This is a genomic window from Streptomyces sp. NPDC001530 (genome assembly GCF_042894545.1).
Classification (GTDB): Bacteria; Actinomycetota; Actinomycetes; order Streptomycetales; family Streptomycetaceae; genus Streptomyces.
Genome location: NZ_JBIAVS010000020.1, coordinates 1 through 55,399 on the forward strand (window position 1 = coordinate 1; position 55,399 = coordinate 55,399).

Here is a 55,399-nt window from a genome sequence, read left to right on the forward strand (position 1 = left end):
GCGACTCCGAAGGGCCAAAGTCCTTCATCTTCCACGCAGCACCGCAACAAGGTGCTCTACCTACATCGAACTCCTCCTTGCGTTCGGGACACACCTACCGACGAAATGCGGTCCGTGAGGTGACGGAATGCGCGCCTCGGGGCAGGGGGCAGGGCGGCTGCTGGGATCTCGCGGGCCAGCGCTTTAACACAAGCTGCGCCACCGCGCATGACATGCGCACTACGCCATTCGGCCCCATCCTGGTAAGCGGCACCATCGGCTACACAGGCCGACCATCCCCCGGGAGGTCCTGTGATCATGCTCGCTCTGCTCGTGCCCGCCCTGATGATGGCGTTCCTCTTTGCTATGGACGCTCTCGAGGAGCGCCTCTTCCCCCGCCTGCCAGCGGCAGATGACGTGAGACCTCCAGCCGACGACATACAAACGCGCTCCCCTGACAGCGCCACGGCGACGTTGGGGATCAGTCAGGCAGCCAGCCCCCCGTCGAGAACGCGCGCGCCCCTGGACCGACGACGTCACCGGGAATCTCCGCATCCCAACGTGGGACCTCCACACGGCGCGAGCTGTGTCTCAGCAGGCCAGCGGGTTCCGTCGGGTCCTGTCACCCGATCCGGTCACTCATTGGGTCGGTTCCTGCAGGGGCGGAAGCCCGAGAGCCGCTCTGATCTTCGCTGCGGCCCGGATCGCCAACTGCTGGTGGACGTACAGGCCGGCCTGCGCGCTGACAAGGATTGGAGCCCCGACCCTGCCGAACTTCTCGGCGGGTGTGTCGGGTGAGCACCCGTCTCGCCTCGAGGGGCGGGTGGCCCGGGTAGTGCCTGGGTGGCGGGTACTGCGCGCCATGATCACATCCCACGCGGGGGCACGGCGCGGGCCGGGTTCGGGTTGTGCGGCAGACGCTCCCTGGGGAACGCATGCTTCAGGTGAGGCCGAGGCTGCTGAGCGCGGTCAGTTCAGGGCAGGTGTCGGCGCACGGACGCCCAGCTTGCGAGTTGATCTTTGATCGGTCCGGACGGAAGGCTGGGCATCAGCCGATCGATGTGAGCGGTGAGGTTCTTGTGACGGCGCAGGTCGCCGATCTGCTCGATCGGAAGGTCTCGCCAGCCTGCCGCGACCGACTCCGCCCGGCGCGGCTCAAGCGAGAGCGCGGCGAGGGTGTCGTTGGCCAGAGCTTCGGGGTTCCAGTCCGGGTCAACGTCGGTGCCGAGGTGTTCGATGACCCAGGTCCGAAGTGCGAATTCCTGCCTGCGCATACGGGCTTGCTCCCACAAACCGTCGCCGTGAAACCGCCCGTTCGCCGCCAGGGACAGCTTGGCCCAGCGGAGACGGACATCGCGCGACTGGACAGACCGATAGACGTGGGACTGCGCCACCGTGCGGATCCGCTCCAGCTCCTGCCCGCACTGAAGCCCGACCATGTGGGTCTCAAGGCTCTCGATGCTCCAGGAACTGAGGTTGAGATTCGGCTCATCCACGTGGTGCCTCCGCTCAACGTCCGCGTGCTGCAGCCAGGAAGATCCGATGTCGCTCGAGGTCGACGCCGAGGATCGTGACCATCAACGCCTGCCCTTCCACGGCAGGCGTCTCAGGGAGTTCTTCTGGTCGGATGAGTCCTTCGACGCAGTCGGCGACTCGGACGAAGGCGCCGATCGGCGCGACCTTGGTGACCTGGCCGCTGACGGTCTGGCCGATCATGTCGGCGAATGGAGGCAGCAGATCTGCGTGACGTTCTGATAGCCGGGGTTACCAATATCGGCATCGACAGGCTGCCGGTGTAGCCGTAGGAGGCGGCGTTGAGGGCCTTCTCCTTGTGTGTGACGGACTCCGGCGGGCGGATCCCGCTGGTGTAGCCGCCTTTTCGGCAGATCGTTGACTTCAGGTTCGCCTGGGTGACCGCGGGCGAGATCGCGCCCGGCGTGCACGTCGGGTCCTCGAACGGTTCGCCCTGCTCGGTCGACCGGTCGTGGCAGCTGCCCGCGGCCGGCTGCTGCTGCACCGTGCACTTCTCCTGCGGACCGGCCCCTACCGCGATCGACCGCCCGGACGCCCCGTCCGCCGCGCCGGTCCCCGATGCTCCCGCCGCCGGGCTCCCACTTGGCGAGGCAACCGAGCCGCCGAGCGACGTGGACGAGCACCCCGCCAACAGCAGGCAGACGAGGACCGCGGACGAGGTGGCACGGCGGGCGGAAGGCATGACGACCCCTCACGGGCAGGCAATGGCTGAGCAGATGCTGCCCCACCGTGGTGGCGCCCTACTACGCGGGGACCGGCAGCTCCCGCTCGCTCATCTCGACGTCGATGTCGTCTCGCTTGATCCCGGCCAGTTCCGCCTCGATCACGTAGGCGTCGTCGGTCTCTCGCATGTCGGCCGCGGGAGACCAGGCCAGTGCGGCGGGAGCGGCGGCGGTGCCTTCCAGCAGCCGGTCCATGCGCTCGAACAGTTCGTCGAACTCGGCTGCGACGGGTTCGCCCCATCCGAAGCCGCGGAGCGACCTTCCCAGCAGGGTGCCTGGCCGGTGTCGTACAGGCAGCTACATCGCGATTCACCTCCGCGAGGGTGGACCATTCGGGTCACTTCCCGTGGCGCGCTTCCCCTCCGGACCGGGCGACTCAACCGTGGATGATCGCCCGTTCACACCCCCCTCGTCGCCGGCAACGCCCAGGCGCCACACGAATGCCGGCTCGCTGCGCGCCAGGACTCGCTGCAGTCGCTCCCGCAATTCCATGTACCGCACACCTGGTCGCTGTGCCACGTCAGAACCAACGAAATGCGTCAGACGCGCGTTGTGCGCCGGGCAGGTGACATCGCGAACCCCACAGAAGGTCAGGCTCCCGGGCCGCCGGACTCGGGCATGGACCGAGCTCGTTTTCGGGAAGGGGCTCAGGGCAGGCGACGTGCGGCTCCGGAACTCTCATCGGACACTGGAGTCAGAGCGGTGGCTGTCGGCGTACGAGACCAGGGCGCGATGGCGGTGAATCACGGCACGACACACTCCTCCGGTGCGACGGACGTCGTCTTCACGCGTTCCGTGTTCGGCGCGCCGTGCTGGGTGAGTCTGACCAGCCGCGACCTCGACGCCACGCAGGACTTCTACGGGGCCGTACTGGGCTGGCAGTGGCGCAAGGCCAGGCTGGGCGACCGTTTCCGGACCGCGCTGGCGGACGGGGTACCCGTCGCGGGGATCGCGGGGGTGGCGGCTGTATGGCAAATGGTCGTTGCCTGGACGCCGTACTTTGCCGTGACGAACGCGGACGAGGCGGCGGCGCGCGTCCGGGAGCGCGGCGGGACCGTGGCGGTGGGGCCGATCTCCTTCCCTCCGGGAAGGGCGGCGCTGCTCGCGGACCGTGATGGGGCCCCCTTCGGAATATGGCAGGGGAAACTCGTCACCGAGTGGGAGGCGTGGCGGCAGGCGGCGTCGACGTTCATCACCCTTCACACCCGTGACGCCTTCGACGCGGCCATCTTCTACGGCGAGGTCCTGGACTGGGCCTCGGGCCTCCCCGGCTGCTGCGAGGTCGAGTACACGGAAGGCAGGGTGCTGCTGCGTAGCCGGGGCGACATCGTGGCCCGCATCCAGTCGGGCTCGGTGGATATGCCACCCGACCCTTCGGTCCGGCCGCACTGGCAGGTCCACTTCGCCGTGGACGATGTGGGACCGTGCGTCCGGGCAGCTAAGAAGCATGGCGGCAGCGTCCTGGAGGAGGGCGAGCACGAGGCCGTGCTGCTCGACCCCGACAGCGCCCAGTTCAGGGTGACCTCGCGTCGGCTGCGCTGACGTCACCCTCGGTGCCCGGACGGCGTAGGTGAAAGCGCCAGACAGCAGAAGCGACGGGAAGCTGAAGGTGGCCGTGGCCGACGCTGAGTTGCTCGGCCCAGGAAGCCCCGCACATCGTGGAGAGGCAAGAGATGACGACTGCCAAGGACATCATGACCCCCGGCGCCCAGTGGATTCCCCGGACCGAGACGCTGGACCGCGCAGCGCAGATGATGCGGGACCACGAGGTCGGTGCGCTGCCAGTCAGCGACCCCAGCAACGACGACCGGATGTCCGGCATCATCACGGACCGTGACATCGTGGTGAAGTGCATCGCCGCGGGCCACGATCCCGCGCGGGTGACGTGCGGTGACCTGTGTGAGGGCACGCCCCGCTGGATCGATGCGGACTCCGACGTCTCCGATGTCCTGCGCGAGATGGAGAATCACCGGATCAAGCGCCTCCCGGTGATCGAGAACAAGCGCATGATCGGCATGATCAGTGAGGTGGACATGGCCCGTCATCTCACCGACGACCAGCTCGCGGAGTTCGTCCATCGGGTATACGCAGGCTGATCTCCTACGGCCGAACGGATCAACGACAGGTCGCGACGACGGCAGTTGTCGGTGCCCACGGCCCGATGGGTGTGGCTGCGCTCCCTCGACGAAGACCATGCAGCCCGCGAGTGAGCAGTCGCCGCTTCACCGCAGTCCCACACCGTGCAGAGGACATCCGAAGGGCATGGGCGGCGGGTTCTCCCAGTCTTCGGCGTTCTGCCGGTACAGCTCCTCCCACCCGCGTTCGTCGTACTCCGCGACATGCACTGGTTCCTCGGCAGCCATGCCTTTGGGGTCTGTCGTGATGTACGGGAAACGGTGGCGTGCTGCGGCAACCCGCGGATCTGTCACCCCGACGAGGAAGGCGATCGAAGGGTTGAGCCACAGCCGCACCCGAGAGTCCACCTGGCCGTCCAGGGCGACGTACCGGTTCGCTGCCAGCCAGGCAACCTTCGCGCGCAGCGCGGACTCCGGGATCTGCTGCAGCTCTGCTTCCTTGACGTAGTGCAGGGTCACGGGCGCATCCCGTGTCAACTTGCACACCAGGGACAGCACCACGGTGAGCACGTCATCGTCGCGCGCACCGTCACGGCGACGCTCGTGGCGATACTAGAAATCCGCAGCCATCAGGCCAGGGCCGTGACAGACGACATTGCCGCACGTGCAGTTCTTCACGCCCCTGCAACGGCGGGACCACGGCAAGGGTCACCAGCAGTGCGGCCGGTGAACCCGGCGCGGATTTGTCTGGTGTGCCGGGTGCATCGATCCGTGCAATTGCTGCGTGGCTGTGTCACTTCATCGATTCTCATCGACGTTGATCACTCTGACGCGCGACAGATGACTCCCGAACTCGCGTCGAAACGACACCCGCGAAGTCGCCGCGACGGCCCAGGCCGTCAACAGCATGCTCTGAGGCGTTCCCATCGTGGGGCAGACGGGCTGTGTGGTGGGCGGTGGCGTTTCCTCCCGGGGGCAGGACTCGTTGCCGTGGTCATGGAACCGGAGGAGAACGCAGTCCCGGCCGCGCTGCTCGGTGCCTACTGGCTCATGGACGATTCTCCGTCGCGGTGCCGCCCGGGGTGTCCGTGGTGCCGGGCCCGGCCCGAACGGTTCGCTACGGGCCGGCCAGTCGGCCGGGTTGTAGCCGCCCGGACGGTGATGGTCGCGGTGTCGGCGCTGGTGGTGCTGGCTGCGCTGGGAGCCACGCTTTCGGCAGCAAGCTGAGGCGGCATCCCGCGGTTCCTCCCGCCTCCCGCGCGTGCGGGAGGAACCTCTTGTCCCGGGCCGGCAGCTGGGCCGCACGACGACCAGCGGGTCAGGCCGCCTGGGTGAGTTCGGCGCGGCCAAACAGCAGGGCGTAGCCGGAGGGGAGTTGGGCGAGGATGCGGGAGAGGAGTTCCTCGCCGGCGAGCTGGGCCACGATGCGAAAGACGGTGCCGGTGTCCCAACGGGTGGTGGCCCGGCCGGCGCCGGTGCGGGATGCCAGGTCCTCGACGAAGCCCCAGCCGGTGAGGGGCTTGGTGGCGGGGATCTGGGAGGTGAAGGTGACGGCGGCCTCGTACGGCAGCCGGGCGGCGAGCTCCACCCGCTCCTCGCCGGTGACCTGGCGCCCGAAGGCAGCCAGCACGTCACGCACGGCCTGCTCGGCCTGCGCGCGGGTGGCATAGGCGCCTTCGTAGCGCACCTGTTCGAGCATCTGCTCGAACGTCATGCCCACGGTGGACCGGCACGGCGCCTGCTGGTGATTCATCGCTGACGCGGTTGCCATTCTCGTGTGAGGCGGTCGCGGCACCGGTGGCGGGAGCGTTGCGCCGGCCACCGGTGCCGCCCGGGGTCAGGAAATAGAGGTGTGGCTGCGTGTAGGTCAGACGGGCTGGGGGTGGCCGAACAGCAGGTCGTAGCCCGCCGGGAGCTGGAGCAGGATGCGGCCGGTGAGCTCCTCGCCCGCCGCGTCCGCGGCCACGCTGAGCACGGCGCTCACGTCCCAGGCGGCGGTCTGTTCGGTGGCTCCCTCGATCCATGCCGCGGCGGCCCGCACGAACCGCTCGGGGGACAGCGGCTCGCGCGCCTGAAGCGGATTGAGCAGGACGAGTGCCAGATCCTCCGGCAGCCGGGCGGCCAGGTCCGCCCGTACCTCGCCCACCAGGTGCGCGCCCAGCAGCGCCAGCACCGTGCGGGCCGCCCGCTCGGCTTCCTCGGTGCTCTCGTACGCGCCGCGTTCCTTGACCTGGTGAAGGAACGCCTCCCATCGCATCACCATCGCTGCTCCCGTGCCTGTGTGCGGCGGCGAGCGGAGGACGGGGCAGGTCGCGGGGGCGGGACCGTCCCCCGTCCTCCAGTGCGGCCGGGCGGGGACTCAGCCGCTGATCTCCTTGTGCGCGGACCCGCCACCGATGGCGATCTTGCGGGGCTTGGCGCGCTCGGCGATCGGGATCCGCAGGGTCAGCACCCCCGCGTCGTAGTCCGCCTTGATGTGCTCGGCATCCAGGGTGTCGGCCAGCATCACCTGGCGGGAGAAGACACCCAGGGGCCGCTCGGACAGTTCCATCTGCACGTCGTCCGCCTTGGTGACGGGCCGCCGCTCGGCCTTGACGGTCAGCATGTTCCGTTCGACGTCGATGTCGATCGCGTCCGTGGCCACGCCGGGCAGGTCGAGGGCGATCACGTATTCCTCGCCCTCACGGTAGGCGTCCATCGGCATCGGCGACGGCCGCGACCACGTCCCGGTCGTGCCGAAGAGCTGCTGGGTGAGCCGGTCAAGCTCACGGAAAGGGTCGGTACGCATCAACATCGTCAAACACCTCCAGCGTTCAGGTCAGGCACTGCCAATGCGTTCACCTGCCATCGTTGTAACATGTCATCCAAGCGATGACAAGTTGACAGTCAACGAGATGACGACATTACTTGTGGAGGCCCGATGACCAGGGACGATCAGCCCGCCCCCCGCGCCCGCGGTCTCACGCCGACGTCCTTCCTCGCCGCCGCGGCGGCGCTGAACACGATCCACGAGGCCCTGCACACCGCCCAGACCATGCCGGACGGCGCCCTCCCCGGGCCGGACCAGAACAGCTCCGAGCAGGCACTCGCCGCGCTGCTGCTCCTGCGCGAAGCGCGCGAGCAACTCGCTGAGTGGGAGCCGGGCCTGATCGAAGCCGCGCGGGAGGCGGGCGCCAGCTGGGCCGACCTCGCCCACCCCCTCGGCGTCTCCAGCCGCCAGGCCGCCGAACGCCGCTACCTGCGCGTCCGCCCCGGCCATGCGGGGTCCACGGGTGAGCAGCGGGTACAGGCCACCCGCGACCGCCGCGCCGCCGACCGCACCGTCACCGCCTGGGCCCGCGCCAACGCCGCCACCCTGCGCCAGCTCGCCGGCCAGATCACTGCACTCCCCGACCTGCCCGCCGCCGCCCGCACCCCCCTCGCCGAACTCACCGCCGCCCTCGCCGACAACGACCCGGCCGCCCTCGTCACCCCCCTAACGGACACGCACCCGTACCTGGCATCCGGCCACCCCGACCTCGCCGAACGCGTCGACGACCTCACCCGCCACACCGACCAACTCCGCCGACACAGCGGAAACCAGCGCCGAAACCGAGCCTGACCCCCGGCTCTGACCAGCACGGAATACGCACAGCGAAAGCGCCGCACGGGTTCTGACGGACCCCGGCGCGTCCTCACGAGCCGTTCGCGATGGGGCGAACCCCGCAGGCCGCCCTCGCCGGGTTCCGATCATCCCGATCGCTCCTTCTCAGGCACCCTTACCCTCAGGCACAGGACAGTCGGGCCCGGCCCCACCCGCAGGATCCAGCCCCGGGCCGCGACAAGCTCATACCGAGGGCCGGCTGGAGCCGCATCGCCGACAAACGCTGGGTCGCGCCTGCGAGCGGCTCGGTCAACCGTCCACTATTCATGGGGAGTTGGCAGCACAAGAGCAGGTAAGCCCCGCGCATGCGACAACAGCCGGGCCAGCACTGTCGGCTCCCACCACGCTGATCCACGTGCGGGCTGGTTCGAATACGGCGTCACGATGGGCGCTGATCACTCAACACCGCAGGCGGAAGCAGCCCCGGGAATCGTTGGTCCAACCCGGCTAACGCAGGTCGCTGCGGGCGTCGGCGACCTGGGCATACACCGGCAGGACCGCGTCGGCGCCGGTGAGCGAGAGGATCTGCCGCACGAACGGCGGCGGCCCGGCCAGGACCAGGGTTTCCCCGCCGTCGGCCGCCCGCCTGCTCAACCGCAGCAGCTCGTTGAGTCCTGCCGAGTCGAGGAAGTCGACACCGGACATCTCCAGCACCAGCCGCTGACCGGGCGGATCGCGCAACTGCTGAGCTGCGGCACGGAACCCCGGCCCGGTGAGGTAATCCATCGGCCCCTTCTGCGCGGGAGGTCTGTGGAAGATCTCCTTGAGGATCGAGCTCGCAGGCTTCGCCGGTCGCCGCATCGGTGGCGAGCAGATGGGCCATGCGCGGGGCGACCTCAACGACGCGGATCACCCAGCCTTTGCCCTCCAGGCCGGCAGCGACGACGCCGGTAATCTCGGTCATGCCCTCAGAAGCGTCGGTGGCCAGGTCCAGGTCCTGGCTGGTCCGGCTGACCAGCTCGTGGCCCCGGACCGCGTAGCCGCCGTGAGCACCAGCCGGTAGGCATGGCCGCTGTCCAGGGCATCGCTCAGCAGGCGCCGGTGCAGTTCCAGGAGTCTCATGCCGCGGCGGCGGCCACCAGCCGGGACAGCGCTGCGCCCAGCACGTGCGCACCGGCTTGCCCACGGCGATCCGCAGCCGCGGCCAGTGCCTCACGAGCAGCTCTGCATTGAGGTAACCGGTGAGGTCCTCGCGCAGCCCGTTCGTGAGCACGATGCGGTAGAGGCCCAGCAGCAGCTTCTCGTCGCTCACGTCGAAACGCCTCAGTCCCGACCGCGCCAGATGCAGAGGCAGCTCCACGGTCCCGCTCGCGGGTCCGGAAAGTTCCTCGAGATGTGCGGGCAGACGCTCGGCCACATGGGCCCAGCGGGAAGCGGCGGCATGATGCACGGTCACGGCTTCAGCCCGCCAAGGTCCCGATCAGGACGATGGCCCAGCCGTACCAGCGCGCCGTCATGATGGCTGATGCCGTGCGATACGGCTCAGGTGGCCTGGGGCCAGGCACGCAGCAGGGCAGCGATCCTGGCGGCGGTGCAGGAGGGATCACGCAGCATGTCGCGGAGGGCGACGGCGTCCTCGCGCGTGGGTTTGACTGGGATCCCGGAGGCCTCCAGGTACATCACGCCGGTTGCGGCGGCCACGGCCATGTTGGAGCGCTCGAGCCAGCGGCAGCGTCCGAGGATGTGCACCAGCGCGGCAGCGCGGGCGTAGGGGCCGGCGTAGACGGGAGTGTCCAGCAGTTCGGCCCGGTGGCAGGCGACTGCGGCCACCGGCACGCCGTAGTCGTCGGGGGCGGGATCTGCCGCGCCCGCGATCTCCGCGACCTGCAGGATCCAGGGGACGTCGATGTACAGGTCCATTACGCGGCGTGTGCCCCCGAGGAGGGACGGTCGGCGTCTTCGGCCTCGTCGAAGACCGCCTGGTGTTCGTCGAGGAAGCGCCTCGCCGCGTCCAGGCCTTGCTGCCGCAACCCACCGACGTCTTCTCGCACGAGAGCGGCGATGTAGTCGCCGACGCTCATGCCGCGGTCCTTGGCCCGGGCCGTGGCAAGTTCCGCGATCTCGTCGTCGACCCGCCAGCCCTTCTGCGTCTTCGCCATCTTCTGATGGTAACAGCTGGTACCAAGGGGTGGAATGTCCTTCTCCCGGACGTGCCGACGGGCGTAGCTGCCGGACGGAACCATGAGGCGCCCGGCGGCCACCAAGGCCCTCGGACACGTCGGCATCAGCGCCGAGATCTCACCCGCGTACATCCGACTCGCCACCTGGCGCAGCCAGACCCTCCCGGACACCGTCCGCCGCCGCGCCGCCCGTCGCTGAGGCGGCACCAATCCTCCCGAGACAGCACAGCTAGAGGCTCAGGCCCGGGTATATAGGTTGTTTTCAGTTGCCTCGAAGCTGAAGCGTGATGCTCGTCACACAATTGGTGGCCGGTTGCGCCTGTCTGGGTTCGTCTGGGCAGTCGAGCCGCACTGGTGAGCGGCGTGAGTGGACCGTCCGGTGCGGGCCTTGCTGGGCAACTGTGAAGCCCCGTACGGCACCTTGAGAGTAGTCGAACGACTTCACTCCGTGAGAATTCTGGTTCGTCCGATGCACGATCGCGCCCTGTGGCACGCCATCGGAAGCAGAGGGAGCGTTCGGGCGTCCCTCCGGGTCCGGGGGAGGGGGCCCGTCCATTCAGTGGAGGGATGAAGGCCTGTGTCATTTCGGCTATTTGGGGATGTGGTCCTCGTGGTGCTGGCTGTGCGGGTGTTGTGCCGGGACCCTGTGGCGCTGCTGCGCCGCGCGGCGGCGGCCGGGGTGCGGGTGGGTGTCAGCGAGCTGCGCCGCGGCGACCACGAGGACGGGCAGGCGTGACACGGGACTTCACGGAGCATCCGGCGAGTGCCGCGCCGATGACACTGCCGTTGGACTTCGAAGCATTCCACCGGATGCACCGCACGGCGTACGTGCGCTGGGGGAAGACGTACCTGAACAACCTGGCCGATGCCGAGGAAGCAGTCGATTGCGCCTTCGAGCAGTTACTTATGGCCTGGCCGCAGGTTCTGGCGAGGGAGAGCCCGGCGGCCTACGCCTGGCAGGTGATGAAGCACCGCACGATCGATGCCGGCCGGGCCCGCGGCCGCCGTGAGGCACTGGTCGACACGGCACCTTCGGGACCGCCGCCCTGCGCGAGGCGGTCGACCCCATTGGTCAACTGGAGGAGAACATCACCCTCTTCCAGGCGATCGAGGCCCTGCCCGAGCGGCAGCGGGACGTCACCGTGCTGCTCCACGTCCATGCGCACCCGTCCGCGAGACCGCCGACCATCTCGGCATCACGCCGGCGGCAGTGCACTCCACTGCCCGCTACGCAAGGCGCCGCCTGCAGGAAATCCTGGGGCTGGCCAAGGAGGGACACGCCGATGACATTGCACATTGACCAGCTGCTGGCCAAGGCCCGGCTGGTCAACGAGCCCTACGCCCAGGAGGACATCGACGCCGCGGCCGACCGCGTCGCCGCGCGAGTCGCCGCCTGCCGTGCCGATCCCGCCAGGGAAGCCGGTCCCGCTCCCTGCGGGCCACCACAGCCTGCGGCACACGTCGGCACTGAAGTGGCGGCGCAGGATCTGCACACGCTGTGCGAGACGGCCGTCATGAGCACCGGGCCCTGGCCAGCCTGCGGCACTTCGTGGCCCGCTCGCTGCCCGAACCATCAGGGGCACGAGTACTGGGGTGCATCCTCCAGCTCGCCGAACGGGAAGACTCCGCACGGTTTTGGTGGCAGTACGCCGCCGGAGCCGGAGACAGCCCCGCCATCTACTGCCTCTACCTCCACCACATGGCCCACGGCGAGCAGGGAGAAGCCGAGTGGTGGCACACCCAGGCAGAAGCGTCCTCCGCCCACGACGAAGAACCCGCCGGGCAGCAGGAATTGGTCACGACGCTTCGCGTCCTGCGAAGCCTGAAAACCGCCGACGACACCTCAGACCTGGTCACCAGGACGGCACTGGTCAGCGCCGTCCTCGACTACGTCCCCGCAGCCGTGGCCTACGTCGACGACGACCTGGACCTGCCCCTGCCCGACCCCGACTTCACCGAGCGCATCACATCGCTGACCACGACACCCGCCCCCGCCCCCCGCACACACGGTCGACGGACCTTCGACCCACGGCCGGAACGCCAAGTCCACTGGCGCGCCTCGTCATCCCCCGCGCCACCCCGCCCCGCCTGATCACCGGTAACGAGCCCGCCCGCATGGAAGTGGAACGACAGCGGAGCAGCGTTCGGCTCCACACAGCGCACCGGGGACTTCACCGCAGCCCGCCGCCGGGAACAGGCCTGGCAGGCGTTTTGGCAGCACTGTGAAGACTGCGCCGACTGCGACCCCTCCGGCACCCCCTGCCGGACCTACGGAACCCTGTGGTAGCCAGTGCCGCCCTGGCCTGTCCTACGAGCCGGGCCTGTGGGCCGACCCGTAGCCCGTCGATGACCCGGATGCTTGGGACAGCGACGTCAACGACGACCCGGTCGAGGCTTTAGGAGAAGGCGTTCCGCGACGGGCACATCACCCGCGCGCAGTTCCAGCAGCGCCGCCGCTCCCGGGACGAGGCCAGTACGGCCTCCGAATCAGCGCCCTCTCGTAAGATCTCGCCGCCCGTGTCATCAGCAGACGTCTATGACCTGCTGTTTTCCGCGTGTCTCTCCGGGTCACGAAGGCTTCCGTCTCACGGCGGTGGCATTTCCTATGGGTGTGGCTCCTTTGGAGGGATGGCCCCACCAGCACAGGCCGACGCGTCCGTCCTCAGGGGTAGTGCGGAACTCAGGTCGATCAGACGCAGATCCAGCAGTACAGCCGTTCCCGGCGCCGCTCTGCCCCGCGAGCGAGTTCCGCCAACTCGCGCAGCAGGCCGCCGATCGCGTCGGTATCGCCAGACCCCCGCTCTTCGACCCAATGCCGCGCCGCCGCAGTCAATTCGGCGGCCTCCACCCTCGCCAGGACGCCTTGAAGCTCATCGCTGAGGGTGAGCACCAGACGCTCGCCTCCGTCGCGCTCGGCGACGACGTGGGAGGTCCGGGGCCGTGCCAGGAACTCGTCGAAGTCGACCCCAGTCAGGATCCCCTCGATCGCTCCGAGATCGGTCGTCGAGTCGAACCCCTTGGTGGCCACGACGTGGAACCCCGTGTCGGCCAGCCGAAGCCGCGGCCTGAGGAACTCGCGAAGGCCGTCGCGCCCGTAACGCCGCACGATCTCTGGGAGGGGCATTGGCAGTTGCGCCCCCGCACCATCCGGCCCGCCGGGCACGTCGATGGTCGTGGCGGCCGACTCGTCGGATGCCGCGGAGAAGTAGTCATACATCACACCCACAGGCGTGATCATGCCAGGGAGTGATGCGGCGCCCCAGCCTGGTAGCCGCCAAGACTGGCTCCGAAGCAGGGTCCCGTCCCTCCAAAGGAGCCGCACCCATTTCCTATTGCTGCCCCGACAGCACAGTTGCTGCGGTCACTCGGCCAGCCAGAGACAGAAGGGGTGCCCTGCTGGGTCGATGTAGACGCGCACGTCTTCCTGAGGCTGGTGATCGGCGGGGGTTGCTCCCAGCGCAGCAGCCTTCGCTCCAGCGCTCTCAAGGTCGTCGACGCGGATTTCGAGGTGCATCATCATCTGCTGGTCGGCAGGCCCAGCAGGCCAGCGTGGCTGGACGTAGTTCTCCTCACGCTGGACCGCGAGCCCCACTCCGCCGTCGGCCGCTTTCAACAGGACCCAGTCCGGCTCCTCGGCCTTGATCTCCCAGTCGAGAAGTTGCTGGTAGAAGCGTGCGAGAACGCCTGGGTCTGGTGCGCTGATGTTGACGGTCGTGAGTGTCAGTCCGCGAGCTTCAGCCATGCCGTTTCGTGCCCTCCGGGTGCTGGACTGTGGCCTCCTTCGGCCGCGACTGAGCCATCGTGTCAGGAACCTGTTGGCGGGAGCCGTGCGTCCCCGGATTTCAGCGCAGCTTCCGACTCAGTGACCACGCGTCTGCCAAAGGTGGTCAGTTGCATGGCTGGCCGCGCCGGCGTCCCACTCCTGCACCACCGCTTCACGTCGTGTCGTCGCCGGTTGGGGGCAGGTGAGCGGCGGTAGTGGTCCAGGGCTGCAGCGTGCTCGTGGTACGGCATGCGTGGGATCCGGGAGGCCAGGTACCACATCGTGCGCTCGGCGGCGAGTTCCCTGGGGATATCCAAACCGAGCGATGCGGCAAGGGGGTGTCGTCCGACATTGACCAGGGCCCGCACGGCAGCCGCCCATTCATCGGTGGCGCTCACGGCGCAGGGGTACCACAGGGGAACGAGGGCGGCGAGGACAACTGCGGTAGTCGCTGCGGCTGGCGTGCCGGTGGCAGTGGACATGAGGGTCCCGGCCGCGGCGAGCAGTACGGCGAGGTGGCCGTAGAGCAGGCAGACGAAGAAGTCGACGCTGGTCCGTGCGGTGTCGACCTGGCGACGCGCCTGTTCTGGGGCGGTGGCGGTCAATGCGTTCCACAGGAGCTGTGAATCCAGCTGATATCGGTCGTAGGCGTAGACCTCAAATCGGCGGATTGCATTGCCGAGTCGGGTCGGGGCGAGGTGGCCGTCGCCGACGGGGTAGCGGGCGAGGCGTTCTTGCAGGAGGGCCCGGCGCGTGACGGTGCTGCGCTGATCAAGGTTCCGGTAGCGGGCCAGATGAGGGCTGTGGCGCAGGAGCGTGAGGTCTGCTCTGTCGATGGCGGATAGGCTGGCACCTGCGGCACGGCGTTCGAGGCGCATGAGCAGAAGCCGGTCGGTCAGGCAACGCCTGATGGTCTGATGGCGGCGGCAGCCGTATTCGTACGCGAGCGACGGCCACAGCAAGTATCCCTCCAGGATGCGGTAGAGAGGGTTCTGCAAGGCGTTGAGCACGAGACCCAGCATCAGCGAGGCGGTGAGAAAGGCCAGCGCGCCGCGTCGTTCGGCCAGGCCTGCGGCGTGTTCGAACGGCGGGACCTTGCGAAGGCCGGGCAGCAGGGACGTGGTGAGGATGGCGAGGTTGAGCGCGGTGGGCAGCACCCAGCCGACCAGCAGACTCCACGCGCCTCCCAGCGCCCCCTTGGCGATATCCCCCATCAGGCGCCAGCGCCCCGTTCAGCAGACGTGTCAGCGCGTTGATCAGCAGTGGAACCTGCCGCCGGATACCCCAGACTGTTGGGGCGGGGAGCCGAATGTGCACGGAGAGGTGCGGCCGGCGGGATGGGCGGTGGGGCCGGCCATTCGTCATCATCCGGGGCGGGCGAGGGCCCAGGTGAGGTGTGCAGTGTCCCGCCGTCCGAGGGGCGACGAGCGCGGTAGGCCTCCCGGTAAGCGGCGGGCGTAGATGGCCCGCAGCCGGCGACCCCAGTCGGCGACGGCCGGGCCGACTACTCCTACAAGCACCGCCGACATGGGGTGAACCTGCAAGTGGTGACCGACTCGGCGGGGCGGCTGCTGTGGATCTCGCCCGCGCTGCCCGGCCGTGTCCACGACCTGACCGCGGCCCGCGCCACCGGATCCTCCGGATCTGCGAACGCCAGGGCATCCCGGTGCTCGCCGACCGCGCATACCTGGGCGCCGGCCCGTGGGTGACCACACTGGTCAGACGCCCACCCGGCCGCGACCTGTCGCCGATCCAACGCGCGGTCAACCGCGCCCTCGCCACCGGCGCGGGCACCGCTCGAGCGGGGGGTGGCCCGGCTGACATCACGGCGCATCTTCCACAGATCCCGGTGCAGCCCGAATCGAATGTCGTCCATCACCGCAGCCGTCCTCGCAGCAACGCTGAATGAGCTCATGGGCTGCGGGTGGAGGGCTGGTTCAGGGCGCGTGTGAGTTCCCGGTTGACTGCCCGGCAAGCGTCCAGTTCCTCGGTTCGCTCTTCCAGTTCGCCCTGTTTGTGCGCGAGTTGTTGCTCAAGTCCGATGATGCGGCGCTGGAGTTGTTCGAGGTCCGCCGGAGCCCCCAGCCCGGATTCGGCCCAGACCGTCGCGCCCAGCTCTTCGGACAGGCGCCTCTCCAACTGCTGAACGCGCGCGGGCCTTCCCGGGCAGCGGCCTGCGGGTGACCGTGGGCAGCCCCGAGGCGAACGACCTGCTGATCGCGGCGGCCAAGGAGACCGCACCACCGGCCCGGTGACCCGCCGCGAGCGGGGTCCGCGCCAGTGTCACGCCGGACCGATGACCTTCTTGCGCATGTGCCCGTAGACCACCGACGTCCGCACGTCGGCGAGTTCCGGGCGCTTCGTCAGCTTGTCCAGGACCACTGCGTGCAGATGGTCGGTGTCCCGGACGGCGACGTGCACGAGGAAGTCGTCGTTCCCGGTGAGGACGAAGATCGAGATGACCTCGGGCATCCCCTCCAGGAAGGTCTGGAAGGCCTCGATCACCGCACGTGTCGGCGGGCGGACCCGTACGGCGATCACCGCCTGCAGCCCGCGGCCGATCGCCGCGAGGTCTGCCTCCGCGTGAAATCCCGTCAGGATGCCGCTCCTGCGCAGCGACCGGATTCGCTCCAGACACGTGGACGGGGCGATACCGAGTTCCTGGGCCATGTCCCGATTGGTGCGCCGACCGTCCTCCTGGAGCATCCGCACCAACGCCGAATCTAGTTCGTCCATGCTTGCCTCACCCCGCCGGATTCCGAAGGTAATTCGGACTCATCGCATCACCATCGATGATCTTGTTAGCCTCCAGCCTAGTTGACTGACGTTCGTTCGGTCACGGTGTGGTCAGCGGCAGTGAGTAGTGGAGAGGGGCGACTTGATATGCGTGAACGAGGACCCACGGTGTGGGCGGTGTGTGCGGTCATGGCGGCCGCACTGTTCTGGAGCAGTTCGTACGCGGTGACCAAGCAGGTGCTGGAGGATGTCGGCCCGCTCAGTATCGGCGCCATCAGGTTCACCCTCGCGGCGTTACTCCTGGGCGTGATGGTACGGCTGAGCCGGCACCGCCCGGCCCGGCCGGACCCGCGGCAGCGGCGGCAGCTCTACCTGAGCGGGTTCCTCGGCATCACCGTGTACTTCATCCTGGAGAACGTCGGCGTCGACCTGTCCACGGCATCCGACGCGTCGCTGATCGTGGCCACGTACCCGCTGATGACGATGCTGGTGGAACTGGTCGTCTTCCGCACCCGGATGCCGCTGCTGAGGGTGACGGGCGTGCTGCTGGCCACCGTCGGCGCCTTCCTCGTCGTACGCAACGGGGCCGAGGTCGGCGGCAGTTCGCGCTGGCTGGGGGACATCCTGCTGCTGCTCGGCGGGCTGGCCTGGGCCGGCTACAACGTACTCGGCAAGCGCGCGAGCGCCGGCCAGGACGCCGCGAGCGTCACCCACTACCAGACCCTGGCGGGCGCGGCCGGCTTCCTGCTCGCGTCCCTGCTGGAGGCCGACGACTGGCGGATGCCGGGTGCGACCGCCTCATCGCTGCTGGTCTACCTGGCCGTGGCGTGCTCCGTCGGCGGCTTCCTGCTCTACAACTACGGCCTGCGCAGGATGGCATCGAGCGTCGCGGTCAACATCCTCAACCTGGTCCCGGTCTTCGGCGTCATCGGCGCCGTCGTGATCAACGGGGAGTCGATCCGGCTCGCCCAGGTGACGGGCGGCGTGATCATCATCGTCGGGGTGGCGCTGGGCATGATCGAGCGGGGACAGGGAGCCACGGCGAAGCCGGACGCGGGGGGAAGCGAGCCTTCCGGGACTGCGACTGCTCGGACTGCGGCGGAGGCGGGGTCCGTGCCGGACCGGGCAGCGAGTATGCGGTGAGACAGCCTCTGCCCCAAGTACTCGGTGTCCACTGTGATGTCGAGCGCGCTGACAGTCGTCGCAGGTCGGTTGCGGCGGAGATCGGACGCCCAGGCCGGACCAGGCGCCCGCGGGCGTGAGGAAACCCGCCCCCGCATCCCCGGATCACGCACAGGATGCGTGCAGCCGGACGCGGAGCGAAAGTGGACGACCAGGACACCCAAAACCGTTCGCGATGTCCGCAGTGACCATGTATGGGTCCAAGACTCACTCCTGCTCACTGACTAGGAACGGTTCGTTCTGACTGCGCGCGGTCTTCGCTGAGATCGGGGGAGGTCAGCTTGGCGATGGCAGACCGCAGAGCAGGCACTTGAGAAGGCGAACGATTCGGAGGCAGGGCTGATGCGTTCTCAGGCTGCGAGATCGAGAAGTGCGGTGGCGTGGTCGGGGCGTGACCGGTAGTGGCCTGTTGCGGCGGCGATGTTGGTCCAGCCAGCCCGGCGGATGAGCCCGACGGTCAGATTGCGCAGGGTGGCCATGGCGCGGGGCGCGGTGCCGATGCGAACGCGGGAGGCGTCCTCGCGGAAGGTGACGTCTCGCACGTGGTGCAGGGCCTCAACCGACCAGTGGTCCTGCACGGGTTCGGCGAGGAGCGGGGCGTAGGCCGGGCCCCGAGGGCTGGGAAGACGGTCAAGCGCCCACCACGGCTGAGGTCCGCAAGCGCCCCACCGCGGTGTCGACCTCCGCGCGGATTCCGCGGCAGCATCTCGAGGTTCGCCGACGGTATCCGAGTAAAGCCGTTGAACTGCCCGCCCCGCTTTAGGCATGATCAACTCTGTGGACACCTACCTGGAGACCGAGCGCCTGACCCTGCGCCGCTTCACTACCGACGACGCGGACTTGCTGATCGAGTTGGACAGCGACGCCGCGGTGATGCGCTATCTGACCGGGGGCAATCCGACCGCCCCGGAGATTGTCCGCGAGCGCCACCTGCCAAACATCATCGCCGGCTACGAGAGGTGGCGCGGCGATCTTGGACTGTTCGCCGCGCACGAGAAGGACGGCGGCGCGTTCATCGGCTGGTTCTGCCTGCGTCCCGAGCCGCAGGGCCCGCTGGACGAGGTCGAACTTGGCTACCGGCTGCGGCAGGCGGCTTGGGGTAAGGGTTATGCCACCGAAGGCTCGCGGGCTTTGCTGGGCAAGGCGTTCACAGGGCTCGGTGTGCGCATGGTCTGGGCTGAGACGATGGCCGTGAACTACGGTTCGCGCAACATCATGGAGAAGCTCGAAATGACGCTCGCGGACACCATCCCCACTCCCCCCGACATGGAGATGATCGAGGGCTCCGAGCACGGGGGCGTGCGGTACGAGATCACCAAGGAACAGTGGGAGCAGCAGTAGCCACTGTGCGAACGGCCGTTCTGCATCCACACCCCACTGGAACCGGTAGGTGGACGGCAGAGGTCGCACCAGCAGGGGTTGATGTGTTCTCAGGCTTCAAGATCGAGTAGTTGGAGTGCGTGGTCGGTTCGTGACTGGTAGTGGTCGGTCGCGGCGGCGATGTTCGTCCAGCCGGCCTGGCGGATGAGGCCGATGGCGAGGTTGCGCAGGGTTGCCATGGCGCGGGGTGCGGTGCCGGTGCGGACGCGGGAAGCGTCCTCGGCGAAGGTCACGTCTCTCACGTGGTGCAGGGCCTCAACCTGCCGGTGTCCGCGGATCAGTTCGGCGATCCGTTGCGGGGTGGCCTGCTCGGGAGCGAGGCTGGTGACCGCGTAGATCGTCTTGATGGTGGTCTTGATTCGTCGTGCGGCTGGTGCGGCGGGGCTTGACCTCGATGGCCTGCACTGCGTACGGGAAGAGGAGACCGGGCTGGACGGTGCAGACCTTGAGCCGGCGGATCTCGCGTCGGCCATCGCCCTGTTCGCGGGTGCGGTGCTGCAGTGGGACCTCGCGCCAGGGCAGATGCCGCAGCTGTCGGCGGAGCTTCGTCTGGTTGCCCTTGACGACCAGGATGTAGTGCCCGCCCCGGGCGATGACGTGCTGGGCATGGCCGATCTGGGTGTGCATCGCGTCGGCGGTGATGACACATCCACGGAGATCGAGCCGTTCCAACAGCGGTGCGAAGGCAGGGATTTCATTGCTCTTCGCGGCGATCTCCGCTGGGAGACCACGGCCTGACCCTCGTGCAGGACGGCGGCAAGGAGGTGGATGGCGGCTCAGCGAAGTTAGTGGGGGTCGGGCTGGCACAGCGCTCCACTTGGCCATTCGGAGACACGGCCGTCTCGGCCGGCCCCACGGCTGGGTCAGCCCGGCTTGACCGCCAGCGTCGCAAAATAGTGCGACATGTATTGAGCGGATGCGTTGGATTGGTGCGGCGCTTCCGCGAAGCCGGTGAGGACGAACCCCGCGGCGAGTTGCCCGCCGATCTGGTCGGTGAGGGTGTGGCTGTATTCAAGAGGGGCATCCGCGCCGAACTTCGTGGCGCGTTCCTCGGCGGAGTACTGCGTGACATCGCTGTAAGGCAGCTTGTGCACGACGATCAGCTCGCCGCGCTCGTCGAGCGCCTCGTGGTCGAACAAGTACACATCAGGGTTGAGGAAGCCCACGAGCAGAGTTCCGCCCGGTCGCAGGACGCGGAAGCACTCACGCCACACCGGTGCCAAGTCTGGTACGAAGAGGTTGGAGACCGGATGGAATACGACGTCGAATGTTGCGTCGCCGAAGGCGCTGAGGTCACGCATGTCGCCTAGGACGGTGCGCAGCTCGAGTCCGTCGCGCGCCGCCACCATCTGGTCCTGGCCGAGCTGGCGGGGTGAGTTGTCGAATACGGTGACCCGCGCCCCTGCGGCGGCGAGGATCGGACCCTGCTGGCCACCGCCGGAGGCCAGGCACAACACGTCCTTGCCAGTCAGGTCCGTCGGCAGCCAGGAGCGGTCGACTGGCTCACGCCCGATGAGAACAATCGACCAGTCGCCCATGCGGGCGCGCTCGACATCCTCAGCACTCACCGGCCTCGACCACTCGTTGCCCTCTTGGACATACTTGTCCCAGGCTGCCCGATTGTGGGCAACGGGGTCGACAACAATGTCCTGCACGTTTAGCTCCCTGCTACAGCCAAGCGGACACCTGCGGTACTGACAGTTCGGTGCCGCTAGCCAACACGATTGCAGGGTGCGGGCTCAACGAAATTAGCGGGCATCGAGGTGTCCACGGGCTCGACGGGTGGTCGCGCAGCGGGTGCGTAAGCGCTGGTTGCCGGGATTGCGGAAGCCGTAGGCGTCGCGGGCGATGGTCTTGATGACCCGGTTGGTGCCTTCGGAGCCAGCGTTGGTGATCCCAGTGTGCAGGAACGCAAGGATCTCTGGCCACCATGTCTCGACGGTTGTGGCTAGGCGCTGCAGTTCGGGAAGGTCGGCGTCGGCGCATCGGCGGTAGAACCGGTACAGCAGATCGCGGACCTGTTCCCGGTCCGGGCGGGTCCGGGCGGTGGCAAGCAGGTCCAGGAGGTCTTCCTTGGCGTTCCACGCAACGGTGATCGGCGCGCCGATCGCCCTGGGCAGGTTGGACAGCTCGTCGAGGAGAGCGTCGACGTGCTCGCCGCGCATCCGGGCGGCGGAGCAGGTGAGCCGGTTGCGCAGTTCCCACTCGCGGTTGCCCTTGCGGCCGCGCCGGCCGCGGTGGGTCACGGTGACCCCTCGGCGGACCTCGGTAAGGGTCTGGTTCGCCAGCTGCACCAGGTGGAAGTGGTCCACGACCAGGGTGGTCTGCGGCAGGACCCGGCGGATCGCCGACTTGAAGATCGTGCACATGTCGATCGCGACGTACTGGACCGCGTCGCGCCAGGCTTGGTCGCGGTCGGCCAGCCAGTCGATGACCGCCTGGGCGGTGCGGCCTTCGACCTGCCCGAGCAGGCCCTGCTTGCCGGACAGGTCGACGAAGCCGACGTGCCAACGGTCCACGGCGGTCTGCCAGATCCCGGTAGCCTCGTCGGGGATCCATCTCGGCCGGCCTCGGCGGATCTCGTCGATACCGAGCGCCTGCACCGGCTCGGGCTGGGCCGGCAGCACCGCCCGGGCGTGACTGGTGAACGCCGCCGCACCGACCGGCCAGGAGAGCGCATAGTCGCGGGCCGCCTGGACGACCGTGCGGCCCTGATCGGCCACCGCCGCCCCGGCCGCAGCCCGTAATCGTGTGGTTACTGATGATCTCCGTGTGGTGTCGCCCCGCAGTCGTCAATGGGTCCAGCTCAGAGGCCCTGTGATATGCGACATCACGCCCGGAATCTCAGTAGCCGCTCACGTGGCGGAAGGGGCGGGACCGACTCGGTGAACGAGCGACGCCGACACGCCAGCTCGTCGCAGCGCCAGCGGCGCTTGGCCCACACCAGCCGCGGTCGGCGGCCACCGACCGACAGGTCACGCGGCCGGGTCACCCGCCGGCCTTCGACCGCCGCGCCCGGGTGCCGCAGTCTGGGCAGTGGCGTGCCCGCTCATCAGCGGTGACCAGGTGCACCACCGGCCCGTCGGTGTCGTCGGCGACCCCGACCACGGCCAGGCCGTCAAGGCCCAACAACCGCGTCGTATCGTTTGCCACGTCCGTAGCTCTTCTGTTGTGATCATCTTGCTTCGACAACAACATGATCTACGAGAGCTGCGGGCATCTATCAGTCAGGGTCCACAGTGGAACCCCGTCCGGCGCTCAAACCCCCACCAATTTCGAAGAGCCTGAATGGCCGCCTTCTCGCCGGTGCGGCTGCCACGTACGGCCTTGCCGTCGACGGCCACACCCACCAGCTCCGAGGCGCCTTCGTCGGCCGGGTCACTCGCGTGCCGGGCCAGCCAGGCGCCCACGGCGTCGTCGAGGGTGTCACCGTCCAGACGTGACAGCAGGCGGCCGAGGGTGGTCGCGCGTGGTGGACGGCGCAGCCCGATCCTTGCCCGCACCCCGGGAGAGCCATCAATGGCATAGCGGGCGATGCCGGCCAGCGTGGTGGCGCCGCCGAGCACAGGGCGAGCAGTGACCCCAGCCGGTAGCGGCGGCCTCGCACCCGTCGTGGATCGGGAAGCCGGTCCAACACCTCGCACAGCGCGGCAAGTTCGGACAGCTCCGCAGACAGGTGCAGCAGGTCGACGTCCTCACGGCGGCGCTGGAGAACGTCGATCAGGGAAGATGGCACGCGAACGCGACCCCCTGGTTCGTGATCAACGGCTTCGAGAACCTTGATCATCAAGGGTCGCGTTCGTCGCAACCAAGCACGGACAAGCAGGCCATCAGAGGGCGTTAAGTCCGTTTCTGGTAGCGGCCTCGTCCGGGTTGGGTGAGGAGGCCTTGTCGTCCGAGGCGGCTGCGGGTGTCGTTCATGTCTGGGCCGTCGGTGGGCAGGCCGAGTAGTCGAGCCTGGTCGGGGTGCTGATTGAAGACCGGCCGAACTGCTGGTAGGCGGTGCCTTGATCGTGAGGACCGGACCGGGATCGGATATTCGGTGTTCTGCCCGCCTCATGAGGACACAAGATGGTGCGCATGACTTTGGCCACCCCCATACTGCACACCGCTCGCCTGCGACTGCGCCCCTTCACCGACGCCGACGCGGACCCCCTCTTCGCGCTGCACAGCAGCACCTACGTGATGCGCTACTGGGACTCCCCGCCGTGGACCGAACAGGCCCGCGCCGACCGCTTCATCGCGATTTGCCGGAAGATCGCGGACGAAGGCACCGGGGCACGGGTGGCCATCGACCGTGCTTCTGACGGTGCCTTCGTCGGCTGGTGCGGTCTGACCGAATGGGACCCGGACTACCGCAGCGCGTCGTTGGGCTACTGCCTCGACGATGCGATGTGGGGCCACGGCTACGCGACAGAGGCCGCGCACGCCTTGCTGCAGTGGGCATTCGACACACTGGACCTGAATCGAGTCCAGGCCGAGGCCGATACGCGCAACGAGGCATCCGCCCGAGTGCTGGAGAAGATCGGATTCGTGCGTGAAGGGACGTTGCGCGAAGACTGCGTCGTGAACGGCGAGGTATCCGACTCGTGGGTGTTCGGTTTGCTCAGGCGAGAATGGCGGCCGTCGGCCGTGCCGATTCCAGCCCGCTAAGAGGTCGTTAGGTCTGTTTCTGGTAGCGGCCTCGTCCGGGTTGGGTGAGGAAGCCTTGGCGGGTGAGGCGTCCGAGGCGGCTGCGGGTGACGTTCATGTTTGGGTCGTCGGTGGGCAGGCCGAGGAGTTCGTGCAGTTCGCGGACTCGAAATGCCTGGTCGGGGCGCTGGTTGAAGGCGTGCACGATGGCCTGGTAGGCGGAGTTCGACGCGGGTGGTTCGGATTCGGTCCCGGGCGGTGCGAGTTCCACGATGACCTTCCGGGTGGTGGCGAGGTCCGCGAGACGCGCCTCGCTCTCGGTGAGGGCGGTAGTGAAATGCTCGATCTGGCCGCGCAGTTCGCCGGCCTGGACGGTGGCCTCGTCGTGCCGGGCCTGGAGATCGATGAGGAGTTCGGTGATGTTCACGCGACCGCCTGGAGGGTGTCGCGCCAGGCCGGGGCGGGTGAGGTGAGGCGGCGGGCCATGTTCGCGGTGGAGGCCCAGTACTGAGATTCCGGGCGTGATGTCGCATATCACAGGGCCTCTGAGCTGGACCCATTGACGACTGCGGGGCGACACCACACAGAGATCATCAGTAGACGCGTGAGGCGGCGTTGTCGGGCCGGTGATCGTATTCGCGGGCCAGGCGTCGGTGCAGCATCAACGTGCCGTTGACCTGCTCGACTACCCACCGCTTGGGCTGTGGGACGAAGCCCCGGTCTGCGGGGTTGCGGCGGACGACCTCGACGGTGATGTCCAGCAGTGCGCCGTGGATGATGACCTCGTCCTTGAAGCCCTGGTCCACCAGAACTTTCTCCAGGCGGTTCCCGCACCGTTCTGCGGCCTGGTCGAGGAGCGCGATACCGGCGGCGTTGTCGTGGGCCGAAGCTGCCAGGACGACAACGCCAATGATCAACCCCATGACATCCACGGCCAGTCCGCGCTTGCGCCCCGGCGTCCCCTTGTTGGCGTCCAGTCCCGTCGTGGTCTTCGGGACACCCGCAGCAGCACGCACGGACTGGGTGTCGATGACCACGAGGGACGGGTCCTCTAATCGGCGGGATCTCTCCCTGACCTGGCAGCGCAGGAGTTCCTGGATCCGCTGGTCAAGCCCGTCCTGGCGCCACAAGCCGAAGTAGTAGAACACCGCTGACCAGGACGGCAGATCATGGGGCAGATAGCGCCACTGGCAGCCCGTCCGGTTCTGATAGAAGATCGCGTTCACGACCTCCCGGAGATCGCAAGTCCCGCGGTCTCCGGTTGCCGACCGCCCCACCCGGTCCTGCTTCCACGCCGTGATCACCGGCTCGATCAACGCCCACTGCTCACCCGATAAGTCGCTCGGATACGGATCGCGCTCCATGCCCCGCATCTCAACATGGGCATGCCGAGTGATTGGTCCGTACGACGATCAGCCCCACGAACGAGTGATCACGAACCGAGGGAGAAGAGACTTAACGTCCTCTCAGAGCACGTCCGCGTCCGAGTTGCTCATCTCGCCGCCTGACAACGCACGCGCCCTGGTCGGAGGCCGTACTGGAAAACGGCTCCAGCAGCTTCCATTCCAGGTCGGTGGTGTCCGACGGGTAGCGGCGAGACCCCTCACCGAGATGCCAAACAACGCGGCCCCAGGGAGGTGGGACGGGGCGACGTTCATTCCGCCGGGAACGCTTCTACGCCTTTCCAGCGGGCACTCTGGAAGCGGACGGTGAAACAAACTGCAAGCAGTCCGGTCGCTACCCCGGCGGGGAGAGCCGCGGCAAGCGGTGCATTCAAACCGTAGACCAAGATCCCGGCGTCCGCGCCGACAACTACGCTGGTGATGACGCCCACGCTGCCCGCGACGCTGAGCATCCGCTGGAACGGCTTGCGTCTAGGTGTAAGCATCACGATCGCCTGTTCGGCTCCCGCGACCGCGCGAAGGTTGTCAGCCAGCTCTGGCACCAATTCGGCGTAGATTGCCCGCAGTTGTGTAATGCGACGGCAGAACTGCCAGTCGTCGATTGAAATTTCCAGGCACCGGACGAAGGTAACTAGGCCGAGGAAGGCCAAGGAGGAGAGCACCACGACTTGAAAGATAGTGGTACCCGCATTGCGCCCCGGGTGACCGTAGAAGCCGAGCGCGATAAGGCCGGCCGACACTGCGCCGAGGAACATGCTGGCACGCCCGTTGGCTTCACCGATTGTGCCAGCGCGCGCAGTTTGTAGGTTGTAGTGCTCAGTGGTCAATAGTGTGATCCATGCTGATGCCGCCCCGCCAGCGGCGGAGAGCCGCAACGCATCCCCCGAGTCAGAGGCCGGCGACTGCCCGGAACCGGATTCAGTCATGTGGGGCAACCTAACGTCGCTGATCGAACGTCGTCTGCAGGTGGCTTGCGCCGCAGCAAGAAGCTACAACCATGCCCGGGAAATCCGGGCGTAGAGCACAGGGCCGAGTCAGCGTGTCCGGGAGTGGATACCGCTGAAGCCTCCGCGCCCGAGCAGGTGACGTGAAACCGCGTCCCGTCAGGAACAGTTCTCGGACGGCTACTCCCGCTTCGGCAGCGCCTCCAGCAGGCGCGGCAGCGGCATTCAGGCGAGGCGGCTTCGCGGAGGGACTGCGCGTATCGGGTGTGGCACCGTGGCGGCAGGCCTGGCCCGTCCCCCTCCCCCGCAGCGACGGGCCAGGCCTCTGTTCAGCGGGCGAGCTTCCGGGGAGCGCGGTCGCCGCTATTCAACCGAATGGTTGACAAGCCGGAATCCCGGCCGTAGGGTATTTAACCAATCGGTTGAATATGAGAGGTGCGAGGTGACCGACGATCGGCTGTCGCTGGTGTTCTCCGCACTGGCCGACCCCACTCGGCGCGACATCGTGGCCCGGCTCGCCGCCGGGGACGCCACGGTCAACGAACTGGCCGAGCCGTACGACGTCACGGTGCAGGCCGTGTCCAAGCACATCAAGGTCCTTCAGGACGCCGGTCTGGTCACTCGCAGCAGAGACGCCCAGCGGCGGCCCTGCCACCTCGAGGCGGAGGTCTTCGACCTGATGACGAAGTGGATCGAGCGTTATCGGCGCGAGGCGGAGGACCGTTTCCGCCGTCTCGATGCCCTCCTTGAACAGATGGGTGAGCAGCCGGCGACGGGCACCCCGGCGAAAGAGGCGGCATCATGAGCACCACTGACAGGCATCACGGCAACGAGACGCGGATCGTGGCCGACCCGGGTCTGCCCACCATCCTGATCATCCGGGAGTTCGACGCTCCGCCGGAGCGCGTGTTCCGGGCGTACACCGACCCGGATCTGGTCGTCCAGTGGCTCGGCCCGCGTCGGCTGACGATGCGGATCGACCAGTACGACGCGCGCAGCGGTGGTTCCTATCGCTATGTGCACCGCGACGACGACGGAACCGAGTACGGCTTCCACGGTGTGTTCCACGAGGTGCGCCCCAACGAGCGCATCGTGCAGACCTTCACCTACGAGGGCTTTCCGGATGGCGTCAGCCTGGAGACGGCGGTCTTCGAGGACCTCGGTGGTCGCACCCGGGTCACCGGCAAGTCGCTCATGGACTCTATCGAAGCCCGCGATTCGATGCTCAAGAGCGGCATGGATCACGGCGTCCGCGAGGGCTACGAGCGGCTTGACGAGCTGCTCGCCGGTCAACAGAACGACAGCGCCGACCAACACACCGAGACAGGATCCTGATCATGGCGAGAACAGCAGCCGATGAGCACCGCACCGTGGCCCGCGTATTCACCGACCGCGTACGCGGCACGGATCCACAGGCATGGGACAACCCGGCGCCGTGCGAGGGGTGGGCCGCCCGAGACGTCGTCCGCCACCTCGTCGAGTGGTTCCCCGCCTTCCTGAAAGCCGGCGCCGGAGTCGAACTGCCGAAAGGGCCCTCGGTGGACGACGACCCGGTGGCCGCCTGGGCGATACACCGCGACGGGGTCCAGGACCTCCTCGACGATCCGGCCACCGCACACAAGCTGTTGTCGAACCCGCACATCGGAGAGATCCCACTGGACCGGGCGGTCGACCAGTTCTACACCGCCGACATCTTCATGCACACCTGGGACCTGGCACGGGCCACCGGCCAGGACGAACACCTCGACCCCGCCAAATGCGCCCAGCTGCTCGACGGGATGCTGCCGCTCGACGACGTGCTCCGTGCGAGCGGGCAGTACGGACCGCGCGTCGAGGTGCCGGAGAGCGCCGACGTCCAGACTCGCTTGCTCGCCTTCATCGGCCGCAAGCCCTGACGAGCCGGAAGGCACCGTCGGCGGGGTCAGCGCACGACTTCACGGGCCCGGTGCAGGTACGCCCGCTCGGCGGCGCGGCCTCCCGGTGGTTCGCCGGATCCGTCGGCGGACGGTGACTCCCCGTGCGGCTCCATCGTGATCTCCTTCGATCGGGATGAGGTGGTTGTTCAGGGTGGGCGGTTCTCCCATGCCCTATTCAGTGGTTGTGGTGGTGTCGACGGTGTAGACGTCCTTGACCTTCACCTCGGTGACGCCGCGACCCTCGGAGAACACCGCGCGCCAGTCGCCGATGACGTGCAGCTCGTCGGTGCCCATGGCGCGGACGACCATCAGGCCCTCGTCGTAGGCCCGGTGCGCTTTCCACCACAGGTTGGCGAAGGCCTGGGAGCGGATGAGGTGCATCCAGTCGGTGCGGTACAGCTCCCGGTTGTCGTTCGACTCCCCCAGCGTCGAGACGAACTTGTTGTACATGGCTTTGACGTACTCCAGCGTCACTTCGTCCTCCTCGGCGATCGCCCGGTCGCGGGCGTCCTTCAGAGCGACGGGGTACTTCTCTAACAGACCCTCCGTGGCGCCGGAGGTCCAGGACTCGTGGATCTCCGGCAGGTCGCACAGCCCGTACTTCGGGCCCGCGAGGCGCAGCAGTAGGCGCAGGGTCGGCTCGGTCACCCACAGCCGGCCCGGCTCGTCCCGGCTGCCGATTGGGTTCGGCAGGTACGCGTCGTGTTCCCAGACCGGCGGGGTGATCAGGTGGACGCCGGCGCGGCGGCGGTCGTGGTTATCGCCGGTGGAGTGCTCCAGCTGGCCGATCGGCAGGTGGGTCTAGAGCGCGGACAGGTAAGCCCCGTTGATGTCGAGCGCGGTCACCTCGTGCTCGCCCTCGGGCAGTTCGGGCCTGCTCCACTTGGGGCGGGCTTCCCAGTCACCGGCTGCGGGGCCCGCTGCCATGCGGCGACTTCGTCCAGCAGACCGAAGTGGTAGTCGCCGTACGTGCCGCCCGACTCGGAGCGGCACAACTGCAGTCCACCGCTAGCGGCCCATGGCGTGTACGTGGAAGCGGTCTAGCCGCATCCGGATGTGGAGGAAGACGGAGTCCCTCACGGCCCACACCCCTCTCCGTGAAGCGCGATCCGCCACCTCAACCGCACGGGCCAGCGCCCGCTCGCCAGCCAATGGCCCGCGGGTTCGTGGTCCCAGGAGCGCAGGAATCTGCGAACTGGCCGGGTTCGGCTGCCACCCGCGCCGATCGTGGTGTGCACGCCGGTCCAGGCGAGGGTACGCAGCCGGATCAACTGGGCGAGGCCTTCTGGCCCGCGCTCGAAGTACTTCTCCGCGCCGGTGTTAGGCGGAGTTCGCTGTCTCAATGCGGCACGTCTCGCATGCGCTACGTCACCCGTACGTCTACTGCTGGCTGTTGTTGTCTGCCGTTCAGCCGGGGGGTATGCGCGGGGCGGCGGAAGACCGCTACGTCGTTGCCTCCTGCCTACGATGAGACCTCTCGCGGCAGTGAGGGCGACAACGCGAGCACAGGGTGCTGCCAGGAGCCCTGCAGGCTTGCCTGTACTAGGTTCCACACGCGCACTGTGTCGTCGAGGGAGGCACTGGTGGCGGCGACCGGGGTACCGTCCACCACCGCCCACGCCCCCGCCATCACCGTGATGGTGTGGCCGGTGAAGGGCTAACACCTGCTCCTCACGAGCCAACTCGCCCCGCCCAAACCGCTTTCCCCTGTGTGCACCGTAGTGCCGGCAGTGGGGTGATGCCTGCTGGGCACGCCCTTTACCTTACGTGACCTGTGCCTGGCGTGATCTTTGCCTGGCGGGGCCCACGGTTCGTCTGGCCTTCACTCAGGTCCAGCCCAGAGCTCCTAGGGTTACGGCGCCTCCCCCCGCACGTCCGTCACTTCTGTCCGGAGGACAGTCATGACCGCCGTCAAGGCTCCCAAGCGCACCCTCGCCGCACTCGCCGGTGCTGTCGCCCTCACCGCCACGTCGATCGGACTGTGGGCCGCCACAGCCTCCACCGCTCAGGCCGCCGCGCTCCCGACCCCCGACCACGTGGTGGTCGTGGTGATGGAGAACCACGCCTACTCGCAGGTGATCGGCAGCTCCAGCGCCCCGTACATCAACAACACCCTCAAGGCGGGTGGCGCCAACCTCACGCAGTCCTACGGTCTCACCCACCCCAGCGAGCCGAACTACTACATGCTGTTCTCGGGCTCCAACCAGGGCCGCACCGACGACAGTTGCGTCAGCGTCGGTTCCATCAACAAGCCCAACCTCGCCTCCGAGCTGATCGCCGCCGGCAAGACCTGGGCAAGCTACAACGAGTCGCTGCCCAGCCAGGGTTCGACGACCTGCAGCAGCGGCAACTACGCGCAGAAGCACAACCCGTGGTTCGGCTTCTCCAACGTGCCGACGAGCAGCGCCAAGACCATGACGCAGTTCCCGACCGACTACACCACCCTGCCGAAGGTCTCCTTCGTCGTACCGAACCTGTGCAGCGACATGCACGACTGCTCGGTCTCCACGGGCGACACCTGGATCAAGAACAACCTGGGCGCCTACGCCACCTGGGCCAAGACCCACAACAGCATCCTCGCCGTCACCTTCGACGAGGACAACAAGCTGTCCGGCAACCGCATCCCCACCGTCTTCTACGGGCAGCACGTCGCCCCCGGCAGCTCCAGCTCCACCACCTACAACCACTACAACGTCCTGCGCACCGTGGAGGACCTGGCCGGTCTCACCGCGCACGCGGGCAACGCCGCCTCGGCATCCGACATCACCGGCATCTGGAACTGACGCCCGTGTATCTCGCGGACTCCCGCAGCACCAAGGCCGCCGTCGCCCCGGACACCCGTCCGGGGCGGCGGTCGGCCGCTGTGCCCGGCACCGTGCTGGCCCTGGGTGCGGTCAGCCTGATCACGGACATCTCCTCGGAGATGGTCACGGCCGTCCTGCCGCTGTACGTGGTCGCGGGCCTCGGCCTGTCGCCGCTCGGTTTCGGTCTCCTGGACGGCATCAACAACGGCGTCGGGGCCCTGGTCCGGCTGGCCGGCGGTCACCTCGCCGACAGCGGAGGCCGCCGGCACAAGGTCGTGGCAGGCCTTGGCTACGGCCTGTCGGCGGTGTGCAAGCCGCTGCTGCTGCTCGCCCACACCCTCCCCATGATCAGCGCCGTACTCGCGGCCGACCGCACCGGCAAAGGGCTGCGCACCGCCCCCCGGGACGCGATGATCTCCCTGGCCACCCAATCCGAGCACCGGGGACGGGCGTTCGGGGTGCACCGCGCCATGGACACCACCGGCGCGCTGCTCGGCCCGCTCGTCGCCTTCGCCGTGCTACGGGCCACCGTCGACGGCTACGACGCGGTCTTCGCGGTCAGCGGCTGCGTCGCCGTGCTCGGGGTCCTGGTGCTGGTGCTCTTCGTGCCCCGCCACATCGTCGCCCCCGCCGATGCGGTACGGCTCCCCGAACCGGCCCGGCCGGCCCTGCGTGACGCGATCGGGCTGCTGCGCCGTCCGGAACTGCGTCGGCTCACGGTGTGCGCGACCCTGCTCGGCCTGACCACCGTCAGCGACTCCTTCCTGTATCTGCTGCTCCAGCGCGAAGGCGACCTGCCCGCCCACCTGTTCCCGCTGCTGCCCCTGGGCACCGCCGCGGTCTTCCTGCTGCTCGCCGTCCCGCTCGGCGCACTCGCAGACCGCCTCAGCCGCCGCCGGCTCTTCCTGGCCGGCCACGGCGTCCTGCTCCTCGGCTACGGCCTGGTGCTCTCCCCCTGGCACGGTGTCCCGGCCGTGGTCGCCGTCCTCGTCCTGCACGGCACCTTCTACGCCGCCACCGACGGAGTCCTCGCGGCCGCCACCGCGGGGGCCGTCCCGGCACAGCACCAAGGTGCCGGGCAGGCACTGGTCGGCACCGGCCAGGCGCTGGCCCGGTTCACCTGCTCGCTCGCCTTCGGCGCGGCCTGGAGCCTGTGGGGCGGGCGCACCGCCCTCGCCGTCACCGCAGCCGCACTGGCCGTCAGCGCCGTCGTGGCCTCGTTCGTCCTCCGTGCCACCGATGAGGTGCCCGCTTGACTTCCTCCCCTTCGTAAAACGAGGGGGATTCCTACGGCTCGCGCTGTAGGGGTTTCTGCTTCGTCGCCGACTGCCCGCTCGGAGTTCTCCGTTGAGGTCTTACACCAGCTCCACAGACAGACACCGCCAGCCCGGCGGCCAGAAGGTTCTTCGCCGCGTTAACGTCCCGGTCATGGGTCGTTCCGCAGCCGCACGTCCAGGTGCGGACGTTGAGTGGCATCGTGTCAGCCAAGGTGCCGCAGGCGGAGCACAGCTTGGTGGAGGGGAAGAAGCGATCCACCGCGATCACTTCCCGCCCGTACCAGGCGGCCTTGTACTCCAAAAGGTCCCGGAACTGCGACCATGCGGCATCCGAGATGGCGCGGGCCAGGCTCCGGTTCTTGACCATGCTGCGCACGGTCAGGTCCTCGATCACGAGCGTTTGGTTCTCACGCACGAGTCGAGTGGTCAGCTTATGCAACACATCCCGCCTGCGGTCGGCGATCCGGGCGTGGATCTTCGCGACCCGCTGTCGGGCTTTGCACCGGTTGGCACCGCCGCCCTTGGCCTTGCGGGACAACTCCCGCTGAGCCTTCGCAAGACGGACACGGTCCTGCCGCTCATGCCTCGGATTCGCGATCTTCTCGCCGGCCGAGAGAGTCAGCAGGTGGTCCAGGCCGACATCGATGCCGACCGCCGTGTCCGCGGCAGGCAGCGGCTTGATGCTGGTGTCCTCGCACAGCAGGGAGACAAACCAGCGTCCGGCACTGTCCCTGCTCACCGTCACCGTAGTCGGCACTGCTCCCTCGGGCAGCGGACGCGACCAGACGATGTCCAACGCCTCGACCATCTTTGCCAGGTACAGGCTGCCGTCACGGAACCGGAACGCAGACGTGGTGTACTCCGCCGACTCGCGCGACTTCTTCTTCGACTTGAAGCGCGGGTACTTGGCCCGCTTGGCGAAGAAACCGGCGAAAGCGCTCCGCAAGTGCCGCAGCGCCTGCTGCAACGGAACCGAGGAGACCTCGTTGAGGAATGCCAGTTCTTCCGTCTTCTTCCACGCCGTCAGCATGGCCGAGGTCTGGTTGTAGTTGACCCGTTGCTGTCGCGCCCACGCCTCGGTCCGGGCCGCGAGCGCCAGGTTGTAGACCTTCCGCACACACCCGAACGTGCGCGACAGCTCAGCTGCCTGCGCATCGGTCGGGTAGAACCGGTACTTGAATGCCCGCTTCACATGTGTGGTCACAGCTCACAAAGTACTGCACCAACTTCTGGCCATCTGCGGGTAGTTGGCGGTGAACGCCGATCCGCCCTGGCGGCGGATCGGCTTTCCTGGCCCTGCTCCGCAGGCGTCCCTTTCCTCTCCCGCCTGAAGGCGGGGGTATCCACGGAGGAATCCTGATGACCCGAACCACCCGCCTGCTGATCCTGCTGGTCGCCGTCCTGCTGCTCGGCGCGGTCGGCACCGGGTCGGTGCTGTACGCCGCCCACCGATCGGGCATGCGTGACCAGCAGCAGGCGGACGGTCCGACCGTGCAGGCCGGTACCGTCTCGCTCCGGCCGACGGCCGGCCGCCGACTGCTGGTGCGCAACCTGGCCTGGGGCCCGCACCGCGACGAGATCGCCACCGTGCCCGCCGACGATCCGCAGGGGCCGCGCACCGCATCGGGCGTCAAGTGCCTGCGCTTCCACGCGGCAGCCGGGACCGGCATCTGCCTGCAGGCCGTACACGGCCCACTGGAGGACACCTACCGGGCGGTGGTACTCGACTCGCACCTGCACGAGCTGCACCACTTCCCGGCAGCGGGCATCCCCACCCGGGCCCGGGTCTCACCCTCCGGCCACATGGTCGCCTGGACGGCCTTCGTCAGCGGAGACTCCTACGCCGGCACCAACTTCTCCACCCGCACCGCCATCGTCGACACCCGCACCTGGGCCATCGACGACAACCTGGAGACCTTCCACATCATCAAGGACGGCCGGCCCTACCGCGCCGCGGACACCAACATCTGGGGCGTCACCTTCGCCGACGACACCCGCTTCTACGCGACCCTGGCAACAGGTGGCCAGACCTACGTGGTCCGCGGCGACGTCGCCGCACGCACCCTGACCACCCTGCACCGCAACGTCGAATGCCCCTCCCTCTCGCCCGACGGCACCCGGATCGCCTACAAGAAACGCGTCAAGGGAGCCTCTCCCGACGCCCCCTGGCGGCTGTACGTCCTCGACCTGCGCACCATGACGGAGACCGCGACCGCCGAACAGCGCAACATCGACGACCAGGCACTGTGGGCCGACGACTCCACCCTCGTCTACGCCCTCCCCGGCGACTACGGCTCGGACCTGTGGACCGTCCCCGCCGACGGCACCGGCGCGGCCCGCCGGCTCATGACCTCCGCCGTCGCCCCCGCCTATCTGGGGTGACAGGCCGCCGCGGGATGCGGCCGCGGCGAGGGCGGCGCGACCGCGGTGGCGGGCACCCCTGCCGAGGGAGGCCGATCCACGTTGCAGGCCGGCTTGACGCCGTCGCTGAACGCGACCACCCGGGCAGGATCCCGCTCCACGCCGAACGAGGTCGCCCCTCCTCCTGGTTCATCTGGTCCATGAACGGGCTCTGCGCTCGGTATAGAAGGCCAAAGAGCGGTCGACATCGCTCACGGGCAAGATGACGACCTCGAGCATGTACTCCATGTGATCATTTTGGTGCAGCACGGCGCAGCCCCGCCACCTTGCGAGCTTCCACGATACGAATGATCCGCCCGGGAAAAGCGAATGGACATGGCCTTCCGCGCCGGTCCCTCCGTTCGAAGAATCTCAGCGAAATGCACCAAGATTCGTGATCACGGAATCGCGGCGGCATCGGCACAAGAACTAGGATCGGCCCCAGCGCACAGATCACAGCGCCATGAGGGGCTGCCCCGGCCGGCCCCCCGCAGGAGGTCCGCAATGGCGACGCTGCTGTCCGTCAACGTAGGTATGCCCAAGGACGTCTCCTGGCAGGGAAGGACTGTCCACACCGGAGCCTGGAAGGCCCCCGTCCCGGGCCCCCGCATGGTCCGGCGGCTGAACGTCGATGGAGACGGTCAAGGAGATCTGGCCGGGCACGGCGGCGAAATTCGAGCCGTCCTCGTCTACCAGCTGCAGTCCTACCAGTACTGGCAAAAGCAACTCGGTCGCGACGACCTGACCTTCGGGATCTTCGGGGAGAACTTCACCGTCGACGGCCTGCCCGACGACGAAGTATGCATCGGCGACCGGTACCGCATCGGCGAAGCCGAATTCGAAGTCACCCAGCCCCGCGTCACCTGCTACCGCGTCGGCATGCGCCTGGGGGAACCCACCATGGCCTCCCTGCTCGTCGCCCACCACCGCCCCGGCTTCTACCTGCGCGTCATCACCGAGGGACGCGTCCAGGCCGGCGACGAGATCAGCCTCACCCGCAAAGGGGCGGAAGAACTCAGCGTTGCCGAGATCGACGCGCTGCTGTACCTCCCCGGCCGCGACCCCGCGAAGCTGCGCAAAGCCCTCAACATCCCCGCCCTCAGCCCCGGATGGCAGCAGTCCTTCCGCGAACTCGCCGCCGCCCAGCAGCCCAAACAGGAACCGGGATGGCCAGGCGAACGCGCCAGCACCCAGCAGCCCAGAGAAGAGCCGGGATGGCCGGGCTTCAAGACCATGCGCGTCGCCCGCATCGTCCCCGAGACCCCCACCGTCTCGTCGATCTACCTCAACACCACCGACGGCACACCCCTACCCGAGGCCCGCCCGGGCCAGTACCTCTCCATCCGCCTCGCCATCGGCGAAGAGGCCCCCGCGGTGCGCAGCTACTCCCTGTCCTCCGCGCCCACAGCCAGCACCTACCGCATCAGCGTCAAGCACGAGCCCCACGGGGCAGTCAGCAGCTACATCCATGCCACGCTCCACCCCAGGGACCTCGTGGACATCGCCAGCGCCCGCGGAACGTTCGTACTCGAAGAAAGTACCCGTCCGATCGTCCTCATCTCCGCAGGGATCGGTGCCACTCCCGTGCTGGCCATGCTCCACCGACTCGCCGACACACGAGACCCACGCCCTGTCTGGTGGATCCACACCACCCACGACCGCGCCCACCACGCCTTCGCGGACGAGGCCCACGCCCTCCTGGCGCAACTCCCCTACGCCCACGAGCACATCTACTACACCTCCGAAACCCCACATCCCGACGAGCCCCACATCACCCAGGGCCGCCCGACCGCCCAATCACTCACGGCCATGGGCATCCCCACCGACGCCGACGCCTACCTCTGCGGACCACCCGCCTTCATGGACGACCTCGGCGGCTTCCTGCGCGATCACGGTCTGCGCCCCGAGCGGATCCATGCGGAACAGTTCAGCGCCCTCCCCGCCATCAATCCCGGCGTCACACCCACCGCCGCGATCCGGCCGCACCAACCACCCGGTCCCACGGGCACCGGCCCCCTCATCACCTTCTCCCGCAGCGGCGTCACCACGCCGTGGTCACCCGCTCACGCGTCCCTCCTCGATCTCGCCGAAGCCTGCGACATCCCCACCCGCTGGTCCTGTCGCACCGGCGTCTGCCACACCTGCATCACCCACCTCGTCTCAGGTGACATCACCTACGCCACCCCACCCCTCGAACTCCCCGAGCCCGGCACCATCCTCGTCTGCTGCAGCAAACCGAGCACCGAAGTCGTCCTCGACCTCTAATCGGCCGGCAACGGCACAGGTCACCCCATTTGGCCTCAAGACCTCGACCTCAACGTGCACGTGAACGCCCCCAGCCGCACGCGAATGAACAGTCAAACGTCGAAGGGCGATATCCGCTGGGGGTGTCGGCGAGGCTCTTCACGACTGATTCTGGGCCAACCGGTGGTACTCCGACTCGCAGCGCGTTTTCCAAGCGGCCTGAAGCGGCACGGGATCGGCGAGCCCGGTGACCACGCGCTCGCGTGGGCATTCAGCCGTGGACAACGGACAGTTTCAATCCCTGTCCATAACATCGCCTCAACCACGAAGGGGGCCTCCCCCTCTACGTTGCCCACGTCCGCATCGACCCTGACGGCACCACCCACCTGGACCGAGGCGCGTGGAACCTCCCTCTCACACCCGCATAACCAAAAGGACGGCAACGGCTAGATGATCGATTCCAAGGGGTCAGTGGTCATATGCGGTCAGTGAGCGCAGGACGGGCTGTCCTGTGTGGTCGTTGTGCCAGATCGCGGCGGTCATTGCGAGGATGCGTTGCATGACGCGGACGACGACACCGCCGGGTGTGCGGCCTCGGTGCTGTTCGAGATCGAGTTGGCCCTTGAAGGTCTCGTTGACCGACTCGATGACCTGCCGCAGCGGCTTGAACAGGGACGCTCCGGGCCGCTCCGGCTCGCCTCTGCGGGCCGGGCGCAGCAGCCGGATGTCCTGCCCGGCCAGTTCGTGTTCGAAGCCCCGGCCGTAGTAGTTCTTGTCGCCGATCAGCGTCTGGCCGGGCCGGTCGGCGGCCAGGCCGGGTTCGGCAGCGAGGAGGTCCAGCAGGGTCTCGCGCTCGTCGGCCTTGGCGCCGGTCAGGGCGAAGGCGACTGGCAGGCCCTGGAGGGTGCACACCAAGTGCAGCCGCAGGCCCCAGAAGAAGCGGCTGTGACTGGCGCAGTACCCGTACTCGGCCCAACCGGCCAGGTCGGAACGTTTGACGGTCTCGCGGGAGCGGCCGCATTCCACCGGTGTGGAGTCCACGATCCACACGTCGTCGCTCCACACGGAGGTGTCGGTGGCCAGCAGGCGGGTGACCCTGCGAAGCAGGTCGGCGCTCTTGCGCAGCCGCTTGTTGTAGCCGGGCTGCTTGGGCAAGTACGGGAAGAGATGCCGCAGGTGGGAACGGGCGTGGCGAAGCCACCTCGCCTCAGAGGTGAAGCCGAGCATGGCCTGCATCATCGCCAGTGTGACCAGCTCGGCGTCGGTGAGCTGCGGGGCGATCCCCACGGCCGGCCGCCATGGCGCGAGATGCGGAGACGCCTTCAGCAGGTCGTCGGTTTTCACATAGAGTGCAGTCGCGAGGGTGTCCAACTCTGTCTTCACACACTGACGTTGGACGCCCTCGTCCCATGCGCGCAGCCGATCCCTTGAATCGATCATCTAGCCGTCCAAGGCGCTGCCAGCGAGCCAGGAACCGAGCGCGATGCGACGAGCAACTGAGGGCTGCCCCTCTGGAAGACCGCCGGGTTCGGTGACTCCTTGCCCCCGTACGAGCGCGCCCCGCAGCGGCCGTGGTTGCTGCCGGCACACTGCCGGCCCGTGATTCCGCCGAGTCACGGGCCGGCAGCGCATCCGCCCACGAGGGCGGGACGATCAGTAGGACGACTTCGTGACTCCGGGGAGGAATCCGGCGCGGGCTCCCCCCGGGCGCGGATGCGAGCCACGGCCGCCTCGACACCGATGCTGTCGATCGTCTTGATCGCCTTGGCGCTGAGCGTCACCGCCTGCCACGCCTCCTCGTGCCCGATCGCCTGTGGCATCTGCGGCTCTGCCCAGGACGCCCGTCACTCACCTGCTGCGTTCGCACGCCGGGACGACCCGGCGAAGAATGGCCGTGTACCGGCAATTCGACTACGGCAGGCTGCGCACAGCCGCTGTGCCGCCCGCCGGACGGGATGATCCTTGTGACAACTTCGCCCTTCGGGTCCGGCGACCCGTTCTCCGATCTCTTCAACCGCTTCTTCGGCATGAGTCCGGCAGCCTCGCCGCCAGCCGTGCAGCGCGTGCCCATCGGGCGACTGCTCAGTGATTCCTCGCACGAGCTGCTGGCGGCGGCAGGCGGCCGGGCGGCCGAGGACGGGTCCGATCTCGACACCGTGCACCTGCTGTGGGCCGCCACGCAGGTGCCAGCCGCCCGGCAGGTGCTGGAGCAGGCGGGCGCTGATCCGGACCAGCTGGCTGCGGACCTGCAGGAGAGCCTTCCCACCGGCACCGGAACCGGCGACCCCGGGCTCACGCCAGCGGTGAAGCGCGCTCTGCTTGCCGCCCACGCCCACTCCCAGGCGACCGGTGCCTCGTACATCGGTCCGGAGCACATCCTCGCCGCATTGCTGGACGATTCCAGCCTCGCACGCACGCTGGGATCCGAGGGAGTCTCCTCCGGTTTGCTGAGTGGCGGCGAAGCCGGCCGGAAGGCGGCGTCGGGCGAGCACAGCGACACCCCGACCTTGGACGAGTACGGGCGCGACCTCACCGACGAGGCCCGCAGCGGACGTCTCGACCCGGTGGTCGGCCGGGCCGAGGAGATCGAGCAGACCGTGGAGGTCCTATCCCGGCGCACCAAGAACAACCCCGTGCTCATCGGCGATCCCGGCGTCGGCAAGACCGCCATCGTCGAAGGACTGGCGCAGCGGATCGTCGCCGAAGAGGTCCCGAAGGCCCTGCGCAACCGCCGCGTCGTGAGCCTCGACATGGCCGGTCTGGTCGCCGGATCCAAGTACCGGGGAGAGTTCGAGGAGCGGCTGAAGAAGGTGATCGACGAGGTCACGGAGGCCGAGAGCGGCATCATCGTGTTCATCGACGAACTGCACACGGTCGTCGGCGCCGGCGGAGGCGGCGAGGGTGCCATGGACGCCGGCAACATTCTCAAGCCCGCGCTCGCCCGGGGCGACCTCAGCGTGGTCGGCGCCACCACCATCGACGAGTACCGCCGGTACATCGAGAAGGACGCCGCGCTCGAACGTCGCTTCCAGCCGGTCATGGTGCGCGAACCCACCGTCGAGGAGACGGTCGAGATCCTGAGCGGGCTTCGCGACTCCTACGAGGCCCACCACCAGGTCCGTTACACGGACGAGGCCCTGGACGCCGCGGCTGCCCTGTCCGACCGCTACATCACCGACCGGTTCCTGCCCGACAAGGCGATCGACCTCATGGACCAGGCAGGAGCACGCGTGGGACTGCGCGGCCTCGGTGCCCCGACCGGGACCGCGAGCCTCGAGGACCGCCTCACCAAGCTGCGCAGGGAGAAGGACGAGGCCGTCAGCACCGAGGACTACGAACGCGCCGCACAGCTCAAGGAGCAGATCCGGCAGGTGGAGCGGGAGCTCGCCGGGGTCGGCGGGGAGCGGGAAGAGGCCGGGAGTGTGACTCCCGAGGACATCGCCGATGTGCTCTCCGCGCGCACCGGCATTCCCGTCTCCCAGCTCACCGAGACCGAGCGCGAGCGGCTCACGAAGCTCGAAGAGGCCCTGCACGAGCGGGTGGTCGGCCAGGACGAGGCAGTCACCGCCGTGTCCCAGGCTGTGCGCCGCGGCCGGGCGGGCATGGGAGACCCCGATCGGCCCACCGGCAGCTTCCTCTTCCTCGGACCCACGGGAGTCGGCAAGACGGAACTGGCCAAGGCACTTGCGGAACTGCTCTTCGGAGACGCCGACCGGATGGTCCGCTTCGACATGAGCGAGTTCCAGGAGAAGCACACCGTCTCCCGGCTCGTCGGCTCCCCGCCCGGATACGTCGGCTACGAGGAGGCCGGGCAGCTCACCGAGGCGGTGCGCCGCAAGCCGTACAGCGTCGTGCTGTTCGACGAGGTCGAAAAGGCCCACCCGGACGTCTTCAACCTGCTGCTGCAGGTGCTGGACGACGGACGGCTCACCGACGCCCAGGGACGCACGATCGACTTCCGGCACACCGTGGTCATCATGACCAGCAACATCGCCTCCAAGCGCATCCTGGACCACCAGGGGGCGGTCGAGGACATCAGGGATGACCTGATGGCCGAACTGCAGGCGCACTTCCGGCCCGAGTTCCTCAACCGCATCGACGAGATCATCGTCTTCCACGCCCTGACCCGGGCGGACCTGGTGCGCATCGTCGACCTGTTGCTGGAACGCAGCCGGCGCAGGCTCCACGCCCAGCAGATCAACCTCGAGGTCACCGAGACCGCCAAGGAGTGGCTGGCCAACCGTGGCTACCAGCCCGAGTTCGGAGCCCGGCCGCTGCGCCGCACCATCCAGACGGAGCTCGACAACCGCCTTTCGAACATGCTGCTCAGCGGCTCGGTCAATCCGGACGACACCGTCATCGCCGATGTCAAGGACGGCGAGCTGGCACTGACCCTCGGTCCGGCGGTCGCCTCGGGCGGCGCGGACCAGCCGGAGCCGGACACAGCAAGTTCGGCGGAGTAGCCCATCTGAACTGGGATTTCTTTCATCATGAGGCGGGGGTGGACAGCGTCGCCGCCAGGATAGAAGGCGCCACGGCGGCAACTGCCAGGCGGACGTGGCCGGGCAGCCCCTGGCACCGCGTAGGGTTCGCGCTTCAACTACTCCCCGGGGCCGGACGGCCGACGACTGCGGAATCCAGCGGTCTTCGTCCTGCGCGGCCTGTTGCCTGACGACGACCGCCGCCTGCCGCACCGCTCCGGCGCCGCAGACGCCGGGAGCCGAGGCCGTGCAGTGAGATCAGTGCGACCCTGTGCTCAGGGTCGACCCTCGGTGCGGACCGGGTTGCGCTCCGCCCGGCTCGGCAGGTCGGTGAGGAAGACGCCGATGTCCCAGTCGCCGTGACGGATGCCGACGACTTTAGCCACGTCGGACACGTCGACCTGCTCGTCCGCCACCAGGGGCGCCGTCACGGTGTCCGCCTGCCAGCGGATGCCCCTGGCGATGCGGCGGCGCAGATCCTCCGGTAGGCGGGGGCGAGCCAGGCCATCTCGGAGGGCAGGCCCGGGTCGGCGACCAGGACGAACCGCAGGTTCCTGGCGTTTGTGTCCGCGCGTCGGGCTACCTCGTAACCCTTGTCCTGCCGCCGGGTGGGCCTCGATGATGTCGCGCCTCGCCGCGCCCGGGCTGCCACCACAGGGAGGGATCCGCTCGTCCACCCGTTCGCCCAGCACGCCGCGCCTGCAGGCCGGGACACCCCTAGCATGCTGACTTGTGCGACCCAATACCCCGAAGATCGAGGGCGGCCGGTTACAGGGCCTCCTGCAGCTCATCGAGGACGGCATCCACCTGGTCGTCGCGGCGCTCCTCGTACTGCTCGCGGGGCTCCTGACCGTCGGGGTCATCCACGACGTCATCAGGTCGATCCAGGGGCCGTATCACGAGGAGACGGTCGTTCTTTCCGCCCTGGACAACGGCCTTGTGCTGTTCATCGTGGCCGAACTGCTCCACACCGTCCGCCTCACCATCAGGAACCAGACCCTCGACGCGGAGCCGTTCCTCGTCGTCGGCCTGATTGCCGGCATCCGCAAGGTGCTCATCGTGACGGCCGAGGCGGAGAAATCCTTCCGGTGGAACGTCGAGGGGATCGAACTGCTGGTCCTGGCGGGGCTGATCCTCGTGATGGCGACAGCGGTGTACGTGTGGCGGCGCTCCACGCGGCCGGGAGACTACTTCCCGCTCCAGGAGCCGCGGCGCTCGCCGCCGGAGCCGTCACCCACCCCGGTGCGCGCGTCCTGATCCTTCACCTTCCGCAGCCACGGCCGCCCGCACCCGCTGCTCCTCGCGAGCAGACCCGACGTCCCGTTCCAGGGGTGTGCGGCTCACGGCCATTCGCGAGGTCCTCCAAGGCCCGCCTCTGCAGTTCCGCCCCGCGCCGCACCACCGGGCTCCGGTCCCGGCGGCAGCGCCCTCCCACACGGCACTGCTGTCGCTGTCCATGCTTGGTCTGATGCGCGTCGCCCACCGGCTGAGGGGAACGGCCCTCGGCGTTTTGGGAGCGCTGATGCCGGAGTCCGGCAACACCGACGGGGTGGCCGGTGGCGCGGCCGTGCGGTGCGGGCCGGGGTGGCGCCGGAGCGGGTGTTCGCGGTGGTGCACGCGATCGTGGCCGGTGGTGGGAGCAGGTCCTGTACTGGGAGGACGAGAGATCTGGCCGTACCGCCTGCACCTGCTGGCGGGGGCCTGCGTGTCACGCGGCGTCGACGTTACCTCGAGGGCTTGCAGAGCCTTGTCGAAGCGGTCTGAAGGCGGCGGCTGCGTTCGCCGGCAGAGTCGTCAACCAGGCCGACAACGCCCGACGTCTGTTGGCGAGCAAACACCCGGACATCCATCACGGACCGGGAATGACCTGCGTCTGAAGACCCGAGACCCGCAGCCTGCCGGGAGGAACGCGAGGCGGCCGGACTGAACGTGACCGAGCCTGACGAGCAGCTGTGCCGTGCCACATGCACCAATCTCGCCTACACCATGGTGGGGTACCTCGGGCAGCGGCAGCCTCGAGCACGGCGTTGGTGAGCCAGGCCCGGGTCGGGGCGTCGAGGCGCTCCCACAGCTCGGCAAGGTCTTCGGTCAGCGGTGTGGTCATGCGTGTGCTCCTCCCTCAAGGCCACGCAGGAATCGGAGGGAATCTTCGGCGAGGCTCGGTCCGGCGTGGGACTGGCGAGGCAGCTCCACCGTGATCAGGCCCTGATAGCCGGTGTGGGTGAGTTCGGTGAGGGCGTCGAGGACGGGCGGGAAGTCGATGTCGCCCTCTCCGAACGGGAGATGGTCGTGGACGCCGCGCCGCATGTCCTCGATCTGGATGTGACGCACCCACGGCGCGGCCGCGCGGACGCACTCGGCGGGCGGGTCCGGCTCTAGGCACTGACAGTGGCCGATGTCCAGGGTGAGGCCGAGCGCGTCGGGGCTGCCGAGCAGGTGGCTCAGCTGGTGGAAGTCGTCGAGGGTGGCGAGAAGATGGCCGGGTTCGGGTTCCACCGCGAGCGGCACCCCCAGGCCACTGGCGGCGTCGAGGACGGGCGCCAGCTCGTCGGCCAGACGCTTCCACGCCGTGTCCGGATCGACGCCTTCAGGGGTGATGCCGCTGAAGCAGTGCACCGCGTGCGCACTCAGATCGGCGGCGGCCTGCACGGCACGCACCAGCAGGCGAACCCGAGCCGCGCGCCCGTCCGGGTCTGGGTCCAGGAGCGACGGGCCGTGCTTGCGGCGCGGGTCGAGGACGTAACGGGCGCCGGTCTCGATCGTCACCGTCAGACCCAGGATGGCCAGCGTGCGGGACAGACGGCTGGTACGAACGGAGAAGTCCGCCGCCATGGGGTCGAGGTGCATGTGGTCGAGCGTGAGACCGACGCCGTCGTAGCCCAGGTCGGCGAGGAGGAACAGCGCGTCGTCGAGGCGCAGGTCGGTGAGGCCGTTGGTGCCGTAGGCAAAGCGCAAGGTCATGTCGGGCTCACCTTCCGGGAGACGCGGCGCGCCATCGGCGCCAACGCCATCAAGGCCCCGCCCAGGACGGGGGCACCGGCGCGCGCGGCAAAAGCGGCCTGGAGGGGGATGAGGGAACGGATGCCGCCTCCCACGGCGCGTTGCGTGAGGGACGGAGAGGGATTGAGGACGGCGTGCAAGTAGGGGCGCGCCGCCGTGGCGCCGTAGGTGGCGGCGAGGGCCGGTGCGGTGAGGCCGCGCGCCAGGCGAAGGCCGCGCGACAGACGGTTGCCGCGTGCCGGGCTGCCGGCTCCCGAAAGTCAGACCAGTACGCGATTGCGGACCCGGCTGCCCCTCCCCCTGCGTCCGCACCACCCCAGCTACGAAGACCCCGCAATCCAAGTCCCGTGCTGATGACGAGACTTGTGGCCAGGGCGGCGAAGGGAGCGAGGCTGGAACCGCCCGTGGTCTCGTACCGGGAGACGCGAGTCACCGCGTACGTGTGGGCGGCCAGCGCCGCCGAGGAGAGGGCCACAGCTGGCCGAAGAGGTGATTGCCCGGCTACCACCGCGCCGAGCAGCAGGTCGAGGCCACGGGCCGCGCCCATCGCCACCGCCCCCGCGGGTGTGTGCTTGAGCTTCAGGTCGTACGCCCAAACGGTGGCGGCCAGGGCCCCGGCGACCGCCGCCGCTGGGCGCCCCGCCCGCGCCGCCAGTGCAAGGCCCACCCCGGTCAGCCCGACCGCCGCCCCCAAAGCGGCGACCGGGCGTATGCGACCTGACGGGAGAGTCCGGTTCGGGCGTTCACGCGCGTCCTCGTCCTGGTCCGCCCAGTCGTTCAAGGCCATGCCCGCCTCATACAGACACAGGGAGCATCCGATGGCGCGCAGCGTGCTCCGGTCGGCGCGCACGCCCGCGGCCGCCGCCCCGGCGAGCGCATCCCCTGGGACCGTGAACAGCGCCGACACGCACAGCAGTTGAGTCCAGTCCCGGAGCGCGTTCACTCGTTATCCCCCCGCAGCCGCTCCGCGAGGCCAAGCAGCGCCATGTACTGCTCGGACAGCGACGAAGGCGTCCCCGGGTCGGGGTCCTTGAAGTAGAACCCCAGCTCGGGGAGCGGACCGGTGAGCCCCACTTCGTGCGCGCGGGCGAGGAGCCGGGCCAAGTCCAGGACGAGGGGCGCCGCGAGGGCGGAGTCGCACCCCTGCCAGGTGGTCTGCAGTACCATCCGCGTGCCGAGGAAACCCTCGAAGGCGATGTGGTCCCAGGCCGTCTTCCAGTCCCCCATCGACGGCACGTCGTCGATGTGCACGACTCCCTCGGGGATGGTCCCGAGGGTGTTGGCGAGGACCCGGGCTTTCCCGGCGTTCTTCGCCGCGGCCGCGTCCGGGTCGGCGAGCGCCGCCCCGTCTCCCCCGCCGAGCAGGTTGGTACCGGACCAGGACCGCACCGTGAGCGCACGCTGCGCAAACATCGGGCCGAGCACGGAGCGCAGCAGCGTCTGCCCGGTCTTGCCGTCCCTCCCGGCCACCGGCACGTCGTACGGACCGGAGAGCGCGGGGTGGTGCAGTCCGGTCGACGGTGTGAAGTTCACATACGCAGCGCCGGCGCGGAGCGCGGCGGCAGCGTACAGAGAGCTGGCCGGCAGCCTCTCGTCCCCTTCGCGGGATGCCGGTTCGGTGGAGGCGACGTTGACCACCACGCACCGGGCGAGGTTGTTCCGCGTCCGGAAGGCGGCGAGGTCCTCGGCGAAAGCGCTGATCAGTTCCTGGTCGTCGCGCGGGTCGTCCACGACGGGGCCGCCGGTCCGCATCTCGGCGTCCGCCGCGGCGAGTTCGTCTCGTACAGCGTTGGGCAGGTCGTGCGGCAGGACCCCTTGCACGGCCAGTTGCTCGGCCCGTTTCGGCTGTGGGCAGGACGCGACGTCGTGCCGCCGAAGACCAGGGACCCTAGATCCGGGAGGCCGCAGCCGACGAAGTGCGGAGAGAGGGTGACCATCCCGACGGCCGGCTGCCGCCCGCAGGCGACGGCCGCGCACCCGGCGACCACTGTGGTGGCAACGGAGCCGCGGGCTCCGATCAGCCAGATTCCCGTACGTGGCACTGCCGGTGTCGATGTCGATGTCGATGTCGATGTCGATGGTGTCATCGCGAGCGCCTCCCTGCCGTTCTTGTGCGTGTGCGTGTGATGAGTGGATGGCCCGTGCCGGGGGCGTGAGCCGCAACCCCGGCACGGACCCGTTTGTGGTGCCGGGACCGCCAGGCCACGAAGGCACTTGGTGAGGCCGGCCGACCTGGCCCGGGCACGCCTGTTTCAGGCGGATGGGGTTCCCGGGCCAGTTCCGTGGACTACAGGTCAGGAGCGATGCTCATGACGGCAGAGTCCACTGTTGGTTGGCCTTGCCGTGGCAGGTCCACAGGTGGATGTGGGTTTCGTCGCCCCAGGTGTTGCCTTCGACGTCGAGGCACTTGCCGGAGTGCGGGTTGCGGACCGTGCCATCGCTCTGCGCCGTCCACTGCTGGGCGGGCGTGTCGTTGCAGCGGTATAGCTGGATCTTGGTTCCGTCCGCTGTGCCCCTGCCCTGGACGTCGAGGCACTTGCCCAGCGCGCGGATCGTGCCGTCACCGGGAAGCGTCCACTGCTGGGCGGCCGACTTGTTGCAGCGGTACAGCTGGACCTGGGTCTCGTCGTCGTCCTTGCCTCCCGCCACATCTATGCACTTGCCGTTGACGCCCTTCACCTCACCGGTGCGTGAATTCGTGGTCTTGACACGGACGTTGCGGAACGAGACCCGGTCACCGTCGCCGTGGTTCTGCAGGCCGACATAACCCTGCTGGAGGCTTCGCGCGGGGTCGGTGTTGGTGAAGTCGTTGATCTTCACACCGTTGAGGAAGACCTCCAAGTGCTCGCCGGTGACACGGAGCTCGAAGGTGTTCCATTCGCCGGGAGGATTGAGCGCCTTGTCCCGGGCGGCGGTGTCGGGCGCCATGACGCCGTACACGGCCCCCGTCGTGTGGTCCGGGCTGTCGGTGGCGTCGATCTGTATCTCGTACCCGTTGTTCACGGCGGACCAGGGATCGTCGGAGGCCGGGAAGCCGACGAAGATCCCCGAGTTGTCGTCACCGTCCATCCGCCAGTCGGCCTTGATGGAGTAGTCGCCCTTCAATTCCTTCGCGTCGTACCAGAGCAGGCCCATGCCGCCCTTGGAGGTGAGGGTGCCGTCGGCGAGCTCGAAGGAGCCGGGCCCGGCCTGCTTCCAGCCCGTCGTGCTGCTGCCGTCGAACAGCGACTGGTAGCCGTTCTCCGGACGGCAGTCCGCCTGAGCCATGCCCGCCGCCCAGCGGATGCCGCCGAGCAACTGCTTCTGGAAGGCGGATTCGGAGTACGACGCGTCGGTGTGGCCGAGGCCGGTGTAGAAGGAGCGGCCGCCCTCGTAGTTCTGGCACCAGGTGATCGGATGGTCACCGGACATGTTCCCGCCCGAGTAGCTGGACTCGTCCAGCGAGGCGAGGACGTGCGCGGTGGACCGGGGGTTGGTGCGGTAGTTGTACCACTCGTCGAACCGCTCCCAGGTGCTGCCGAGATGCGCGGTTGCGGGGTGCGCCCGGTCCTCCACATTGATCTTGGCGTTCTGCTGGTCGGGGTGCGACTGGAACCAGGCTCCGACGAGCTTGCCGTAGAACGGCCAGTCGTACTCGGTGTCGGCGGCGGCGTGGATGCCCACGAAGCCGCCCCCGCCCCGGATGTAGCTCTCGAAGGCGTCCTGCTGGGCCGTGTCGAGAACGTCCCCGGTGGTCGACAGGAACACGACCGCCTTGTACTTGGAGAGGTTGTCGGCGGTGAAGGCCCCGGCGTCATCCGTGGCGTCCAGGGTGAAATTGTTCGCCGACCCCAGCCCCCGCAGCGTGGAGATACCGGCGTCGATGGACGAGTGCCTGTAGCCGGCTGTCTTGGAGAAGACGAGAACCTTGTACGCCGGATCGGCGGCGACACGTGTGATGGCCTTGGCGGACTCAGCCGGCTTGACCGGCTCGGCGAAGGCGAGCCCGGGGGACGCCGCGACGCACAGCAGCGCGCCCGACAGCCAGCACGCGGTCTTGGTGAGGCTCATACGCATGATGTCCTGCTTCCTTCCGGCTACGGCAGGGTCCAGTGCTGGTTGGCCTTGCCGTGGCAGGTCCACAGGTGGATGTGGGTTTCGTCGCCCCAGGTGTCGCCTTCGGCGTCCAGGCACTTGCCCGAATGCGGGTTGCGGACGGTGCCGTCACTCTGCGGCTGCCACTGCTGGGCGACGGTGTTGTTGCAGTGGTAGAGCTGGATCTTCCGGCCGTCGTCGGTGCCGGCCCACTGGACGTCGAGGCACTTGCCCAGCGCACGGATCGTGCCATCCCCGGGAAGCGTCCACTGCTGCGCGGCCGTGTTGTTGCAGCGGTACAGCTGGATCTGGGTCTCGTCGTCGTCCTTACCTCCCGCCACGTCCATGCACTTACCGTTGACGCCCTTCACCTCACCGGTGTGCGCGCCGCCGGACCCATCTGTCGTGAACTCCAAGTCGTCGACGTCGAAGAGCGCTCCGCTGCCGCCCTTGAAGACCAGGTAGATCTTGGTGGTCTGGTCGGGCACGTCCTTCAGCGCCGTCTCCACATCCGTGAAGGTCTCCCAGCCACCGGTCGGCTTCACCTCGACCGAGCCGTGCAGCGGACCAGTCGGGGAGCCGGTATGCAGCTCCAGCGTGCCGCCCGCGCCACCCGATGAGACCCGGGCCTTGAGCTTGCTCGCTCCGGTGAGCCGGTACGGGTCGAAGGAGATCCAGTCGCCGTTGTGGATGTCACCGACGGTCTTGCCGCCGTGGGCTGCGGCCTTGTCATACAGCTTCAGGTTGCCGCTCTGCGTGGTGAAGTGCTCGGCCTGGCGGTGGTGCGGCTGGAGGATGACCTGGCTCGTGCCGGTCAGAGGCGCCTGGCCGCCCGCGCCCTTGTCGGTGTACTCGGCTCCCACGATGCCGAAGATGTTGGCGTCCTGGTCGTGTTCACCGTCCTTGGGCGGCGTCAGGGTGCCCTCACAGCCCTGAGTGCTGCTCAGCTCGTGGGCGTGGTTGTCGTGTCCGAGGCTGAAGCGGACGGTGACCTTGGAGCAGTCGATGTCCGGCTCCTCGGGGTCGGTCACCTTGACCTTGAAGGGGACCGGGTCGCCGAAGTTGTACAGCGAACCGTTGACGGGTGTGATGATCTCTACCTTGGGCTTGGTGTTGCCCACGACGACGCGCACGTTCGCGCTGCCCACGTGTCCCTCGGGGTCCTTGGCGGTGAAGGTGGCCTGGTAGGTGCCGTTCTTCTCGTACGTGTGGGTGGGGTTGAGCCCCTCGCCCTTGGTGCCGTCCCCGAAGTCCCAGGCGTAGGTGAGGTCCTTGCTGTCACCGTCGGTCGCCTTTCCGGTGAAGGCGACCTTCAGTGGGGCAGTCCCGTCGGTGTGGTCGGCGCTCACCTCGGCGATCGGGGTGAGGCCGTCCTTCGCGTACTCGATGCGATAGAGGGCAGCGTTCGGGTTCTTGCCGAACTCGCCGCCGGTGCCGTAGTCCAGGACGTACAGCGCGCCGTCGGGGCCGAAGGCCATGTCCATGACCTGGGTGCCGGTCCACGGGAAAGGATTGATCTTCTGGACGGTACCGTCGTCCGCCTGCTCGATCCGCTTGATCCACTGGCGTCCGTACTCTCCGGCGAAGAAGTTCCCGTCGTACTCCTCGGGGAACTTCACCGACGAAGTGGAATTCGCGTCGTAGCGGTAGACGGGACCGGCCATCGGGGACTCCGAGCCAGAGCCGAACTCGGAAACGGAGCCGCCGTCGTACGGGATCCAGGCCGGCTGCGCGGGAGGCAGGTCGGTGAGGCCGGTGTTGAACCGGGAGTCGTTCTTGGGGGCGTTGCAGTCGAACTTCGAGCCCGACTTGCCGGTGGCGAAGTCGTAGTCGACGTAGGCGTCGTTCTTGCCGGTGCACAACGGCCAGCCGAAGTTGCCCGGCTTGGCGATCCGGTTGAACTCGACCTGGCCGCCGGGACCCCGATTCGGGTTGGCGGAACCGGCGTCGGGGCCGTAGTCGCCCACGTAGACCACGCCGGTCTTCTTGTCGACGCTCATCCGGAAAGGGTTGCGGAAGCCCATGGCGTAGATCTCGGGCCGGGCCTTGTCGGTGCCCTTGGGGAAGAGGTTGCCGTCGGGGATGGTGTAGGAGCCGTCGGCCGCGACCTTGATGCGCAGGATCTTGCCGCGCAGGTCGTTGGTGTTGCCTGAGGAGCGGCGGGCGTCGAAGGCCGGGTTGCGATTCGGACGGTCGTCGATGGGGGTGTAGCCGTCGGAAGCGAAGGGGTTGGTGTCGTCGCCGGTCGACAGGTAGATGTTGCCGTCCTTGTCGAAGTCGATGTCACCTCCCACGTGGCAGCACAGGCCGCGGCTGGCCGGCACGTCGAGGACCTTCTTCTCGCTGCCCAGATCGAGGGTGCCGTCATCCTTGAGGACGAAGCGGGAGAGGCGGTTGACGCCGTCGAACTTCTTGAAGTCGTCGGCTGTTCCGTCGCTGGGGGCATCTCCGGCGGGGGTGTCGAGCTTGGGCGCGTAGTACAGGTAGATCGCCCGGTTGTTCTTGAAGTCCGGGTCCACGCCCACGCCTTGGAGCCCCTCCTCGTCGTGCGAGTAGACGGGGAGCTTGCCGGCCAGGCGGGTCGAGCCCGTCTGGTCGGTGAGGAACAGGGTGCCGTCGCGCGAGGTGTGCAGGACGCTGCGGTCCGGCAGCACGGCCAGCGACAGCGGCTCGCCGACCTGGTCCGGCCCCTTGGCCAGCGGGATTTGAGCGAAAGTCGGATCGGCGGCGGCGTGGGCTTCGGTGCTGCCGTGGCCTTCGTGGGCAGCGGCCGCGGTGGGCGTGCCCACCGCGAGGAGCAGCCCGGCGAGTAGGGCTGTACCTCGGCGGCGCGGGATGAGTGGGGGGTGTCCTCGATGCACGGTCGTCCCTCCGTGTCAGGGGTGGAAGCCGGCGCCCATGGGGTGCACGGCACTGTGAGTGAGTTCGTCGGGAACGTAGCCCTCTTTCGCATGGCCCGAAAGAGCTTGCGCAGAAGAAGAGTTAACTTTTCCCACTTCGAGGACAAACTGTTTGTGGGCATGCCTGAATGCCCCGCTGGCCCTCGTCCTTCCAGCGGGGCGGGGCAGGTGGTAGCACGAGAGCCGGCCCGCCACCCAACCGGCCCTGGGATGGCGGCCAGTTACTCGACTCCCGTTGACTCCGCGACCTCGCGAGCGGCACGGCGCACACGTGACACGCCCGTACGCGCACAGCGGGGGAAGATCCTTTCGGTTGCTCGTCGGCTAACGGCAAGAGGTCGTCACCTTGTTGGAGGGCGCAGATTGCCGTCCATCCCGCCGCGTTACCTACTCGTTATCCGGATCCTTCGCGGCGGTCCGACCTGGTCGGCTCGCAACTCGGCGACGCCCACCGGGGAGGGCATGTTCCGCCTCGGCATCGATGAACACCTCAGTCCGCCACGCATCTTTGTCCTTAGATAGGAAAAAGTGAGCTCACTTCTGAGCTAACTTCTTCCACAACTTGCTAGTCACTGCTACGTTTCACCGCAGAAGACACCGAAGGCCGAACTGCGGCGGGAGGGGCGACGTGAGGCGCATGACGGCACGTCCGGCCAACTCACATCAGGCGTGCATCCTCAGGTTGTTGCGTGATGAAGGCCCCAACTCCCGTGCACAGTTGGGTGAGCTGGTGAATCTGTCCCGATCCAAACTCGCCGTCGAGGTGGACCGGCTCATGGAGACCGGTCTCGTGGTGAACGACGGACTCGCCGCTTCGAGGGGCGGTCGCCGGTCGCACAACGTCCGGCTCGCCCCCGAACTCCGCTTCTTGGGCGTCGACATCGGCGCAACCTCAGCCGATGTCGCCGTCACCAACGCCGAGTTGGAAGTCCTCGGCCACCTCAGTCAGCCGATCGACGTACGGGAAGGCCCTGTTGCCGTCTTCGAGCAGGTCCTCGACATGGCCGCCAAGTTGAAGGCAGCCGGGCTCGCCGAGGGCTTCGACGGCGCCGGGGTGGGAATTCCCGGACCGGTGCGTTTCCCCGAGGGCGTCCCGGTCGCACCGCCGATCATGCCAGGCTGGGACGGCTTCCCCATCCGGGAGGCACTCAGCCAGGACCTCGGTTGCCCCGTCATGGTCGACAACGACGTGAACCTGATGGCTCTCGGGGAACAGCACGCGGGAGTCGCCAGGAGCGTCGGAGACTTCCTCTACGTGAAGATCGGCACCGGTATCGGATGCGGCGTCGTCGTCAACAGCGAGGTGTACCGCGGCGTCACCGGGAGTGCCGGCGACATCGGCCATATCCAGGTCGATCCCTACGGGCGCCCATGCGCCTGCGGCAACACCGGGTGCCTGGAAGCCCATTTCAGCGGGGCCGTGCTCGCCAGAGACGCGCTCGCAGCCGTCGAGTCCGGGCACGCGGGTGAACTGGCCGGCCGGCTGGCCGCCTCAGGCACGCTCACCGCAGCCGACGTCGCTGCCGCGGCCGCGGCCGGTGACACCCTCGCCATTGATCTCATCCGTAAGGGCGGTGGCCTGGTCGGACAAGTCATCGCCGGCCTGGTGTCGTTCTTCAACCCCGGCCTGGTGGTCGTCGGCGGTGGAGTGACCGGTCTCGGGCACAGCCTTCTCGCCGCCATCCGCACCCAGGTCTACCGCAGGTCCCTGCCGCTGGCCACCGGCAACCTCCCTATCGTCCTCAGCGAACTCGGCTCTCAGTCCGGAGTCATCGGCGCAGCCCGTCTGATCACCGACCGCGTCTTCTCCCCGGCCTGATCCCACCGAACCCGCCCCACCGTCCCAGCCCCCGCCGACGGTGGGGCGCCTGCACCATCACCTCTCCACGCCCACGCCACGGCGCCCGGTGTGCTCGCCGGGCGCAGGACGACTCCCCTTCACGGCTCCCGGCGCACTCCACACCGTCAACGGCGTATGCGCCGTCAGCGCAGGTTGCTGCGTCCGCATGCCTGGGCGGTCTCCGCATGGGACACATCACCCACCACGCCTGCCTCATCCGCGCAGGACGCGCAGCGCCATGACCGCGTGCCTCCACTGAACCGAGGAACCATCCCCATGTCGCCAACCCCCCAACTCACCGAAACAGCCGACACTCCGGCTCCGCTGCTGAGGATGACCGGGATCACCAAGTCCTTCCCGGGCGTCCGTGCCCTCGACGGCGTCGACCTCACGGTCAACGAGGGCGAGGTCCACTGTCTCCTCGGCCAGAACGGCGCCGGCAAGTCCACGCTCATCAAAGTCCTGGCCGGTGCCCATCAGCCCGACGAAGGTGAGATCGTCTGGCAAGGTACACCCGCCCGGCTCAAGTCCCCGATCGCCGCCATGCGTCTCGGCATCGCGACCATCTACCAGGAACTCGACCTCGTCGAGCACCTCTCCGTGGCTGAGAACATCAGTCTCGGTCACGAACCGACGCGCGCCGGATTCGTCGTTCGCACCCGGGCCGCCCGCCGCAGTGCCGTATCCCTGCTGGACCGACTCGGCCACTCCGAGATCAACCCGGCAGCCCTGCTCGGTGAGCTCTCCGCCGCACAGCAGCAGATCGTCTCGATGGCCCGCGCCCTGTCCCACGACGCACGCCTGATCGTGATGGACGAGCCTTCGGCCGCCCTGGACCCGGACGAGGTCCGCAACCTCTTCCGCATCGTCGACAGGCTTACGGTCGAAGGCGTCGCGGTCGTCTACATCTCGCACCGTCTGGAGGAGATCCGCCAGATCGGCAACCGCGTGACCGTCCTGAAGGACGGCCGTTCCGTTGCCGACGGCCTGCCGGCCCGGTCCACCCCCACCCGCGACATCGTCGCCCTCATGACAGGCCGCACCGTGGAACACGTCTTCCCCACCCGTGCAGCCATGCCCGTCACTTCCGATGTCCCACCCGTACTCAGGGTGGAAGCGCTGTGCCGCCAGGGGGAGTTCGAGCCGGTCGACTTCGAGCTCCGGCCGGGGGAGATCGTTGGCCTGGCCGGCCTCGTGGGATCCGGCCGCTCCGAAATCCTGGAGACCGTGTACGGCGCCCGCAGGCCCACGTCCGGCCGGGTGTTCGTGGACGGCGAGGAGATCCGGCCCGGTGACGTATGCGCCGCCGTGCGCGCCGGCATCGGTCTGGCTCCCGAGGAGCGCAAGGCGCAGGCCCTGCTGATGCTGGAGTCCGTCACCCGCAACGTCTCCGTCTCCACCCTCGGCCGGTTCTCGCGCATCGGCTGGATCGACCGAGCCGCGGAGCGTGCCGCGGCGCAGCAGGTCACCCGTGACCTCGCGCTTCGCCCGGACAACCCGGACGCCCAGGTCAAGAACCTCTCCGGCGGCAACCAGCAGAAGGCCGTCCTGGCGCGTTGGCTGCTCCGGGGTTGTCGCGTGCTGCTCCTGGACGAACCGACCCGCGGTGTCGACATCGGAGCCCGCGCCGAGCTGTACGCGGTGATCCGGCGTCTGGCCGACGAAGGCTTGGCTGTCCTCGTGGTCTCCAGCGAGGTTCCGGAGGTCCTGGGCCTCGCCGACCGCGTCCTCGTGCTCCGCGAGGGCCGCGTCGTGCACACCTCCCCTGCCCGCGAACTGGACGAACACCGCGTACTCGATCTCGTACTCGAAGGGAACCACGCATCATGACGCAGTCCGCGGCCGCACCCGCGGCCGAGAAGCCCGCTCCCGCCGCGCCGCCGCCGCGCCGGCCCTCGCTCGGCTTCCGGCCCGATGTGCGCACTCTGTCGCTGCTCGGCGTGCTCGCGATCCTCGTGCTCGTGGGCGGAGTTACCAAGCCGGACGAGTTCCTCGCCGTCAGCAATCTTCAACTCGTGCTCACCCAGGCGTCGGTGATCGGCGTGGTCACGGTCGGCATGACCTTTGTGATCATCAGCGGGGGGATCGACCTGTCGGTCGGCGCGATCGTGGCGCTGGCCTCGGTGTGGGCGACCACGGTCGCCACCCAGGAGTACGGATTCACCGGGGTCCTGTTCACAGCGATCGTCGTGGGTCTGGGCTGCGGTCTGGTCAACGGCGTACTGATCGCCTACGGCAGGATGGTCCCGTTCATCGCCACCCTCGCCATGTTCGCCTCCGCCCGTGGTCTCGCCCTCCAGATCACCGACGGGCGCACCCAGATCGTCACGATCCCCGAGATCCTCGATCTG

At 68.3% G+C, this 55,399-nt stretch carries 55 protein-coding genes and 8 pseudogenes (1 of these 63 cut by a window edge); 26 read left to right on the plus strand and 37 right to left on the minus strand.

What is annotated here, in order from left to right:
• Positions 1-953: 953 nt before the first annotated feature.
• The 3 genes from ACFY0T_RS35240 to ACFY0T_RS35250 form a co-directional block, all read right to left on the minus strand.
• Positions 954-1,475, minus strand: coding sequence for a hypothetical protein (locus ACFY0T_RS35240; protein ID WP_388880084.1), 522 nt, complete (start codon positions 1,473-1,475; stop codon positions 954-956).
• 13 nt (positions 1,476-1,488) lie between these two features.
• A complete protein-coding gene (locus ACFY0T_RS35245; RefSeq protein ID WP_388880087.1) occupies positions 1,489-1,695 on the minus strand; it encodes a S1 RNA-binding domain-containing protein in 207 nt (68 codons plus the stop codon).
• A 560-nt stretch (positions 1,696-2,255) separates the two neighbouring features.
• On the minus strand, positions 2,256-2,429 hold the full coding sequence (locus ACFY0T_RS35250) for an Hsp20/alpha crystallin family protein (protein WP_388880090.1): 174 nt from the start codon (positions 2,427-2,429) through the stop codon (positions 2,256-2,258).
• A 537-nt stretch (positions 2,430-2,966) separates the two neighbouring features.
• Between ACFY0T_RS35250 and ACFY0T_RS35255 the strand changes: the two genes are divergently transcribed.
• Together ACFY0T_RS35255 and ACFY0T_RS35260 are read left to right on the plus strand one after the other, a co-directional pair.
• The gene (locus ACFY0T_RS35255; protein WP_388880093.1) at positions 2,967-3,776 is read left to right on the plus strand and encodes a VOC family protein; all 810 of its coding nucleotides are present in this window, start codon (positions 2,967-2,969) and stop codon (positions 3,774-3,776) included.
• Between the two features lie 131 nt (positions 3,777-3,907).
• Entirely contained in the window at positions 3,908-4,330 is a 423-nt protein-coding gene (locus tag ACFY0T_RS35260) for a CBS domain-containing protein (RefSeq protein WP_388880095.1), read from the plus strand.
• Between the two features lie 126 nt (positions 4,331-4,456).
• Here the strand turns inward: ACFY0T_RS35260 and ACFY0T_RS35265 are convergent, their stop codons facing one another.
• The 4 genes from ACFY0T_RS35265 to ACFY0T_RS35280 all read right to left on the minus strand — a co-directional run bounded on the left by ACFY0T_RS35265 (position 4,457) and on the right by ACFY0T_RS35280 (position 7,103).
• Positions 4,457-4,828: a hypothetical protein gene (locus tag ACFY0T_RS35265; protein ID WP_388880098.1), complete on the minus strand. Its 372-nt coding sequence runs from the start codon at positions 4,826-4,828 to the stop codon at positions 4,457-4,459.
• Positions 4,829-5,627: 799 nt separating this feature from the next.
• On the minus strand, positions 5,628-6,023 hold the full coding sequence (locus ACFY0T_RS35270) for a DUF2267 domain-containing protein (protein WP_388880101.1): 396 nt from the start codon (positions 6,021-6,023) through the stop codon (positions 5,628-5,630).
• Between the two features lie 153 nt (positions 6,024-6,176).
• Positions 6,177-6,572, minus strand: a complete 396-nt coding sequence (locus ACFY0T_RS35275; protein ID WP_388880104.1) for a DUF2267 domain-containing protein — start codon at positions 6,570-6,572, stop codon at positions 6,177-6,179.
• Between the two features lie 96 nt (positions 6,573-6,668).
• Positions 6,669-7,103 carry an Hsp20/alpha crystallin family protein gene (locus tag ACFY0T_RS35280; RefSeq protein WP_388880107.1) on the minus strand — a complete coding sequence of 145 codons (435 nt, stop codon included), beginning with the start codon at positions 7,101-7,103 and terminating at the stop codon, positions 6,669-6,671.
• A 126-nt stretch (positions 7,104-7,229) separates the two neighbouring features.
• On the opposite strand from ACFY0T_RS35280, the gene ACFY0T_RS35285 reads away from it, so the two are divergent.
• The gene (locus ACFY0T_RS35285) at positions 7,230-7,910 is read left to right on the plus strand and encodes a type III effector protein (RefSeq protein WP_388880110.1); all 681 of its coding nucleotides are present in this window, start codon (positions 7,230-7,232) and stop codon (positions 7,908-7,910) included.
• Between the two features lie 489 nt (positions 7,911-8,399).
• Here ACFY0T_RS35285 and ACFY0T_RS35290 read toward each other — a convergent pair whose 3' ends face one another.
• Positions 8,400-8,678 (minus strand): STAS domain-containing protein, encoded by a 279-nt coding sequence (locus ACFY0T_RS35290; RefSeq protein WP_388880112.1) that lies wholly within the window; start codon positions 8,676-8,678, stop codon positions 8,400-8,402.
• 37 nt (positions 8,679-8,715) lie between these two features.
• Here ACFY0T_RS35290 and ACFY0T_RS35295 point away from each other — a divergent pair, with 37 nt between their 5' ends.
• The gene (locus ACFY0T_RS35295; protein WP_388880115.1) at positions 8,716-8,955 is read left to right on the plus strand and encodes a hypothetical protein; all 240 of its coding nucleotides are present in this window, start codon (positions 8,716-8,718) and stop codon (positions 8,953-8,955) included.
• A 479-nt stretch (positions 8,956-9,434) separates the two neighbouring features.
• Here the strand turns inward: ACFY0T_RS35295 and ACFY0T_RS35300 are convergent, their stop codons facing one another.
• Positions 9,435-9,812: a fic family toxin-antitoxin system, toxin component gene (locus tag ACFY0T_RS35300; RefSeq protein ID WP_382129875.1), complete on the minus strand. Its 378-nt coding sequence runs from the start codon at positions 9,810-9,812 to the stop codon at positions 9,435-9,437.
• A complete protein-coding gene (locus tag ACFY0T_RS35305; protein ID WP_388880118.1) occupies positions 9,812-10,051 on the minus strand; it encodes a hypothetical protein in 240 nt (79 codons plus the stop codon). The genes ACFY0T_RS35300 and ACFY0T_RS35305 overlap by 1 nt, the downstream gene beginning before the upstream one ends.
• An 82-nt stretch (positions 10,052-10,133) precedes the next feature.
• On the opposite strand from ACFY0T_RS35305, the gene ACFY0T_RS35310 reads away from it, so the two are divergent.
• The 3 genes and pseudogenes from ACFY0T_RS35310 to ACFY0T_RS35320 form a co-directional block, all read left to right on the plus strand.
• Positions 10,134-10,271, plus strand: a complete 138-nt coding sequence (locus ACFY0T_RS35310) for a hypothetical protein (protein ID WP_388880121.1) — start codon at positions 10,134-10,136, stop codon at positions 10,269-10,271.
• Positions 10,272-10,682: 411 nt separating this feature from the next.
• Positions 10,683-10,808, plus strand: a complete 126-nt coding sequence (locus tag ACFY0T_RS35315; protein WP_388880124.1) for a hypothetical protein — start codon at positions 10,683-10,685, stop codon at positions 10,806-10,808.
• Positions 10,809-10,882: 74 nt separating this feature from the next.
• Positions 10,883-11,020 (plus strand): annotated as a pseudogene (locus ACFY0T_RS35320) (sigma-70 family RNA polymerase sigma factor); the annotation flags it as partial.
• Here the strand turns inward: ACFY0T_RS35320 and ACFY0T_RS35325 are convergent.
• The gene (locus tag ACFY0T_RS35325) at positions 11,020-11,232 is read right to left on the minus strand and encodes a hypothetical protein (protein WP_388880662.1); all 213 of its coding nucleotides are present in this window, start codon (positions 11,230-11,232) and stop codon (positions 11,020-11,022) included. The pseudogene ACFY0T_RS35320 and the gene ACFY0T_RS35325 overlap by 1 nt on opposite strands.
• Positions 11,233-11,570: 338 nt before the next feature.
• Between ACFY0T_RS35325 and ACFY0T_RS35330 the strand changes: the two genes are divergently transcribed.
• The gene (locus tag ACFY0T_RS35330; protein WP_388880127.1) at positions 11,571-12,164 is read left to right on the plus strand and encodes a hypothetical protein; all 594 of its coding nucleotides are present in this window, start codon (positions 11,571-11,573) and stop codon (positions 12,162-12,164) included.
• Between the two features lie 597 nt (positions 12,165-12,761).
• On the opposite strand, the gene ACFY0T_RS35335 is transcribed toward ACFY0T_RS35330, so the two are convergent.
• From ACFY0T_RS35335 to ACFY0T_RS35345, 3 genes are all read right to left on the minus strand, one after another.
• Entirely contained in the window at positions 12,762-13,310 is a 549-nt protein-coding gene (locus ACFY0T_RS35335) for a hypothetical protein (RefSeq protein ID WP_388880129.1), read from the minus strand.
• A gap of 123 nt (positions 13,311-13,433) precedes the next feature.
• Complete coding sequence (locus ACFY0T_RS35340) at positions 13,434-13,814, minus strand: VOC family protein (RefSeq protein ID WP_388880132.1); 381 nt, start codon at positions 13,812-13,814, stop codon at positions 13,434-13,436.
• Between the two features lie 62 nt (positions 13,815-13,876).
• A complete protein-coding gene (locus ACFY0T_RS35345) occupies positions 13,877-15,049 on the minus strand; it encodes a hypothetical protein (RefSeq protein WP_388880135.1) in 1,173 nt (390 codons plus the stop codon).
• Between the two features lie 294 nt (positions 15,050-15,343).
• Between ACFY0T_RS35345 and ACFY0T_RS35350 the strand changes: the two are divergent.
• A pseudogene (locus ACFY0T_RS35350) lies at positions 15,344-15,544 on the plus strand (transposase family protein); the annotation flags it as partial.
• Positions 15,545-15,746: 202 nt separating this feature from the next.
• On the opposite strand, the gene ACFY0T_RS35355 reads toward ACFY0T_RS35350, so the two are convergent.
• Positions 15,747-15,974 carry a hypothetical protein gene (locus ACFY0T_RS35355; protein WP_388880137.1) on the minus strand — a complete coding sequence of 76 codons (228 nt, stop codon included), beginning with the start codon at positions 15,972-15,974 and terminating at the stop codon, positions 15,747-15,749.
• Positions 15,975-16,118: 144 nt separating this feature from the next.
• The gene (locus ACFY0T_RS35360) at positions 16,119-16,571 is read right to left on the minus strand and encodes an Lrp/AsnC family transcriptional regulator (protein WP_388880140.1); all 453 of its coding nucleotides are present in this window, start codon (positions 16,569-16,571) and stop codon (positions 16,119-16,121) included.
• Between the two features lie 147 nt (positions 16,572-16,718).
• Here ACFY0T_RS35360 and ACFY0T_RS35365 point away from each other — a divergent pair, with 147 nt between their 5' ends.
• Together ACFY0T_RS35365 and ACFY0T_RS35370 are read left to right on the plus strand one after the other, a co-directional pair.
• Complete coding sequence (locus ACFY0T_RS35365) at positions 16,719-17,714, plus strand: DMT family transporter (RefSeq protein ID WP_388880143.1); 996 nt, start codon at positions 16,719-16,721, stop codon at positions 17,712-17,714.
• Between the two features lie 90 nt (positions 17,715-17,804).
• Positions 17,805-17,981, plus strand: a pseudogene (locus ACFY0T_RS35370) (IS200/IS605 family accessory protein TnpB-related protein); the annotation flags it as partial.
• A gap of 122 nt (positions 17,982-18,103) precedes the next feature.
• Here the strand turns inward: ACFY0T_RS35370 and ACFY0T_RS35375 are convergent.
• Entirely contained in the window at positions 18,104-18,295 is a 192-nt protein-coding gene (locus ACFY0T_RS35375; RefSeq protein ID WP_388880145.1) for a hypothetical protein, read from the minus strand.
• A 235-nt stretch (positions 18,296-18,530) separates the two neighbouring features.
• Between ACFY0T_RS35375 and ACFY0T_RS35380 the strand changes: the two genes are divergently transcribed.
• Positions 18,531-19,094, plus strand: a complete 564-nt coding sequence (locus tag ACFY0T_RS35380; protein WP_388880148.1) for a GNAT family N-acetyltransferase — start codon at positions 18,531-18,533, stop codon at positions 19,092-19,094.
• An 89-nt stretch (positions 19,095-19,183) separates the two neighbouring features.
• Here the strand turns inward: ACFY0T_RS35380 and ACFY0T_RS35385 are convergent, their stop codons facing one another.
• The 7 genes from ACFY0T_RS35385 to ACFY0T_RS35415 form a co-directional block, all read right to left on the minus strand.
• Complete coding sequence (locus ACFY0T_RS35385) at positions 19,184-19,375, minus strand: hypothetical protein (protein ID WP_388880151.1); 192 nt, start codon at positions 19,373-19,375, stop codon at positions 19,184-19,186.
• Between the two features lie 13 nt (positions 19,376-19,388).
• On the minus strand, positions 19,389-19,958 hold the full coding sequence (locus ACFY0T_RS35390; RefSeq protein WP_388880154.1) for an ISAs1 family transposase: 570 nt from the start codon (positions 19,956-19,958) through the stop codon (positions 19,389-19,391).
• Positions 19,959-19,996: 38 nt separating this feature from the next.
• Positions 19,997-20,788: a class I SAM-dependent methyltransferase gene (locus tag ACFY0T_RS35395; RefSeq protein ID WP_388880158.1), complete on the minus strand. Its 792-nt coding sequence runs from the start codon at positions 20,786-20,788 to the stop codon at positions 19,997-19,999.
• Positions 20,789-20,881: 93 nt separating this feature from the next.
• A complete protein-coding gene (locus ACFY0T_RS35400) occupies positions 20,882-21,922 on the minus strand; it encodes an ISL3 family transposase (RefSeq protein WP_388880641.1) in 1,041 nt (346 codons plus the stop codon).
• Between the two features lie 41 nt (positions 21,923-21,963).
• Positions 21,964-22,125 (minus strand): transposase family protein, encoded by a 162-nt coding sequence (locus tag ACFY0T_RS35405; protein WP_388880161.1) that lies wholly within the window; start codon positions 22,123-22,125, stop codon positions 21,964-21,966.
• A complete protein-coding gene (locus ACFY0T_RS35410) occupies positions 22,122-22,286 on the minus strand; it encodes a hypothetical protein (RefSeq protein ID WP_388880164.1) in 165 nt (54 codons plus the stop codon). Before ACFY0T_RS35410 ends, ACFY0T_RS35405 begins: the two co-directional genes overlap by 4 nt.
• A gap of 74 nt (positions 22,287-22,360) precedes the next feature.
• Entirely contained in the window at positions 22,361-22,699 is a 339-nt protein-coding gene (locus tag ACFY0T_RS35415; RefSeq protein ID WP_388880167.1) for a hypothetical protein, read from the minus strand.
• Between the two features lie 514 nt (positions 22,700-23,213).
• Between ACFY0T_RS35415 and ACFY0T_RS35420 the strand changes: the two genes are divergently transcribed.
• Complete coding sequence (locus ACFY0T_RS35420; protein ID WP_388880170.1) at positions 23,214-23,786, plus strand: GNAT family N-acetyltransferase; 573 nt, start codon at positions 23,214-23,216, stop codon at positions 23,784-23,786.
• 7 nt (positions 23,787-23,793) lie between these two features.
• Here the strand turns inward: ACFY0T_RS35420 and ACFY0T_RS35425 are convergent, their stop codons facing one another.
• The 3 genes and pseudogenes from ACFY0T_RS35425 to ACFY0T_RS35435 form a co-directional block, all read right to left on the minus strand.
• Positions 23,794-24,192 (minus strand): hypothetical protein, encoded by a 399-nt coding sequence (locus ACFY0T_RS35425; RefSeq protein WP_388880173.1) that lies wholly within the window; start codon positions 24,190-24,192, stop codon positions 23,794-23,796.
• Positions 24,193-24,361: 169 nt separating this feature from the next.
• A pseudogene (locus ACFY0T_RS35430) lies at positions 24,362-25,129 on the minus strand (IS5 family transposase); the annotation flags it as partial.
• 290 nt (positions 25,130-25,419) lie between these two features.
• A complete protein-coding gene (locus tag ACFY0T_RS35435) occupies positions 25,420-26,094 on the minus strand; it encodes a hypothetical protein (RefSeq protein WP_388880177.1) in 675 nt (224 codons plus the stop codon).
• Between the two features lie 460 nt (positions 26,095-26,554).
• On the opposite strand from ACFY0T_RS35435, the gene ACFY0T_RS35440 reads away from it, so the two are divergent.
• Genes ACFY0T_RS35440 through ACFY0T_RS35450 form a run of 3 tightly spaced genes read left to right on the plus strand, consistent with a single transcriptional unit; the run spans position 26,555 to position 28,007 of the window.
• Positions 26,555-26,917: an ArsR/SmtB family transcription factor gene (locus tag ACFY0T_RS35440; RefSeq protein ID WP_388880180.1), complete on the plus strand. Its 363-nt coding sequence runs from the start codon at positions 26,555-26,557 to the stop codon at positions 26,915-26,917.
• Positions 26,914-27,447, plus strand: coding sequence for an SRPBCC family protein (locus ACFY0T_RS35445; RefSeq protein ID WP_388880182.1), 534 nt, complete (start codon positions 26,914-26,916; stop codon positions 27,445-27,447). The genes ACFY0T_RS35440 and ACFY0T_RS35445 overlap by 4 nt, the downstream gene beginning before the upstream one ends.
• Positions 27,448-27,449: 2 nt before the next feature.
• Positions 27,450-28,007, plus strand: a complete 558-nt coding sequence (locus tag ACFY0T_RS35450) for a TIGR03086 family metal-binding protein (RefSeq protein WP_388880184.1) — start codon at positions 27,450-27,452, stop codon at positions 28,005-28,007.
• Between the two features lie 192 nt (positions 28,008-28,199).
• On the opposite strand, the pseudogene ACFY0T_RS35455 reads toward ACFY0T_RS35450, so the two are convergent.
• Positions 28,200-28,931: pseudogene (locus ACFY0T_RS35455) on the minus strand (transcriptional regulator); the annotation flags it as partial.
• A gap of 998 nt (positions 28,932-29,929) precedes the next feature.
• Between ACFY0T_RS35455 and ACFY0T_RS35460 the strand changes: the two are divergent.
• Both ACFY0T_RS35460 and ACFY0T_RS35465 read left to right on the plus strand, forming a co-directional pair.
• Positions 29,930-30,811 (plus strand): alkaline phosphatase family protein, encoded by an 882-nt coding sequence (locus ACFY0T_RS35460; RefSeq protein ID WP_388880188.1) that lies wholly within the window; start codon positions 29,930-29,932, stop codon positions 30,809-30,811.
• Between the two features lie 5 nt (positions 30,812-30,816).
• Positions 30,817-32,088: an MFS transporter gene (locus ACFY0T_RS35465; RefSeq protein WP_388880191.1), complete on the plus strand. Its 1,272-nt coding sequence runs from the start codon at positions 30,817-30,819 to the stop codon at positions 32,086-32,088.
• A 31-nt stretch (positions 32,089-32,119) separates the two neighbouring features.
• Here the strand turns inward: ACFY0T_RS35465 and ACFY0T_RS35470 are convergent, their stop codons facing one another.
• On the minus strand, positions 32,120-33,313 hold the full coding sequence (locus tag ACFY0T_RS35470; RefSeq protein WP_388880194.1) for an RNA-guided endonuclease InsQ/TnpB family protein: 1,194 nt from the start codon (positions 33,311-33,313) through the stop codon (positions 32,120-32,122).
• Positions 33,314-33,468: 155 nt separating this feature from the next.
• On the opposite strand from ACFY0T_RS35470, the gene ACFY0T_RS35475 reads away from it, so the two are divergent.
• Both ACFY0T_RS35475 and ACFY0T_RS35480 read left to right on the plus strand, forming a co-directional pair.
• A complete protein-coding gene (locus tag ACFY0T_RS35475) occupies positions 33,469-34,491 on the plus strand; it encodes a TolB family protein (protein WP_388880198.1) in 1,023 nt (340 codons plus the stop codon).
• A gap of 522 nt (positions 34,492-35,013) precedes the next feature.
• Positions 35,014-36,774, plus strand: coding sequence for an MOSC domain-containing protein (locus tag ACFY0T_RS35480; RefSeq protein ID WP_388880201.1), 1,761 nt, complete (start codon positions 35,014-35,016; stop codon positions 36,772-36,774).
• A gap of 447 nt (positions 36,775-37,221) precedes the next feature.
• Here ACFY0T_RS35480 and ACFY0T_RS35485 read toward each other — a convergent pair whose 3' ends face one another.
• Positions 37,222-38,136: an IS982 family transposase gene (locus ACFY0T_RS35485; protein WP_388880204.1), complete on the minus strand. Its 915-nt coding sequence runs from the start codon at positions 38,134-38,136 to the stop codon at positions 37,222-37,224.
• Positions 38,137-38,453: 317 nt separating this feature from the next.
• A pseudogene (locus ACFY0T_RS35490) lies at positions 38,454-38,534 on the minus strand (50S ribosomal protein L28); the annotation flags it as partial.
• 174 nt (positions 38,535-38,708) lie between these two features.
• On the opposite strand from ACFY0T_RS35490, the gene ACFY0T_RS35495 reads away from it, so the two are divergent.
• Entirely contained in the window at positions 38,709-41,216 is a 2,508-nt protein-coding gene (locus ACFY0T_RS35495; protein WP_388880207.1) for an ATP-dependent Clp protease ATP-binding subunit, read from the plus strand.
• A gap of 293 nt (positions 41,217-41,509) precedes the next feature.
• Here the strand turns inward: ACFY0T_RS35495 and ACFY0T_RS35500 are convergent, their stop codons facing one another.
• A complete protein-coding gene (locus tag ACFY0T_RS35500; protein WP_388880210.1) occupies positions 41,510-41,665 on the minus strand; it encodes a hypothetical protein in 156 nt (51 codons plus the stop codon).
• 301 nt (positions 41,666-41,966) lie between these two features.
• Here ACFY0T_RS35500 and ACFY0T_RS35505 point away from each other — a divergent pair, with 301 nt between their 5' ends.
• Entirely contained in the window at positions 41,967-42,491 is a 525-nt protein-coding gene (locus tag ACFY0T_RS35505; RefSeq protein WP_388880213.1) for a phosphate-starvation-inducible PsiE family protein, read from the plus strand.
• Positions 42,492-43,334: 843 nt separating this feature from the next.
• Here ACFY0T_RS35505 and ACFY0T_RS35510 read toward each other — a convergent pair.
• From ACFY0T_RS35510 to ACFY0T_RS35520, 3 genes and pseudogenes are all read right to left on the minus strand, one after another.
• On the minus strand, positions 43,335-44,195 hold the full coding sequence (locus ACFY0T_RS35510; RefSeq protein WP_388880216.1) for a sugar phosphate isomerase/epimerase family protein: 861 nt from the start codon (positions 44,193-44,195) through the stop codon (positions 43,335-43,337).
• A pseudogene (locus tag ACFY0T_RS35515) lies at positions 44,192-45,177 on the minus strand (SCO3242 family prenyltransferase). The gene ACFY0T_RS35510 and the pseudogene ACFY0T_RS35515 overlap by 4 nt, the downstream one beginning before the upstream one ends.
• Positions 45,174-46,255, minus strand: a pseudogene (locus ACFY0T_RS35520) (inositol-3-phosphate synthase). Before ACFY0T_RS35520 ends, ACFY0T_RS35515 begins: the two co-directional pseudogenes overlap by 4 nt.
• On the opposite strand from ACFY0T_RS35520, the gene ACFY0T_RS35525 reads away from it, so the two are divergent.
• Positions 46,164-46,361, plus strand: a complete 198-nt coding sequence (locus ACFY0T_RS35525; RefSeq protein WP_388880665.1) for a hypothetical protein — start codon at positions 46,164-46,166, stop codon at positions 46,359-46,361. The pseudogene ACFY0T_RS35520 and the gene ACFY0T_RS35525 overlap by 92 nt on opposite strands.
• 180 nt (positions 46,362-46,541) lie before the next feature.
• Here the strand turns inward: ACFY0T_RS35525 and ACFY0T_RS35530 are convergent, their stop codons facing one another.
• Positions 46,542-48,290 (minus strand): ThuA domain-containing protein, encoded by a 1,749-nt coding sequence (locus ACFY0T_RS35530; RefSeq protein ID WP_388880219.1) that lies wholly within the window; start codon positions 48,288-48,290, stop codon positions 46,542-46,544.
• 20 nt (positions 48,291-48,310) lie between these two features.
• On the minus strand, positions 48,311-51,169 hold the full coding sequence (locus ACFY0T_RS35535) for a PQQ-dependent sugar dehydrogenase (RefSeq protein ID WP_388880222.1): 2,859 nt from the start codon (positions 51,167-51,169) through the stop codon (positions 48,311-48,313).
• A gap of 676 nt (positions 51,170-51,845) precedes the next feature.
• Between ACFY0T_RS35535 and ACFY0T_RS35540 the strand changes: the two genes are divergently transcribed.
• The 3 genes from ACFY0T_RS35540 to ACFY0T_RS35550 all read left to right on the plus strand — a co-directional run.
• The gene (locus ACFY0T_RS35540) at positions 51,846-53,027 is read left to right on the plus strand and encodes an ROK family transcriptional regulator (RefSeq protein ID WP_388880224.1); all 1,182 of its coding nucleotides are present in this window, start codon (positions 51,846-51,848) and stop codon (positions 53,025-53,027) included.
• Positions 53,028-53,381: 354 nt separating this feature from the next.
• Complete coding sequence (locus tag ACFY0T_RS35545) at positions 53,382-54,878, plus strand: sugar ABC transporter ATP-binding protein (RefSeq protein ID WP_388880644.1); 1,497 nt, start codon at positions 53,382-53,384, stop codon at positions 54,876-54,878.
• Positions 54,875-55,399, plus strand: the 5' portion of a protein-coding gene (locus ACFY0T_RS35550; protein ID WP_388880227.1) for an ABC transporter permease. It continues 486 nt past the right edge of the window; 525 of the gene's 1,011 nt are visible here — the first part of the coding sequence; the start codon lies at positions 54,875-54,877; the stop codon falls past the right edge of the window. Before ACFY0T_RS35545 ends, ACFY0T_RS35550 begins: the two co-directional genes overlap by 4 nt.

Coding starts and splice junctions, on each gene's coding strand:
- ACFY0T_RS35435 (WP_388880177.1), bottom strand. CDS start 26,094: ATGACTGAATCCGGTTCCGGGCAGTCGCCGGCCTCTGACTCGGGGGAT.
- ACFY0T_RS35305 (WP_388880118.1), bottom strand. CDS start 10,051: ATGGCGAAGACGCAGAAGGGCTGGCGGGTCGACGACGAGATCGCGGAA.
- ACFY0T_RS35530 (WP_388880219.1), bottom strand. CDS start 48,290: ATGCGTATGAGCCTCACCAAGACCGCGTGCTGGCTGTCGGGCGCGCTG.
- ACFY0T_RS35260 (WP_388880095.1), top strand. CDS start 3,908: ATGACGACTGCCAAGGACATCATGACCCCCGGCGCCCAGTGGATTCCC.
- ACFY0T_RS35340 (WP_388880132.1), bottom strand. CDS start 13,814: ATGGCTGAAGCTCGCGGACTGACACTCACGACCGTCAACATCAGCGCA.
- ACFY0T_RS35365 (WP_388880143.1), top strand. CDS start 16,719: ATGCGTGAACGAGGACCCACGGTGTGGGCGGTGTGTGCGGTCATGGCG.
- ACFY0T_RS35540 (WP_388880224.1), top strand. CDS start 51,846: ATGACGGCACGTCCGGCCAACTCACATCAGGCGTGCATCCTCAGGTTG.
- ACFY0T_RS35345 (WP_388880135.1), bottom strand. CDS start 15,049: ATGGGGGATATCGCCAAGGGGGCGCTGGGAGGCGCGTGGAGTCTGCTG.
- ACFY0T_RS35255 (WP_388880093.1), top strand. CDS start 2,967: ATGGCGGTGAATCACGGCACGACACACTCCTCCGGTGCGACGGACGTC.
- ACFY0T_RS35460 (WP_388880188.1), top strand. CDS start 29,930: ATGACCGCCGTCAAGGCTCCCAAGCGCACCCTCGCCGCACTCGCCGGT.
- ACFY0T_RS35420 (WP_388880170.1), top strand. CDS start 23,214: ATGACTTTGGCCACCCCCATACTGCACACCGCTCGCCTGCGACTGCGC.
- ACFY0T_RS35480 (WP_388880201.1), top strand. CDS start 35,014: ATGGCGACGCTGCTGTCCGTCAACGTAGGTATGCCCAAGGACGTCTCC.
- ACFY0T_RS35545 (WP_388880644.1), top strand. CDS start 53,382: ATGACCGGGATCACCAAGTCCTTCCCGGGCGTCCGTGCCCTCGACGGC.
- ACFY0T_RS35360 (WP_388880140.1), bottom strand. CDS start 16,571: ATGGACGAACTAGATTCGGCGTTGGTGCGGATGCTCCAGGAGGACGGT.
- ACFY0T_RS35335 (WP_388880129.1), bottom strand. CDS start 13,310: ATGATCACGCCTGTGGGTGTGATGTATGACTACTTCTCCGCGGCATCC.
- ACFY0T_RS35390 (WP_388880154.1), bottom strand. CDS start 19,958: ATGGCCAAGTGGAGCGCTGTGCCAGCCCGACCCCCACTAACTTCGCTG.
- ACFY0T_RS35245 (WP_388880087.1), bottom strand. CDS start 1,695: ATGATCGGCCAGACCGTCAGCGGCCAGGTCACCAAGGTCGCGCCGATC.
- ACFY0T_RS35495 (WP_388880207.1), top strand. CDS start 38,709: ATGATCCTTGTGACAACTTCGCCCTTCGGGTCCGGCGACCCGTTCTCC.
- ACFY0T_RS35510 (WP_388880216.1), bottom strand. CDS start 44,195: ATGACCTTGCGCTTTGCCTACGGCACCAACGGCCTCACCGACCTGCGC.
- ACFY0T_RS35300 (WP_382129875.1), bottom strand. CDS start 9,812: ATGGACCTGTACATCGACGTCCCCTGGATCCTGCAGGTCGCGGAGATC.
- ACFY0T_RS35475 (WP_388880198.1), top strand. CDS start 33,469: ATGACCCGAACCACCCGCCTGCTGATCCTGCTGGTCGCCGTCCTGCTG.
- ACFY0T_RS35325 (WP_388880662.1), bottom strand. CDS start 11,232: ATGGACGTGGAGCAGCACGGTGACGTCCCGCTGCCGCTCGGGCAGGGC.
- ACFY0T_RS35290 (WP_388880112.1), bottom strand. CDS start 8,678: ATGGATTACCTCACCGGGCCGGGGTTCCGTGCCGCAGCTCAGCAGTTG.
- ACFY0T_RS35285 (WP_388880110.1), top strand. CDS start 7,230: ATGACCAGGGACGATCAGCCCGCCCCCCGCGCCCGCGGTCTCACGCCG.
- ACFY0T_RS35270 (WP_388880101.1), bottom strand. CDS start 6,023: ATGACGTTCGAGCAGATGCTCGAACAGGTGCGCTACGAAGGCGCCTAT.
- ACFY0T_RS35445 (WP_388880182.1), top strand. CDS start 26,914: ATGAGCACCACTGACAGGCATCACGGCAACGAGACGCGGATCGTGGCC.
- ACFY0T_RS35250 (WP_388880090.1), bottom strand. CDS start 2,429: ATGGACCGGCTGCTGGAAGGCACCGCCGCCGCTCCCGCCGCACTGGCC.
- ACFY0T_RS35310 (WP_388880121.1), top strand. CDS start 10,134: ATGAGGCGCCCGGCGGCCACCAAGGCCCTCGGACACGTCGGCATCAGC.
- ACFY0T_RS35450 (WP_388880184.1), top strand. CDS start 27,450: ATGGCGAGAACAGCAGCCGATGAGCACCGCACCGTGGCCCGCGTATTC.
- ACFY0T_RS35280 (WP_388880107.1), bottom strand. CDS start 7,103: ATGTTGATGCGTACCGACCCTTTCCGTGAGCTTGACCGGCTCACCCAG.
- ACFY0T_RS35275 (WP_388880104.1), bottom strand. CDS start 6,572: ATGGTGATGCGATGGGAGGCGTTCCTTCACCAGGTCAAGGAACGCGGC.